Origin of the sequence: Halonotius pteroides, from assembly GCF_003605635.1 — an archaeon.
GTDB lineage: Archaea > Halobacteriota > Halobacteria > Halobacteriales > Haloferacaceae > Halonotius > Halonotius pteroides.
The window spans coordinates 1-54,511 of the sequence record NZ_QMDW01000013.1 but is presented as its reverse complement, the minus strand read 5'-3'; the positions used below and the strand labels follow the sequence as shown (position 1 = coordinate 54,511).

At 61.9% G+C, this 54,511-nt stretch carries 61 protein-coding genes and 2 tRNA genes (1 of these 63 cut by a window edge); 28 read left to right on the top strand and 35 right to left on the bottom strand.

From position 1 onward, the window contains the following. The 15 genes from DP106_RS10115 to DP106_RS10045 all read right to left on the bottom strand — a co-directional run. Positions 1-521, bottom strand: partial view of a dihydrolipoyl dehydrogenase family protein gene (locus DP106_RS10115; protein WP_120085081.1) — the 5' portion only. The gene continues 892 nt to the left of window position 1, outside the view; 521 of the gene's 1,413 nt are visible here — the first part of the coding sequence; the start codon lies at positions 519-521; its stop codon lies off the left edge, out of view. A 507-nt stretch (positions 522-1,028) separates the two neighbouring features. After that, a complete protein-coding gene (gene kdgK1, locus DP106_RS10110; protein WP_120085111.1) occupies positions 1,029-2,009 on the bottom strand; it encodes a bifunctional 2-dehydro-3-deoxygluconokinase/2-dehydro-3-deoxygalactonokinase in 981 nt (326 codons plus the stop codon). A 60-nt stretch (positions 2,010-2,069) separates the two neighbouring features. Then, positions 2,070-4,376, bottom strand: a complete 2,307-nt coding sequence (gene mutL / locus DP106_RS10105; RefSeq protein WP_120085080.1) for a DNA mismatch repair endonuclease MutL — start codon at positions 4,374-4,376, stop codon at positions 2,070-2,072. Next, positions 4,369-4,806, bottom strand: coding sequence for an NUDIX hydrolase (locus DP106_RS10100; protein ID WP_120085079.1), 438 nt, complete (start codon positions 4,804-4,806; stop codon positions 4,369-4,371). The genes mutL and DP106_RS10100 overlap by 8 nt, the downstream gene beginning before the upstream one ends. A 247-nt stretch (positions 4,807-5,053) precedes the next feature. Continuing rightward, positions 5,054-5,326 carry a DUF7123 family protein gene (locus DP106_RS10095; protein ID WP_120085077.1) on the bottom strand — a complete coding sequence of 91 codons (273 nt, stop codon included), beginning with the start codon at positions 5,324-5,326 and terminating at the stop codon, positions 5,054-5,056. Positions 5,327-5,329: 3 nt separating this feature from the next. Next, complete coding sequence (locus DP106_RS10090) at positions 5,330-5,581, bottom strand: hypothetical protein (protein WP_120085076.1); 252 nt, start codon at positions 5,579-5,581, stop codon at positions 5,330-5,332. A 231-nt stretch (positions 5,582-5,812) separates the two neighbouring features. Further along, a complete protein-coding gene (mutS, locus tag DP106_RS10085; protein ID WP_120085075.1) occupies positions 5,813-8,497 on the bottom strand; it encodes a DNA mismatch repair protein MutS in 2,685 nt (894 codons plus the stop codon). Positions 8,498-8,554: 57 nt separating this feature from the next. Beyond that, positions 8,555-9,904, bottom strand: a complete 1,350-nt coding sequence (gene thiD, locus DP106_RS10080) for a bifunctional hydroxymethylpyrimidine kinase/phosphomethylpyrimidine kinase (RefSeq protein WP_120085073.1) — start codon at positions 9,902-9,904, stop codon at positions 8,555-8,557. Positions 9,905-10,018: 114 nt separating this feature from the next. After that, positions 10,019-10,843: an SAMP-activating enzyme E1 gene (gene ubaA / locus DP106_RS10075; protein WP_120085072.1), complete on the bottom strand. Its 825-nt coding sequence runs from the start codon at positions 10,841-10,843 to the stop codon at positions 10,019-10,021. A 61-nt stretch (positions 10,844-10,904) separates the two neighbouring features. After that, the gene (locus DP106_RS10070) at positions 10,905-12,662 is read right to left on the bottom strand and encodes a methyl-accepting chemotaxis protein (protein ID WP_120085071.1); all 1,758 of its coding nucleotides are present in this window, start codon (positions 12,660-12,662) and stop codon (positions 10,905-10,907) included. A 121-nt stretch (positions 12,663-12,783) separates the two neighbouring features. Continuing rightward, positions 12,784-13,374, bottom strand: coding sequence for a 50S ribosomal protein L15e (locus DP106_RS10065; protein WP_120085070.1), 591 nt, complete (start codon positions 13,372-13,374; stop codon positions 12,784-12,786). Positions 13,375-13,560: 186 nt separating this feature from the next. Then, a complete protein-coding gene (locus DP106_RS10060) occupies positions 13,561-14,064 on the bottom strand; it encodes a hypothetical protein (RefSeq protein WP_120085069.1) in 504 nt (167 codons plus the stop codon). Between the two features lie 284 nt (positions 14,065-14,348). After that, positions 14,349-15,518, bottom strand: coding sequence for an asparagine synthase C-terminal domain-containing protein (locus DP106_RS10055; protein ID WP_120085068.1), 1,170 nt, complete (start codon positions 15,516-15,518; stop codon positions 14,349-14,351). Beyond that, positions 15,515-16,201 carry a PHP domain-containing protein gene (locus DP106_RS10050; protein ID WP_120085066.1) on the bottom strand — a complete coding sequence of 229 codons (687 nt, stop codon included), beginning with the start codon at positions 16,199-16,201 and terminating at the stop codon, positions 15,515-15,517. The genes DP106_RS10055 and DP106_RS10050 overlap by 4 nt, the downstream gene beginning before the upstream one ends. A gap of 75 nt (positions 16,202-16,276) precedes the next feature. Beyond that, positions 16,277-16,468: a hypothetical protein gene (locus DP106_RS10045; RefSeq protein WP_133305128.1), complete on the bottom strand. Its 192-nt coding sequence runs from the start codon at positions 16,466-16,468 to the stop codon at positions 16,277-16,279. Positions 16,469-16,597: 129 nt separating this feature from the next. Between DP106_RS10045 and DP106_RS10040 the strand changes: the two genes are divergently transcribed. Continuing rightward, positions 16,598-16,939, top strand: a complete 342-nt coding sequence (locus DP106_RS10040) for a glutaredoxin family protein (protein WP_120085064.1) — start codon at positions 16,598-16,600, stop codon at positions 16,937-16,939. Positions 16,940-17,076: 137 nt separating this feature from the next. Then, entirely contained in the window at positions 17,077-17,640 is a 564-nt protein-coding gene (locus DP106_RS10035; RefSeq protein WP_120085063.1) for a DUF7110 family protein, read from the top strand. 45 nt (positions 17,641-17,685) lie between these two features. Here DP106_RS10035 and DP106_RS10030 read toward each other — a convergent pair whose 3' ends face one another. Next, on the bottom strand, positions 17,686-18,375 hold the full coding sequence (locus DP106_RS10030) for a methyltransferase domain-containing protein (RefSeq protein WP_120085062.1): 690 nt from the start codon (positions 18,373-18,375) through the stop codon (positions 17,686-17,688). 142 nt (positions 18,376-18,517) lie between these two features. Here DP106_RS10030 and ahaH point away from each other — a divergent pair, with 142 nt between their 5' ends. The 8 genes from ahaH (at position 18,518) to DP106_RS09990 (ending at position 26,756) form a co-directional block, all read left to right on the top strand. Then, positions 18,518-18,850: an ATP synthase archaeal subunit H gene (gene ahaH, locus DP106_RS10025; RefSeq protein WP_120085060.1), complete on the top strand. Its 333-nt coding sequence runs from the start codon at positions 18,518-18,520 to the stop codon at positions 18,848-18,850. Next, on the top strand, positions 18,837-21,038 hold the full coding sequence (locus DP106_RS10020) for a V-type ATP synthase subunit I (RefSeq protein WP_120085059.1): 2,202 nt from the start codon (positions 18,837-18,839) through the stop codon (positions 21,036-21,038). The genes ahaH and DP106_RS10020 overlap by 14 nt, the downstream gene beginning before the upstream one ends. Positions 21,039-21,322: 284 nt before the next feature. Beyond that, the gene (locus DP106_RS10015; RefSeq protein WP_120085057.1) at positions 21,323-21,592 is read left to right on the top strand and encodes a F0F1 ATP synthase subunit C; all 270 of its coding nucleotides are present in this window, start codon (positions 21,323-21,325) and stop codon (positions 21,590-21,592) included. Positions 21,593-21,609: 17 nt separating this feature from the next. Continuing rightward, positions 21,610-22,191: a V-type ATP synthase subunit E gene (locus tag DP106_RS10010; RefSeq protein ID WP_120085056.1), complete on the top strand. Its 582-nt coding sequence runs from the start codon at positions 21,610-21,612 to the stop codon at positions 22,189-22,191. Between the two features lie 11 nt (positions 22,192-22,202). Next, complete coding sequence (locus DP106_RS10005; RefSeq protein ID WP_120085054.1) at positions 22,203-23,261, top strand: V-type ATP synthase subunit C; 1,059 nt, start codon at positions 22,203-22,205, stop codon at positions 23,259-23,261. Continuing rightward, the gene (locus DP106_RS10000; protein WP_120085053.1) at positions 23,258-23,584 is read left to right on the top strand and encodes a V-type ATP synthase subunit F; all 327 of its coding nucleotides are present in this window, start codon (positions 23,258-23,260) and stop codon (positions 23,582-23,584) included. The genes DP106_RS10005 and DP106_RS10000 overlap by 4 nt, the downstream gene beginning before the upstream one ends. A gap of 2 nt (positions 23,585-23,586) precedes the next feature. After that, complete coding sequence (locus DP106_RS09995; protein WP_120085051.1) at positions 23,587-25,344, top strand: ATP synthase subunit A; 1,758 nt, start codon at positions 23,587-23,589, stop codon at positions 25,342-25,344. Beyond that, entirely contained in the window at positions 25,344-26,756 is a 1,413-nt protein-coding gene (locus DP106_RS09990) for a V-type ATP synthase subunit B (protein WP_120085050.1), read from the top strand. The genes DP106_RS09995 and DP106_RS09990 overlap by 1 nt, the downstream gene beginning before the upstream one ends. 44 nt (positions 26,757-26,800) lie before the next feature. On the opposite strand, the gene DP106_RS09985 is transcribed toward DP106_RS09990, so the two are convergent. The 6 genes from DP106_RS09985 to DP106_RS09960 form a co-directional block, all read right to left on the bottom strand. Beyond that, positions 26,801-26,980: a hypothetical protein gene (locus DP106_RS09985; protein WP_120085049.1), complete on the bottom strand. Its 180-nt coding sequence runs from the start codon at positions 26,978-26,980 to the stop codon at positions 26,801-26,803. A gap of 53 nt (positions 26,981-27,033) precedes the next feature. After that, positions 27,034-27,465: an Hsp20/alpha crystallin family protein gene (locus DP106_RS09980; RefSeq protein ID WP_120085048.1), complete on the bottom strand. Its 432-nt coding sequence runs from the start codon at positions 27,463-27,465 to the stop codon at positions 27,034-27,036. A gap of 78 nt (positions 27,466-27,543) precedes the next feature. Beyond that, positions 27,544-28,356, bottom strand: a complete 813-nt coding sequence (gene pheA, locus DP106_RS09975) for a prephenate dehydratase (protein ID WP_120085046.1) — start codon at positions 28,354-28,356, stop codon at positions 27,544-27,546. A gap of 45 nt (positions 28,357-28,401) precedes the next feature. Further along, positions 28,402-28,737 (bottom strand): phosphoribosyl-ATP diphosphatase, encoded by a 336-nt coding sequence (gene hisE / locus DP106_RS09970; protein ID WP_120085045.1) that lies wholly within the window; start codon positions 28,735-28,737, stop codon positions 28,402-28,404. Further along, positions 28,734-29,390 (bottom strand): pyridoxal 5'-phosphate synthase glutaminase subunit PdxT, encoded by a 657-nt coding sequence (gene pdxT / locus DP106_RS09965; RefSeq protein WP_276310081.1) that lies wholly within the window; start codon positions 29,388-29,390, stop codon positions 28,734-28,736. The genes hisE and pdxT overlap by 4 nt, the downstream gene beginning before the upstream one ends. Then, the gene (locus DP106_RS09960) at positions 29,390-29,554 is read right to left on the bottom strand and encodes a preprotein translocase subunit Sec61beta (protein WP_120085109.1); all 165 of its coding nucleotides are present in this window, start codon (positions 29,552-29,554) and stop codon (positions 29,390-29,392) included. The genes pdxT and DP106_RS09960 overlap by 1 nt, the downstream gene beginning before the upstream one ends. A 118-nt stretch (positions 29,555-29,672) precedes the next feature. Here DP106_RS09960 and DP106_RS09955 point away from each other — a divergent pair, with 118 nt between their 5' ends. Next, positions 29,673-29,939, top strand: a complete 267-nt coding sequence (locus tag DP106_RS09955) for a thioredoxin family protein (protein ID WP_120085043.1) — start codon at positions 29,673-29,675, stop codon at positions 29,937-29,939. 58 nt (positions 29,940-29,997) lie between these two features. After that, the gene (locus DP106_RS09950) at positions 29,998-30,147 is read left to right on the top strand and encodes a 50S ribosomal protein L40e (RefSeq protein ID WP_120085042.1); all 150 of its coding nucleotides are present in this window, start codon (positions 29,998-30,000) and stop codon (positions 30,145-30,147) included. 143 nt (positions 30,148-30,290) lie between these two features. Here DP106_RS09950 and DP106_RS09945 read toward each other — a convergent pair whose 3' ends face one another. Beyond that, positions 30,291-30,917 carry an MBL fold metallo-hydrolase gene (locus DP106_RS09945; RefSeq protein ID WP_120085041.1) on the bottom strand — a complete coding sequence of 209 codons (627 nt, stop codon included), beginning with the start codon at positions 30,915-30,917 and terminating at the stop codon, positions 30,291-30,293. Between the two features lie 104 nt (positions 30,918-31,021). Here DP106_RS09945 and DP106_RS09940 point away from each other — a divergent pair, with 104 nt between their 5' ends. From DP106_RS09940 to DP106_RS09930, 3 genes are read left to right on the top strand one after another with little or no spacing between them, the layout of a single operon-like run. After that, the gene (locus DP106_RS09940; RefSeq protein ID WP_120085039.1) at positions 31,022-31,207 is read left to right on the top strand and encodes a DUF5786 family protein; all 186 of its coding nucleotides are present in this window, start codon (positions 31,022-31,024) and stop codon (positions 31,205-31,207) included. A gap of 12 nt (positions 31,208-31,219) precedes the next feature. Next, positions 31,220-31,834, top strand: a complete 615-nt coding sequence (locus DP106_RS09935) for an endonuclease dU (protein ID WP_120085037.1) — start codon at positions 31,220-31,222, stop codon at positions 31,832-31,834. A 22-nt stretch (positions 31,835-31,856) separates the two neighbouring features. After that, a complete protein-coding gene (locus DP106_RS09930) occupies positions 31,857-32,465 on the top strand; it encodes a uracil-DNA glycosylase (protein ID WP_120085036.1) in 609 nt (202 codons plus the stop codon). A gap of 185 nt (positions 32,466-32,650) precedes the next feature. Here DP106_RS09930 and DP106_RS09925 read toward each other — a convergent pair whose 3' ends face one another. Further along, positions 32,651-33,376, bottom strand: coding sequence for a DUF6663 family protein (locus tag DP106_RS09925; RefSeq protein WP_120085034.1), 726 nt, complete (start codon positions 33,374-33,376; stop codon positions 32,651-32,653). 108 nt (positions 33,377-33,484) lie between these two features. Here DP106_RS09925 and DP106_RS09920 point away from each other — a divergent pair, with 108 nt between their 5' ends. From DP106_RS09920 to DP106_RS09895, 6 genes are all read left to right on the top strand, one after another. After that, a complete protein-coding gene (locus DP106_RS09920; protein WP_120085032.1) occupies positions 33,485-33,880 on the top strand; it encodes a DUF2237 family protein in 396 nt (131 codons plus the stop codon). A gap of 201 nt (positions 33,881-34,081) precedes the next feature. Continuing rightward, on the top strand, positions 34,082-34,510 hold the full coding sequence (locus DP106_RS09915; RefSeq protein ID WP_120085031.1) for an RDD family protein: 429 nt from the start codon (positions 34,082-34,084) through the stop codon (positions 34,508-34,510). A gap of 340 nt (positions 34,511-34,850) precedes the next feature. Continuing rightward, positions 34,851-35,840, top strand: coding sequence for a PstS family phosphate ABC transporter substrate-binding protein (locus DP106_RS09910; protein ID WP_120085030.1), 990 nt, complete (start codon positions 34,851-34,853; stop codon positions 35,838-35,840). Beyond that, a complete protein-coding gene (pstC, locus tag DP106_RS09905; protein WP_394343456.1) occupies positions 35,834-36,781 on the top strand; it encodes a phosphate ABC transporter permease subunit PstC in 948 nt (315 codons plus the stop codon). The genes DP106_RS09910 and pstC overlap by 7 nt, the downstream gene beginning before the upstream one ends. Next, positions 36,778-37,635, top strand: a complete 858-nt coding sequence (locus tag DP106_RS09900) for a PstA family ABC transporter permease (RefSeq protein ID WP_120085028.1) — start codon at positions 36,778-36,780, stop codon at positions 37,633-37,635. Before pstC ends, DP106_RS09900 begins: the two co-directional genes overlap by 4 nt. Then, complete coding sequence (locus DP106_RS09895; protein ID WP_120085026.1) at positions 37,632-38,492, top strand: phosphate ABC transporter ATP-binding protein; 861 nt, start codon at positions 37,632-37,634, stop codon at positions 38,490-38,492. The genes DP106_RS09900 and DP106_RS09895 overlap by 4 nt, the downstream gene beginning before the upstream one ends. A 337-nt stretch (positions 38,493-38,829) precedes the next feature. Here the strand turns inward: DP106_RS09895 and DP106_RS09890 are convergent, their stop codons facing one another. From DP106_RS09890 to cmk, 3 genes are all read right to left on the bottom strand, one after another. Beyond that, positions 38,830-39,873 carry a CNNM domain-containing protein gene (locus DP106_RS09890; RefSeq protein WP_120085025.1) on the bottom strand — a complete coding sequence of 348 codons (1,044 nt, stop codon included), beginning with the start codon at positions 39,871-39,873 and terminating at the stop codon, positions 38,830-38,832. 173 nt (positions 39,874-40,046) lie between these two features. Then, positions 40,047-42,590, bottom strand: a complete 2,544-nt coding sequence (locus DP106_RS09885) for a DNA topoisomerase I (protein ID WP_120085024.1) — start codon at positions 42,588-42,590, stop codon at positions 40,047-40,049. Positions 42,591-42,782: 192 nt separating this feature from the next. Continuing rightward, positions 42,783-43,406: a (d)CMP kinase gene (cmk, locus tag DP106_RS09880; protein WP_120085023.1), complete on the bottom strand. Its 624-nt coding sequence runs from the start codon at positions 43,404-43,406 to the stop codon at positions 42,783-42,785. Positions 43,407-43,560: 154 nt separating this feature from the next. Here cmk and DP106_RS09875 point away from each other — a divergent pair, with 154 nt between their 5' ends. The 5 genes from DP106_RS09875 (at position 43,561) to DP106_RS15860 (ending at position 45,543) form a co-directional block, all read left to right on the top strand. After that, on the top strand, positions 43,561-44,313 hold the full coding sequence (locus DP106_RS09875; RefSeq protein ID WP_120085108.1) for an NRDE family protein: 753 nt from the start codon (positions 43,561-43,563) through the stop codon (positions 44,311-44,313). Positions 44,314-44,338: 25 nt separating this feature from the next. Continuing rightward, positions 44,339-44,689 carry a helix-turn-helix transcriptional regulator gene (locus DP106_RS09870; protein WP_120085021.1) on the top strand — a complete coding sequence of 117 codons (351 nt, stop codon included), beginning with the start codon at positions 44,339-44,341 and terminating at the stop codon, positions 44,687-44,689. Positions 44,690-44,747: 58 nt separating this feature from the next. Next, a tRNA-Asp gene (locus DP106_RS09865) sits at positions 44,748-44,820 on the top strand. A 187-nt stretch (positions 44,821-45,007) separates the two neighbouring features. Then, complete coding sequence (locus tag DP106_RS09860; RefSeq protein WP_120085020.1) at positions 45,008-45,394, top strand: DUF7718 family protein; 387 nt, start codon at positions 45,008-45,010, stop codon at positions 45,392-45,394. A 5-nt stretch (positions 45,395-45,399) separates the two neighbouring features. After that, a complete protein-coding gene (locus DP106_RS15860; protein WP_165857867.1) occupies positions 45,400-45,543 on the top strand; it encodes a hypothetical protein in 144 nt (47 codons plus the stop codon). Positions 45,544-45,593: 50 nt separating this feature from the next. Here the strand turns inward: DP106_RS15860 and DP106_RS09855 are convergent, their stop codons facing one another. After that, positions 45,594-46,124, bottom strand: coding sequence for an NUDIX hydrolase (locus DP106_RS09855; RefSeq protein ID WP_165857866.1), 531 nt, complete (start codon positions 46,122-46,124; stop codon positions 45,594-45,596). Positions 46,125-46,339: 215 nt separating this feature from the next. Between DP106_RS09855 and DP106_RS09850 the strand changes: the two genes are divergently transcribed. Further along, positions 46,340-47,887 carry a methyl-accepting chemotaxis protein gene (locus DP106_RS09850; protein WP_120085018.1) on the top strand — a complete coding sequence of 516 codons (1,548 nt, stop codon included), beginning with the start codon at positions 46,340-46,342 and terminating at the stop codon, positions 47,885-47,887. A gap of 18 nt (positions 47,888-47,905) precedes the next feature. Here the strand turns inward: DP106_RS09850 and DP106_RS09845 are convergent, their stop codons facing one another. From DP106_RS09845 to DP106_RS09820, 6 genes are all read right to left on the bottom strand, one after another. Beyond that, the gene (locus DP106_RS09845) at positions 47,906-48,169 is read right to left on the bottom strand and encodes a hypothetical protein (protein ID WP_120085017.1); all 264 of its coding nucleotides are present in this window, start codon (positions 48,167-48,169) and stop codon (positions 47,906-47,908) included. Positions 48,170-48,225: 56 nt separating this feature from the next. Next, positions 48,226-48,978, bottom strand: a complete 753-nt coding sequence (locus DP106_RS09840) for a protein-L-isoaspartate O-methyltransferase family protein (protein WP_120085016.1) — start codon at positions 48,976-48,978, stop codon at positions 48,226-48,228. A gap of 40 nt (positions 48,979-49,018) precedes the next feature. Next, positions 49,019-49,642 carry a protein-L-isoaspartate(D-aspartate) O-methyltransferase gene (locus DP106_RS09835; protein ID WP_120085015.1) on the bottom strand — a complete coding sequence of 208 codons (624 nt, stop codon included), beginning with the start codon at positions 49,640-49,642 and terminating at the stop codon, positions 49,019-49,021. A 325-nt stretch (positions 49,643-49,967) separates the two neighbouring features. After that, positions 49,968-50,627 (bottom strand): HVO_0476 family zinc finger protein, encoded by a 660-nt coding sequence (locus DP106_RS09830; protein WP_120085013.1) that lies wholly within the window; start codon positions 50,625-50,627, stop codon positions 49,968-49,970. A gap of 90 nt (positions 50,628-50,717) precedes the next feature. After that, positions 50,718-52,646, bottom strand: coding sequence for an ABC transporter ATP-binding protein (locus tag DP106_RS09825; protein ID WP_120085012.1), 1,929 nt, complete (start codon positions 52,644-52,646; stop codon positions 50,718-50,720). A 61-nt stretch (positions 52,647-52,707) separates the two neighbouring features. Next, positions 52,708-53,187, bottom strand: a complete 480-nt coding sequence (locus DP106_RS09820) for a DUF192 domain-containing protein (protein WP_120085011.1) — start codon at positions 53,185-53,187, stop codon at positions 52,708-52,710. Positions 53,188-53,270: 83 nt separating this feature from the next. On the opposite strand from DP106_RS09820, the gene DP106_RS09815 reads away from it, so the two are divergent. Beyond that, positions 53,271-53,343 (top strand) — tRNA-Val (locus tag DP106_RS09815). A 132-nt stretch (positions 53,344-53,475) separates the two neighbouring features. Here DP106_RS09815 and DP106_RS09810 read toward each other — a convergent pair. Beyond that, positions 53,476-53,898, bottom strand: coding sequence for a universal stress protein (locus DP106_RS09810; protein ID WP_120085010.1), 423 nt, complete (start codon positions 53,896-53,898; stop codon positions 53,476-53,478). Positions 53,899-54,511: the final 613 nt, after the last annotated feature.

The following is a 54,511-nucleotide window of genomic DNA, read 5'->3' as shown; positions in this document are numbered from 1 at the left end:
GAGGCAGGGAGGTCGGTCGCCGAAAGCACGTCCTTGCTGGTCAGTGGCTCGATAGCATCCATCCCGGGCAGGTCGGGGACAAACGGCGAGGAGCCTGTGGCGATGACGACGTAGTCGGGCTCATATCGGTCGCCGTCGATATCGACAACACGATCGTCGACAAATCGGGCGGTGTCGTGAATAAACTCGACGCCCTCGCGGTCAGTCAGCTCGTGGATCCCCTCCCGACGGTGGGCTGCGAAGCGGTCGACGTGGTCGTCCTTTCGGGCGACGGCACGGTCAAGATCGATGGTCTGTGGGTCGCCCGCAAGCCGATCGTCAACCCGTGCCTGAAATCGGTGGGCCGCTGTCGAGAGCACCTCCTTTGAGGGCATACAGCCGTTGCGAATGCAGAGCCCGCCGCCGGGGTCACCATCGTCGACAAGTGTCAGTCGACCAATCTCGCTGCCAACATGATCGGTCAGGGTCTCGGCGGCGGCTGCCCCCGCGCTGCCGTAGGCACCGATAACGAGTACATGCATAACAGGTAATGGGGCTGCGGCTACAAAACCGTATGGCGGCTGGCCACCATGGTATCACAAGCGCGGTGTGGACGGTAGCGGTTCAGTACTACCCAGACACAACGAGAAAGGCGTAGATGTGGGAAGTACGTATCACTTCCCGACCTGTTCCGGGCAGGCGTGTTCGACAGTCGCCGTCGTTGACACGAGGCGACAACTGTGTGTTTTGACCTATGATATAAATAACTAATGATTGAAATATCAATTACGATAATGTAATAGCGGTATTATGCTCAAACCTCATCCAGTGTAGCCGTAATAACAGTAGTATCAACACAGTCAAATTATAGAATCTGAGAACTTGATCCCACTTTTTATTATAATCGTACCCATGGTTTCAGTTACCGTCTGACCGTGTTCCGGGCAGGCGGTGGCCGTCTCCGGGCAGGCGGCACGCAGCTGCCGGGCACGCACCGCAGCTCATTCCGGGCAGGCATGCGGTGCAACAGTGCTAATCGTTTTCTGTGCTTATCGGGAGATACCAGCCGACTCATCAGCGAGCACTGATTCGATCTCCGCGCGCGTCGAGACCAACACATCACCTGTGATCGTCCGCTTGACCGCCGCAGCCGCCGCTGCGTACGCCTGGGCGGTTTCGACATGCTCCGGGGTCAACGCGCCGTCGCCGTTGGTAAGCAGCTCACCGAGGAAGCCGCCGACAAAGGCGTCACCAGTGCCGATGGCATCAACGGTCTCGTCCGAGTAGATCCCTTCTTCGATGATCGCCTCATCAACGAGGGCAAGCGAGCCATCCGCGCCGCGGGTGACGACGACCGCATCAAGCTCGTAGTCGGCAACTAACTCACGAGCGACGGCTTCGGCGTCGCCGTCGTAGCCGAGAATACGGTGGGCGTCTCTGCGCGGCGCAAACAGCAGGTCGACGCGGGACAGCAGGCTGTCGTAGGCGATCGCGGCCGCCTCCTGTGACCAGAGCTTCGAGCGATAGTTGAGATCAAACGAACACAGCGTGTCGGCCTCGGCAGCGATGTCGAGGAGGTCGCGTGTCGTCTCGGCGGTAGCGTCGCTGAGGGCAGGTGTGATCCCGGTGGTGTGGAACACGTCAGCGTCGGCGACGGGCTCGGTATCAAGTTCGTCGGTGTCGACCGTCGTGATCGACGCGTTGGCGCGGTCGTAGACGACGGTCGTCTCTCTGGGATCAGCCCCGTATTCGAGATAGTAAGTGCCGAGCCGGGCGGCGTCGCTGTCGTCCCACGCGACTTCGGGTGTCACATTATGGCCGCGAAGCGCGCGTGTAACCCGCCGCCCGAGCGGGTTCGCCGGGAGCTTCGAGCACCACGCCGCGTCGACGCCGAGACAGCTTGCGGCGGCGGCGACATTGCTTTCGGCACCACCAACCTGTGCGTCCAGCTCACCCTCCGTTTCGAGTCGCGTGCCGCGAGGTGGCGAAAGCCGGAGCATCGTCTCGCCGAACGTCACCAACTCAGCCATGGTATCGACCGCCATGCATACCGCGTGGTTGGGGGGTACGACTCTTAATTCCAGCCGTTGTCACTCCGCCCGCCGACCATGGCCCGGATAGTCGCGCTCGAAGCGATCGGCGATCTCCTCGCGGGAGATCTCGATGAGCACCGGCCGGCCATGCGGGCAGGCATAGGGGTTCTCACAGTCATCGAGCGCCGACAACAGCTCGACAACTGAACCCTCGGTAAGTGCGGTGTTGCCGGTCACGGAAGGATGGCAGGCGAGATCGGCGAGTAAGTCGTCGATTGCAGCCTCAACAGTCGCGTCGCCGTCAGCCGATTCGACGACACCGAGCAACGCATCACGCAGAAACTCGGGTTCCAGCGTTGTCTCGAAGATCGCCGGCACACCGGTAACAGCAACCTCGCGGTCGCTCACGCGGTCGGCGCGGAACCCGATCGCCGAAAGCTGGTCGACGACCGACCCAAAGAGGGCTGCCTCGCGAGCGGTAAGTTCCAACGACACCGGCTCGGCGAGCGTCTGGGTCGCCGGCGACTCGCCGAGAGCGGCCTGCAGGCGTTCGTAGTTGACGCGCTCGTCGGCGGCATGCTGGTCGATCAACACCAGTCCATCGTCGGTCGCCGCCAGCAGATAGGTGTCATACAGCTGGCCGAGCACGCGAAGGGTCGGCAGCGTGTCATACCCCCGCTCGGCGGTTGTCGTCTCGCCGGTGAGCGTTCGCTGAGTCGTTGGCTGCGTTGGCTCGAAGTCCCCCGTGCCAGGCGGTGGGTGGGGGGTGGTCTCGTCAGTGGCGGTGTTATCAGTCTCGCCATGCCCGGTTGGTGTGGATTCAGCTGACGACTTTGCTGGTGTCGTCGCTGCGGGGGTATCTGACGGTTCGGGGGTATCTGCTGTGGAGTCGGCTGCTGTCGACGGCTCACCTGCTGTCGGCTGCTCGTCCGCGGTCGACGAGTCGGCTACTGTCGCCGGATCGGTCGTCTGCTCGACGGATTCGGTCGGTGTCGACTCGGTCGCGATGTCGTCGACAACCCAACTGTCTTCGGCGCTCGGATCGATCGGTTCGGCAGAACCGACGCCGTCGGCGGGCTCTGTAGGCGGCGACTCCGACTCCGATGACTGAGGATCAGCCGTAACATCAACGGCGTCGTTGCCGGTGGAAGATTCATCAAGAGACGCTGTATCACCGCGGTCAGACGAGCTATCGGCGGCGACCTCGCCGACCTCAGCAGCGTCACCGGCTTCGTCACGATCGCCACCGCCGACAGCGGTCGTGTCGGGGGAGTCTGGTTCGATGGTTGCCTCCTCTGGGGCCGATCGCCCACGGGGAGCCGACGAGCGGATCAAGCCATCATCAAGCAGGGCCTCGGTCACAGCCTCGCGGACAGCGGATGCAACGGCATCCTCGTCGTCGAACCGTACCTCTGTTTTGCGCGGGTGGACGTTGACGTCGACCGATCCCGGCGGGACATCGACAAAGAGCACAGCGAAGGGGTAGCGATCAGGAGCTAGCTGGCCGCCGTAGGCGTCGACAACCGCGCCGCGCAGTAGCGAGGCCGTTACGTATCGGTCGTTGACGAACGTCGCCAGATACGACCGCGTGCTTCGGGTCGTCTCGGGATCGCTGACAAGCCCTGAGACCCCCTTGATCGGCCCATCGCCATCTGTCTCGGAGTCGACCTGGATCATCGATTCGGCGACATCGCGTCCGTAGACTGCAAGCACGGCCGAGCGCAGCGAGCCGGTGCCCTCGGTCGCAAACACCTCCCGGCCATCATGTTCGAAGGCGACCGCCACATCCGGGTTTGCGAGGGCGTACTGACTGACGACCGTGTTGACGTGATCAAACTCGGTGCGATCGCGGTTGAGAAACTTCCGGCGGGCAGGCGTGTTGTAAAACAGATCGTCGACTTCGACGGTCGTCCCAACCGGGCAGCCGGCAGGGTCGATCTCGCCGACAGCGCCACCCTCAACGGTGAGTTCGGCTCCCGAGGCGGCGTCGGCCGGCCGCGAGCGAACCGTCAGCCGGGAGACAGCACCGATCGTGGCGAGAGCCTCACCCCGAAAGCCGAGCGTGCCGATACCGGCGTTGAGATCAGCGATATCGCTGATCTTGCTCGTTGCGTGTTCGGCGACCGCCAACGAGAGCTCGGATTCGGGGATACCGTGGCCGTTGTCGCGAACGCGGATGTGTTCGGTGCCGCCACCTTCGATGGCGACCGCGATCCGGCTCGCGCCCGCATCAAGGCTGTTTTCGATGAGTTCCTTGACGACAGAAGCCGGTCGTTCGACAACCTCACCGGCGGCGATTCGCTGAACGGTCTGTTCGTCAAGGTGGCGGATCGCTGTGTCGGCGGGAGCAGCGTCCTCAGTCATCGGTGGCGGCCGTCTGTCCGATCGGCGGCTCTTCGGCAGCCAACAGCCGATCGATCGCCGTCTGGTGGATGCTCACTGTCAACAACGCATCGCGGGCGGTCGACGGCGAGACCCACTCGTAATCACAGTGCTCGTCGCTGAGCTCAACATCGGTTGTTTCGGTCTCACAGTAGTAGACGACGCTGAACCGCCCGCGGCCGGCGTCGTTCCGCCAAGCGGCGGTATGGATCGGCTCACCGACGGTCACCGAGAGGCCGGTCTCCTCGGTTACCTCCCGTTTGAGTCCGACGATCGGGGCCTCAGTCGCCCCCATCCGGCCGCCGGGGAGTTCCCAGGTATCGGCGTCGACCTGCATCACCAGTAGCTCATCGGCAGGCGATCGAACGAGTGCCTTCTGGCTAACTTCGGCGATCAACGGTTGGTCAGTCATCGGTGGGCGGATGTCGGCGGTGATTCACCTCGTCCGGGCGGCAGCCGACCGCCTGGCTGCTGGCGGATCGATGGGAAGCGAACGATTGCATTATTTAGGGTTTGTACGTGAGCGGTATGAATCCATTGTTGCCTCCGTGTCATGTCAGCGCGAAGAATGCGTTCCACGGCGCCGGACAGTGACGCTATCTGTTGCTGTCTGTGTGAGAACAGCACTGAAAGGAGTGGGGTGGATCGACGGCGAGCACTCAGGCAGTTCGCTCGACGCGCCACGTTGTCGCGCCGGTGTACGACCACCGTTCGATCGAGAGGTCGTCGATCGAGTCCTGGAGTTTGACGATCAGGGCACCGATCTCTTTGGCGGAGAGGCCGACTTCCTCGGCGATAAACTTGCTTTTGAAATACATATCGCCGGCGTCGGCACGCTCACGCAGATAGTCGGCAAGCCGTGCCTCCTTCGATTTAGGGCTGTCTACGTCGGTCGATTCCTCGGCCTGAACAGGTTGGGTCGTCGCAGTCATGGATTATGATCTCTTGTACTGGTGGCCAGCAAGCAATGCGAGCAGTTGACAGCCGAGCAGTCCAAGGAAGACTGCCCCAGTGTGCGTGCCGATACCAAGCGAGAGGACTGGCAGGTAGACTGCCGGCAGGACGATCGCCGCCCAGAAGCCAAGCCAGCGGATCGACTGGGTAAGCGACAGGCTATGAGCGGCCTGCGGGGGCGACTCAGCTTCGGCCGGCGACGACCGACCAACGGTCGATGGGGAACCTGTCATTGAGTGCTCACCGTCTATCTGAATTAATAGGGTGTATGCGTATATAATAGCCCGAGTGTTCGAGAGAATTCATCGGCTAAAACGTCGTAAAATGTGCTCAACTGATAGTTTATAACCTCCTCAAATGTCTTTAGACATTTTATAATCATATCTCAGCTATTTACTCGCATACAAGCAAAAATCACCGGTGAATGAACGACCACGCTGTTTAAATACGAGTTTTCCTGCCGGTCAGTGCTGGGGGTCATCAGCGTCAGCGAGGCGGTCTTGCCACTGTTGTACTTTCGCCATTAGCTCGACTGGCGGTGTCTCGTCGATATCGGTCGCCTCCAACTCCGAGAGCACCGATCTGACCGCCGGATCGGATTCCTCACTCATCTCGGTTGTCGCGGGGGTATCTGAGTCCATACCGTTGTCAGCCGCACGAAACTCACCCGCGCTTAGGTCGAACACCGCTTGTGTCGGCTTATTTGAGCCGCTACCCTTCGCTTCGACGGCCTTCTCCGACCGAAGTTTGTCGAGCACGCTGCGCGCGCGATCAACGACAGGGTCAGGCACGCCCGCAAGATCTGCGACATGGATTCCATAGGAGCGATCGGTCGCACCCTCTTCAACCGTCCGGAGGAAGGTAATCTCCTCGTCGCCCTCGCCCTCGTTGGCGACGGCGACGTGGACGTTGCCAACGCGCTCAAGATGGGAAGCCAACGCGGTCAGCTCATGGTAGTGGGTCGCAAACAGACAGTGACAGCCGATCCGGTTGTGAATGTACTCTGTTGCGGCCCACGCGATCGAAATGCCGTCGTAGGTCGCGGTACCACGGCCGACCTCATCGAGGATCACCAGCGATTCGTCGGTCGCCGAATGGAGGATGTTAGAGAGCTCCTGCATCTCGACCATGAACGTTGATCGACCCTGCGCGAGTTCATCGAGGGCACCGACGCGGGTGTAGATCCCATCAACGACGCCGACGGTCGCCGCGTCGGCGGGAACAAAGCTGCCCACCTGTGCGAGTAAGGTAATTAGTGCGGCCTGTCGCATGTAGGTCGATTTCCCGCTCATATTCGGCCCCGTCACGAGCAGGAAGCCACGATCGTTGTCAACTCGAAGATCGTTGGGCACGAACTCGGTGGTCTGTTCGACGACAGGGTGACGGCCCGCCGTGATGTCGAGTGTGCCCGGTTCGGCCAGTGTCGGACGACACCAGCCGTTGGCGGCAGCGTGGGTTGCCAGCGAGCAGTAGACATCAAGTTCGGCGATAGCGCGGCCCACGTCTTGCAGTAACGCTGACTGTGCGGCGACTGTCTCGCGGAGTGCCTCAAACAGTTCGTATTCGAGTTCACCGCGCTGTTCTTCCAGGCGGAGAATCTCGCGTTCTCGCTCGGCCAACTCGTCGGTGACGAACCGTTTGGAGTTCTTCAGTGTCCTGACGTGTGAGAAAGAATCGGGAACGGCGTCGGCTTCCGACTGGCCGACCTGCACGTAGTAGCCGTCGGTTTTGTTCCGGTCGACCGAGACGTGGGTGAGCCCATGTCGTTGTTTGATGCGGTCAGCCAGCCCATCGAGCCACTCCTTGGCGGCCTCGTGTTGGTCGATGAGGTCATCGAGGTCGTCATCGTAGCCGCGTTTGAAGAGCTCGCCCTGTGTCACCGTCTGCGGTGGATCCGCAACGATGGCATCGTCCAGCGTGTCCCGAAGGTCGGCTGCGGCGTCTCGGTCGATGTCGGCGGAAACGCCGGGTAGTGGCGAGTCTGCGAGCTCACTATCCCTGAGCCCACTGGCGATATCGGGCAGTAGTGCCAGCGTGTCACGGATTGACAGCAACTCTGTTGCGCCCGCGCTCCCGCTGGCGACGCGACTGGTAAGTCGTTCAAGATCGCTCGCACCCCCGAGCGTTTCCTGGAGTCGTTGGCGGGAAAGCGCGGCTGAGGCGACAGCAGCGACGCTGTCGAGGCGCCGATCCAGCGTTGTGTGGTCACGGCGCGGCCGGGTTAACCATTCCCGCAGCAGCCGACGCCCCGGACTCGTTTCGGTGTGATCGAGTGTCGCCAACAACGAGCCGTCGCTGTCGCCCTGCATCGTCTCAACGAGTTCAAGATTCCGCTGGGTCGTCGCATCGAGCGTCAGATGATCATCGGCTGTGTAGGGCTGAAGCCGAGTCATCGATTGGCGGACGCCAACACCGGTTTCGGCGACATACGCGAGAGTTGCGCCCGCAGCCCGGCGGGCCAACGCGGAGTCGAGCCCGATGCTGTCGGCGGTTTCGTCGCCGAACTGTTCGGTGACAGCGTGGGTCGCCCGCCCTGGGGCGAAGGCATCGGTGGTGTGTAGCGTCACCTCAGCGTCGCTACGATCGGTGACCGCATCGAGGAACGCGTCGTCAGTGCGAACGGCCGGGCCGGGCAGCAGTTCGACGGGGTCAAACCGATAGCATTCGGCAACCGCGCTGTCGGCATCTGCGACCTCGGTGACGAGGAACTGACCGGTCGTGATGTCAGCGAAGGCCAGCCCGTAGGGGCCACTGTCATCGGCGGTATCATCTCCAGCGGGTGCAACAACTGCCGCGAGATACTGGGCGTCGCTGTCGGCGGTTTCCAGCAGTGTGCCGGGCGTGACGCGGCGGGTGATCTCTCGGTAGAAGTCGCCCGAATCGTCCTCAAACTGATCGGCGACAGCAACGGTATAGCCGCGTTCGACGAGCGCGGTGAGGTACGGCTGGAGCTCCGAGACCGGCACGCCAGCCATCGGGTAGGACTCGCCGCCGGAGGATTTCGTGGATGTTGTCAGCTCTAGTTCGGCAGCCACACACTCAGCATCCTCGTCGAAAAACTCGTAGAAATCGCCGCACTGCATCGCCACCAAGTCGGCATCGCTGTCGGCCTTCAGCGCGTGGAACTGGCCGACGATTCCCTGAGACATACCGGCCGTGGGGCGGACAGTCGCTAAAACGCTACGATGCAGGCGGCGGTGCTGCCGTCACTCCGTGATCAGCGCCTCATGAAGCCCAACCAGCCGCTTACGGAGCGTCGCCGCCGTGGGTGCGACCACGATCACCGCGGGCTGTCGATCCGCACCACCGGCGTCGATGATCGCTGTCGGGGCGGCATCGGCGTCGTCGAGTGCCGTTGCGACGACATCGGTCGCGCTTGCCGCTGAACCACGGACAGCAACCCCATCGAGTGTATCGAGAGCCTGCTCGACAGCGTCGTCGAGGCGACAGGTGGCCGCAAACCGGAGCGTAGGGAACGCCTCGCGGGCGGCCAGGAGTTGGTGGGCGAGGTCGCTGCCGACACCGGATCGAACCCCGGCGTTGTGTCGGATCCCGGTTCGCGTCTGGCTGAGGCGGCCATCAACGCCGACAACCTCGGCGGCTGACTCGGCGTACCGGGTCGCGCCAACAATATTCATGCCGCCGGCGGGAACGAGGGGTTCGACGTTGGTCTCGACCAGTCTGGCGACGATCCGCTCGACGGCGGCGGTTGTCGCCTCGCGGTCGGCGCGTTCGCGCATCTCGACGAGGTGGTGGACCGATCCCGGCCCCTCCCCGACGTCAACCCCGTAGCGAACGGCTCGCTCCATGAACGCAACGCCGCCGGCGACGGCCTCGGTGAGCGTTTCCTCGTGGGCCAAGCGGGCGGCGATGGCACTGGAGAGCGTACAGCCCGAGCCATGCGTTGCATCGGTGTCGACGCGTGGGTGGCTGAACCCTTCAGTGTGGGTCGCATCGGTGACCGACTCGTCGATGACGAGCGTGTCGACAACGCTCTCGCCGTCGATGTGCCCGCCCTTCACGAGCGCGGCGTCGGCCCCTAGCTTGACAATATCGCGGCCCGCGGCCTCGGCGGCGTCGACGCTGTCGACCGTCCGGTCGGTCAGCAGTTCGGCCTCGTCGGCGTTCGGCGTCACAAGCGTCGCATGATCAAACAGCCCCTCGTATGCGGCCTCGGCGTCCTCGCTTAGGAGCCGGTCGCCGGTCGCCGCGACCATGACAGGGTCGACGACGACCGGGCCGTCGAACTCGGCGAGGCAGTCGGTGACGGTCTCGATCACCGCAGTGGTAGCGAGCATGCCGGTTTTGATCGCGCCCACTGCAAAGTCGTCGACGACGGCGTCGTACTGGGCGGCGATGTGGTCAGTCGGCAGGACGTTGATATCCGCGACGCCAGTCGTGTTCTGGGCGGTCGTTGCGGTGATCGCCGAGGTACCGAAGGCATCGTGGGCTTCGATCGTTTTGAGATCCGCCTGGATCCCCGCGCCGCCACCGGAATCGCTGCCGGCGATGGTGAGAGTTACCGGCGGGGAGACAGGTGCGTGTGTGCGCGTCATGAGTTGATTTTGATCCTACAAGCAGTCGGTTGGATGACACCACTCGTCATAGCTACAGATACGTCGGTTTCGGTAAAAAGCCGCGGGACTCGCTGGTCGCTGTCGGCGTCGGTCTCAAGCGTCCGGTTGTGAGGTGTCGATCCCACAGCCGTCGCTGTAATCGACCGCGTCGACCGAGTCGACGGCGTCCGCGCCACAGGCCGGGCAGTTCGGCGACTGCTGGTAGGGGACGCGTTCGGTCGCAAGTTCCATCGCGTCATATGACAGCAGCGTGCCGACCAGCGGGTCGCCGATATCGGCCAGTAGTTTCACGGCTTCGGTCGCCTGCAAACAGCCGATAGTGCCTGGCAGCACACCCAACACACCGGTCGTCGCACAGTCGGGGACGGTTCCGGGATCAGGGGCTTCAGGAAACAGACATCGGTAGCAGGGCCCGTCGGAAACGAGCGTTGTGACCTGGCCCTCAAACTTGTAGACCGCGCCGTTGACCAGCGGAACCCCCGCCAACCGGCAGACGTCGTTGAGCAGGTATCGCGTCGGGAAATTGTCGGAGCCATCGACAACGAGGTCGTAGTCGGCGATCAGTTCGGCGGCGTTGTCGGGGCTGATGCGTTGCTCGTGGGGTTCGACCGTCAGATCGGGGTTGAGATCGGCGACAAACGCCGCCGCGCTGTCGACTTTCGGCCGGCCCACGTCGCTGTCGGCGTGGATCACCTGTCGCTGGAGATTTGACCGCTCAACGACATCGTCGTCGACGACGCCGAGGGTGCCGACGCCGGCGGCCGCGAGATACTGGATGACCGGCGCGCCGAGGCCGCCCGCACCGACGACGAGGACGCTGCTATCTAGCAGTGTTGCCTGCCCCTCAGGGCCGATCTCGTCGGTGATGAGATGCCGCGAGTAGCGGTCAAGTTGGGGTGCATCCAACGAGAGGCTCATAGCTTCAGCTTGGGCGACAGCAAGATAAGACCGCGGATGTCACTGCGTAGGCGACTCCGGCTCAGTTGCTTGCTGGCATGGTGAACGGATCGTCGGTCAACTCGGTGTGTTCGATTACGTCGCTGTCGTCGCTTGTGGCGTCGGTACCGTTAATTCTGCCTGTGTTGTTCATCCCCGTTGTCCCGTTGGTTGCCGCCTCTTCGTCAAGATCGAACTGCGAGAGGAGCGATTCAAGTTCGTCGGCCTCACCGGCCAGTGATTCGACGGTCTCAGAGACCGACGACAACGACACCGTCTGCTGTTCGGCCGCCGACGCCGCGCTGGCGGCATCCTCGGCTGTCTCGTCGCTGATATCAGCAACCTCGTCAACAACAGCAGCGACATCCTCCGCGGAGCTGGCCTGTTGGTCGGTCGCGTTGCTGATCTCGTGGACGCTGTCGCTCAACTCGGTGACAACCTCGGCGATCTCATCAAACCGGCCAAGCGAACGTTCGACGGCGTCGGTGCTCTCGCTGACGCGCTGGCTGGCTGATTCGACCTCGGCGATCGTCTCATCGGATTGGGCCTGAATCTCTTCGAGGCGGTCGGCGATCTCACCGGCGGCGGCTTTGGTCTCCTCGGCGAGACTTTTGACCTCCTCGGCGACGACCGCGAACCCATCGCCGTCCTCGCCGGCGCGAGCGGCTTCGATCGAGGCATTGAGCGCGAGGAGGTTGGTCTGTTCGGCGATATCGGTGATCACCGAAACGATCTCGTCGACCTCATCGATCCGGCTACCGAGCGTCGCAACGCTGTCGGCGGCCTCGGTGATCTCGATTTCGATCTCATCGAGTTCCGCGATCGTGTTGGTAACCTCTTGACGGCCCTCGGTGGCGGTTTCACTCGCGGTTTGGGCCGTTCGGCTGACCTCCTCGGCGGAGGCGGCGATCTCTTCGACGGTCGCCGACAGCGTGTTGACCTCGTCGACAGCGGCTTGCAACTGCTCGCGCTGTGTGTCGGCACCGGCGGCGATCTCGTCGGTTGCGGCGGCGATCTCGTTGCCGGCGCGATCAAGTTCGCTTGTACTCTCGACGACACTGTCGGTCGAGTTAGAAACCTCGGCGGCGAAGGCGGCCGTCTCGCCGAGGGATTCCTGAAGGGTTCGCAGCAGCTCGTTGTATCGCTCGATAACCACGGTGTAGGTGCCGTCCTCGTCGTTGACCACGGCTGGATCGATCGTTGCCGTCAAATCGCCGTCGATCGCGGCGGTTGTCGACTCCTCGAAGGCATCAACAAGTCGTTCGAGCCGGGCCGACCGCGTTTCGACCGCTTCGGTATGGGTTTCGAGATTGTCGGCCATTCGGCGCAGCGACTCACCGAATGGGCCAGGAACCGATTCATCGAGGGCATCATCATCGAACTCCTGATCCGCGAGAGCATCAGCCTGCGCAGAAACCGTTGTGAGATACGACTGGAGCGCGCTGAACGAGCGGGTGAGTTCGCCGACCTCGTCGGGTTGGTCGGTGGCAACAGCCTCAGTTTCGACATGGCCTTGCGAGATCCGCCCGGCGGCGGCTTCGATGTCGGCTAACGGTTCGACGACATCGCGCTGGACAATCAGGATGGTGTTGACGAACGCGAGGGTTGTCGCGGCGAATAATACGGCTTGAGCCCCCCGTAACAGCGTGCCCGAAAACACGAACGGGAGGCTGAACAGACCGATTGCGGCTCCGAACTGTAGTGCCACCGCAGCCACCATCTTTCGACGGACAGAGTCGGTGATCCGGAGCCAATCCATCGTTTTCCAGAGGGCGGCCTCGTAGCTATCAAGCAGTGACATACCTCTAGCTTCAGAAACCTAATACATGAAAAATGTACATGGTTATCAGTATCTGGGAACAACCCAGCCGGAGCGGACGACACTGCCGAAAAGAACGTGCTGTGGGGACAGCCGGTCGCTGTTATTTGCTGCGGTTGCGATCGCTGTTGACGCTTGGGCGCGCGTGCTCAGTGCCCTTTCCGCGGGTCTGCATGCCACGGCCTTTGTCGCCGGCGTTGGTGAGGCCACGGAACGCCCGACCCTTGTGTTGATCCTCGCAGATCCAGCCGAGATCGTCGTCGTTCTCGATGGCCGGGTGGTTCGGGTCGATGAGGATGATCTCGTGCCACTTCTGTGAGCCGTCTTCGCCGACCCAGTAGGAGTTCAACACCCGGAGGTTACGGTATTTCCGGGAGGCTCGCTCCTCGGCGATCCGCTGGATCGATTTCCGGCGGCCGATACGGTTGACGCCCTGCCGTTTGGTACGGCGACCAGCCGTGTGTCGTTGCTTGCGCGCCCCGCCCTTGCGGACGGACACGCGGGCGACAACAACGCCCTGTTTGGCTTTGTATCCCTGTGAGCGAGCCTTATCGAGGCGGGTTGGGCGATCGACGCGTTCGATCGCGCCCTGGTTCCGCCAGTCCTGTTTGCGCTGCCACTGTAGTTCGGCGAGTTTGCCCTCGCTTGGGCTCTCCCATGCTTCGCGGATGTGTGAGTAGACGCTTCGTGCCATAGTTGTCCTCGGGCGCTTGCGATTCAGTCGGTCAAGCCGACCACATTTCGTCCCGGCAAACCGGGTGCCCACTGGTAGCCCGTCACCGCAGTGAGTTGTCTACTCTACCTTCGAAGCCCGTTTAACCGCTTCGGACTCGCTGCACCGAGAGACGAGGTCACACGATCAGGAGTCACTACCGACACGCTACGCTGGACAATCGCTCTCACTGAGAGTCTGTCGCTCCGAGCCCTGAGAAGTCGTGTTCTGCCCACCGGAGTCGAGGTTCACGACGACCGCGCGGCCGCCGTAGCCGTGGGTCTGGTCGTGGCCGCGAACGACGACGCAGGTCACGTCGTCGGGTATTTCGATCGTCTCGCTTCGCTCGAACGGCTGATTGTTCTCGTGAGCATGCAGGGGATCGCGGCGGCCAAGCTGCGTCCCCTCAAGTGTTTCGACCTGCCACCAGTCGGCGTAGCCGTCCTCGCCAGCGTCGTCATGGTGCAGGCCGACAGTGAACGTACTCGCTCCGTTGCTGTCATCGATGCCGATACTCACAACGTTGGCCTCGCGGAGATCCAACTCGCTGGACATATCGTCGCTATCGGCTTCGGCATCTGTGTCGCTGCTGGGCGACTCTCCGACACAGCCAGCCAGTGTCGTCGACAGCGTGAGCCCGCCGGCGACAGTGAGCATGTTGCGTCGATTCATAGCCGGGTTTCAGCCGCGATGATGAAAAAGTCAGGTCTCAGTCAACACAACGAGGTTCAGAGACGACCAGCCGAACAGGTGGGTCGACCAATTGACTAACCGGACTCCTGGCGGACTGAAAGGGCGAGACGCGCTCGGCGAACCCGGCCGATGTACGCACTGCAGGAGCGAGCGGAGCGAGCGACGAAGGGCGCAGCGAGGCCTGGGAGTTGAGCGCGTCGAGGGCTGTCTACACTAATCCATCTCACGCAACGTCGGCCCCACACCCTGCGAGTCAGAATAAGTTACGAATCCGAACACAGTTCCCGAATATACTGCCCAACATGGTCCTCCATCCGTCGCTTGTACCCGTTTTGGCGAGCCAGCCGATCCAGCTCGCGGCTAACGTAGGTGCCGTACTGAACCGCTTTCTTGTCCGCGCCCGCAACTGATTCCGGGAGGCCGACCGCCTCACGAGCAACCCGCCGCAGGGCAACCTTCCGCGCCTCGGGTGTCGCCAGTAACTCGCCGGGGAGCCGCAACGCGGCGTCGACAACGCGATCCTGCAGGAACGGCGTCACCGGCTCGACGCCAGCGGCCGAAAGCCCACACACGTCGCGTTCCAGTTGGCCGGGCAGCGTCTCGACCGCCTCCCGCACCGCGCCGCGAACCGTGTCGCTGTCGACGCGGTGGTCGTCGGCCGGCTCGACGACCTTCGAATAGCCACCGAACAGTTCGTCCGCGCCCTGGCCGAGCGCAAGGCGGTCGTAGCCGTCGGCCGCGGCCCGCTCGGCGACAACGAGCAGCGGCAGCGCGATCGTCACGTCCATCGGATTTGTCCGGCCGGTCGCGGCGGCGACCCGGGGGACAGCGTCGATCAGATCGTCGTGGCTGAGTTCGGTGACGATGAGGTCATCGGCGCGGTCGATCGCGGCGGCAGCCTCACGGGCGGCGGCGATGTCGTGACAGCCCTCGAAGCCGACGACGTACAGCGGCGCGTCCGGGAAGCCGCTGGCGACAAGTGTGGAGTCGACGCCACCAGAAAAGGCGACGGCAACATCGCCTGTGGCCGTAGTCTCGGTGTCGTCAACGCCGAGTGCGCTCGAGAGTGCATCAGTCACGGCCGACATCGCCGCGTCGCTGTCGGCGGCTGGCGGCTCCGGGAGCGTGAGTATTGTCTCGTCGCCGTCGGCGGTGCGGACACCGCCGGGCGGGACGGCAACCGGCTCGTCAAGATTGTCGGGCGAAAACGACCACGCGTCGTCAGCGGTCGGGTTGTCGGCGTCAGCCTCGCTGTAGACCGGCTGGCGACCCAATACGTCGCGAACAAGTCGGTCGTCAAGACGGCCGCCAAAACCACCTATCGCTGCTGAACCGCGACCGTGTACACCGGGCAGCGGATCGCCGGCATTGAGCGTTGTGCGGATGACAGCGGCATCGGCCCCGCGGAGCGGCGGCTGTGGTGGCTGACTCATCGGAAGAACTCACGGATCGCCCGCTGGGCGCGGCGTTTTGCACCGCCGCCGAACTGCCGGAGGCTGACGTGCCACGGCGTTCGGTGGCCGATAACGCTGGTGCGACCTCTACGGATCGCGTCGAGAATCGCGTCGGCGGTCGGCTCGTCGGCGTCGACTTCGGTGACCGCTTGGCCAACCAGCTCGGAGATGTGGGCGTCGCTGCCGGCGGTCATCGGGCGGTCGTGTTCGAGGGCGAACTGTTCGGCTTGGCGGTTCGCCCGACCGGTGAACAGCCGGGAGTTGTAGACCTCGATGGCGTCGGCCGCGGCGAGTTGGTCGTCGGTGATATGTGGCGCGACGCCGTGGCGGGATTTCTGGAACGGATGGGGGACAACGGCGATCCCGCCTTGATCGTGGATGCGGTCGAGCGTCTCATCGTATGAGAGTCCCGGCGAGACGAGTTCGTCGATGCCCAAGGCGAGAATGTGGCCGACCGCGCTGGTAACCTCCATCCCGACGATGCCGACAAGGCCATGATTCGGCGCGCTCACCGCGGCCTCAATGCTGGCGTCGATCTCGTCGTGGTCGGTGATCGCAAGCGCGTCGAGCCCGACAGCCGCGGCCTGTTCGAGCAGTAGATCGACGGGGTCGCGGCCGTCGTGGGAGCGTTCCGAGTGGGCGTGAAGCTCGACGCGAAACACATCGCGTTCTTCGTGGCGACCCTAATAACTCCCCCCGTTTGTGTCGCGGTCGACAGGGGGCTGTCAGCGATCGACTCAGTTGCTCGACCGCATGCTCGGGACAATCAACAGGACAGCGATAACGGTAGCTACAACCACCGCACCGCCGTAGGCAACAGCAAAAGGATTGCCGACTTCGAGCCCGTGTTGGATCTCCGAGATGACAAACGCGGTGCCGGCCAGTGCCAACACAAGCCCCGCGCCGCCCCAGGTGATGGTCGCGTTCATACCCGTGGCTGATTCCATCGGCCTACAAGGAGGTGTCGGATTTCGATGGGTGCCGAGCCCCGCCATCAGGCGAGGTCGGAGCAGAAACCGGACGCAACGCCTATGGCCCCGTCGCTCATATAGAATGGTATGACCTTCCAACCTGACAGCGAGTTGGACGCTGAGGCCGTCGAAGAACGCGTCGATGAGGCGATCGAAAGCAACGAGGTGGTACTGTTTATGAAGGGGAATCAACTGATGCCGCAGTGTGGCTACTCGGCCAACGCCCTTGAGTTGATCAGCGAACACGTCACCGAGTTTGAGACCGTCGACGTGTTGCCCGCGCTTGACGAATACCGCGAGGCACTGTCGACCCACAGCGACTGGGAGACGATCCCCCAGACATTTGTCGACGGCGAGTTCGTCGGCGGCAGCGATATTCTCACCGAGCTTGACGAGCGCGGCGAACTCGAAGCGGCGCTAACGACCTGAGCACAGACGAGATCGCTGGCGATCCCGCCCACAGCCGTCGGTCACGGGCGGACACGAAAGGATAGCCCATATACCAGTGGGGGCCCTACAAACGGTAGGTATCGGCACCCACGTCGACGACACCACCATCCAACATCATGACAGGCCGCGTATTCCGTCTCCACTCGACGCTTGAACTGCCGCTCGAAGACTTAGAGGAGTATCTGGACGATCCAGACCTCCCCGACGAGATCGACGAGGTGACACTCACACGACGCAACAACACACTAATCATCAACGCCGAGGCCAGCGATGAAAGCCTCAGCAAATACACGCCGACAGCTCAACTCAAAGCCAGCGTGACCGAAACCCGGGTCTACGAGGAGGAACCACCGCGGGCCGGCGGGCCGAGTTGGGGCGACGAGGAAGAAGAGGAGATCCCCTCGGAGCTCGTCGAGTTCGCCTGCTTCAAGGGCGACCGCGAAACCGTGCTCCAGAACACCGCCGTCCAGTACGGGATGTTCGAGGTGCTCAAAGAGATCGCCGCGCTTTCCGAGAAAGGGACGCTGACAGCGATCTCCGAACACGACGACAAACTCGAAGCAACACGGATCGTCGAAGGCGAACAACGGCCCGCAACCGTCGAGGTCGTTGAAAACCCACAGAACAGCGCCGGGAAAAACGGTGTCGACTGGCGCGACAACGAGTTTATCGACGAGTAACGCGCGCCGGATGGCTTTCTGAGCGGTTGTCGTGGGGCAAGACGGCTAATCAGCCGCGGAATCGCTTGGCGCGGCGAGATCTGCGGTCGTGTCGACAACACCGTCGACAGCCGCAGCCTCGGGGACGGTCGCAACCGTCGTGATCGCCTTGGGGCTGCCGGAGCTGGCCTGCTGGATGTGGTGCTCAAAGTCGGTGTAGCCGGCGGCATCAAACATCCGGTCGGCCTCGCTTTCGTCGTAAAACAGCATGATCGCATCGGCGAGCTTCTGCATGACAACCGAGTTTGGATAGTCGGGGCCGACGACGAGCACGCGGCCGCCGGGCTTGGTGACCCGCCGGAACTCTTCGAGGGCGTCGACCGGGTTAGGCCAGTACTCGATCGAGCCGGACGACCAAAGATGGTCGAACGTGTCGTCAGCAAACGGAAGCCGTTCGGCGTCGCCGCGGTGGAATCTCACGCGGTCGTGTTTGCCAAACTTGGTGAAGGCTTTCTCCATCTGGTGGATCGACTGGTCGAGACAGTACACGGTGTCGGTGTGTTGGAGCAGCCCTTCGGTCGCAAACCCGGTGCCTGAGCCCACATCGAGAACGCGGTCGTCAGGCTGGATGTCGAGCCACGCGATAGCCTCGTCGCGCATCTCATCGTTCCAGATGAAGGGGTTGATTGTGTCGTAAACCTTCGAGAGATATTTGTAGAACAGGCGCGCTCTGGCCTTGTTCTCAAGGATTCCCATGTCACCCCACTCTATGGGCGGCGTGACAATAACGGTACGGATTTACCGAACCCACACACAGCCGACACAGACCCGTCGACACGCCGAGACGTTCCGCAAACACCTTATACGCAGCTACTGCAATTCTTGATGATTAGTGAGCATGCCGAGACAAGAGGTTCTCAACGAGATCAAGGCGGCCGAGGACGACGCCGAGGAGATCGTTGCCGAGGCGGAAGCCGACGCCGAGGAACGCATCGCCGAGGCCCGATCCGACGCCGACGAGATCCGCACGACGGCCGAGGAGGAGGCTGAACAGGACGCGGCCGACCGACTGGAGGCGGCCCACGAGGAGATCAACGCCCGCCGTGAGGAAATCCTCGAAGAGGGTGAGGCTGCCCGGGAGGAGCTCGTCGAGGAGGCCCAAGACCGGATCGACGAGGCCGTCGAGTTGGCCATCGACCGCTTCGAGGAGGCTGTGAATGCTCAGACCTGAGCGGATGAGCAAGGTCTCGGTGACGGGCTCAAAACGCGTTATCGACGACGTCATCGAGACTGTTCACTCGCTGAACCTGCTAGATCTGTCGGACTACGACGGCTCTTGGGAGGGCTTCGAGGGCGGCCGCTCCCTGGAGAGCGCGGCGGAAACCAACGAGCAACTCGTCACCGTTCGCGCACTCGAAAGCACGCTTGGAATCGAGGACAGCGATGCCGGCCAAACCCGGATCGTCGACCGCGAGGAGCTCACCGCCGAGCTGCCCGCGCTCCGTGAGCGCATCAACGACCTCGACGACCAGCGCAGCGAGCTCGAAACACAGATGCGTGAGATCGACGAAGAGATCGACGCAGTCGAGCCCTTTGCGCAACTCGGGCTCGATCTTGATCTGTTGGGCGGTTACGACTCTCTGGCCGTTCTCGTCGGCCAAGGCGACCGCGATGCCATCGCCGCGGCACTCAACGATGAAGCGGCAATCAATCGCTTCGAGATCTTCTCCGGCGGCGACACACAGGCGATCTTTGCGCAGCCAGCCGACGACCATGAGGCCACGAGCGAACTCATCGCCGACGCGATTGTCGGCGTCGAGTTTACCACGCTGTCGGTGCCTGACGCCGACGACTCACCCGAACAGTACGTCGCCGACCTCGAAGGCCAGCGGGAGACGGTGGCGGCCGAACTCGGCGAGGTTGAAGCCGAGTTGGAGACGGTCAAAGCCGAGTCGGCGGGCTTTCTGCTCGCGGCTGAGGAGTATCTCACCATCGAGGCCCAAAAGAAGGAAGCCCCGCTGTCGTTTGCGACGACGACCAACGCTTTTGTCGCCGAGGGCTGGATTCCGACCGCTCGCTACGACGAGCTTGAAGCCGCCCTTGACAGCGAGGTCGACGGGCCGGTCGATGTCGACGAGATCGAACGCGCACAGTTCAAGTCCAACGGTGAGACCCACGTTGAACAACACGGCGGGGCCGACGCGGCCGAAACAGCCACCGACGGTGGCGAGGTCGTCGCCGACGGGAGCGGAACGGTCACCATGGCTGATGACGGCCCGCCGGTCGTACAGGGCAACACTAGTGCGGCAAAACCATTTCAGGTGTTGATCGACGCGTTCTCACGACCAAAGTACTCGGAGTTTGATCCGACCGTGTTGGTCTTCCTGACGTTCCCCGTCATGTTCGGCTTCATGATCGGCGACGTGGGCTATGGGGTGTTGTACATGCTCATCGGCTACGTTCTCTACACCCGATTCGACGCCTCAGGCCTGCAAAGTATGGGTGGGGTCGCGATGTGGGCCGGCGGATTCACCGCGCTGTTCGGCGTGCTCTACGATGAGGTCTTCGGGCTACACCCCTTTGCCGAGCCGATGCCGGAGTATCTTGGCTTGGGATTCCTGACGCTGCATAAGGGACTAAAGCCCTACTACGCCGAGTGGGCACTCGCGTGGTTCTTCGTGAGTATCCTTGTTGGCGTCGTCCATCTTAACATGGGATATCTGCTCTCGTTCATCGAGGATGTCAACCTCCACGGCCTGAAAGACGCGGTCTTCGAGAGCGGCTCGTGGCTGCTCATGCTCAACGGCGTCTGGGCGTTCGTCCTCAGTGACCTCTTTAGAGCACAGAAGCCGGATTTCCTCTTTACCGTGTTCAATGAGGGCTCCGATGCCGCCGTCGCGTTGGGGTTCAACGGGTTTAGCGAGACGGTCGGGCTCATCGGCGGTGCCGCGTTCCTCGTCGGTGCCGTGTTGTTGGGGCTCGGCGAGCCGATGGAGATCCCAGAGGTTCTTAACCCATTGGTCAACGCACTTTCGTATACGCGGCTGGCGGCGGTGTTGCTCGCCAAGGCCGGTACCGCCTTCGCCGTCAATCTCATCGTCTTCGGTGCCTACTTCAACGGCGGAAACTTCCATTTCATCTTCACCGGGAGCGAGCTCAGCCAGCTCCAAGCGGAGGGTGCTGAGATCATGTTTGCGGGCCTGACGACAGGTGGGACAACCGGACTGATCGTCGGCGCGCTCGTGTTGCTTGTCGGCCACGCGGTCGTCTTGGCACTCGGTGTGACAAGCGCCGGGCTACAGGCCGTCCGCCTAGAGTACGTTGAGTTCTTCGGGAAGTTCTATGAGGGCGGTGGTCGGCAGTACATCCCGTTCGGCTACGACCGAACGCACACCACGACCGACAAAAATAGCTCATAACCGCACGCAGGTTCTCAGTTCGGTGTCGGTTGGGTTTCATTTCGGCGTCGGTGCGTACAAAGGCTCTCTGTAACACCGTCAAGCGCGTGTGCTTCTGCACAACAGTTGTCAGTCGAGCGACCGTATCAGACCACCGCTGCAACGGCACTGGTCGGAAACCTGATAATCGGTGTCATACCGGCTCACTGGTGGGACTATCGGGTTTGGGAAGCTTTATGAACTGTGTGGGAGCAATACCAATTGTTCGGCTATAAGCCAACGTTAGCGGACACGAGACACAATACATGAGCTTGGAACTTGCCACAGAAGCTAGTAGCGTTGTACTACAGAGTGGAGCAGCCGGTGGAGCAGCACTCGGCCCGGCCGCAGCGAGTGCGATCGCTGTCGGCCTCGCCGCCCTTGCCGCCGGCTACTCACAGCGAGGGATCGGTGCAGCCGCCGTTGGCGCGCTGGCCGAAGACGAGAGCCTCTTCGGAAAGGGCCTGATCCTGACGGTGCTTCCTGAAACGCTCATTATCCTTGCACTCATCGTTGTGGTTCTGATCGGTCTGTAAGGATATCCGGGCTAACAATGAGTTTGGAACACGTCGTCGACGACATTAAAGACGAAGCCCGCGCGCGTGCAGAGGAGATACGCGCCGAGGCCGAGGCGGAAGCTGAGACCATCATCGCTGAGGCCGAGGCCGACGCCGAGGCGATCAAAGACGAGCGCGCTGCCGAGGTCGAATCACAGATCGATCAAGAGCGCGAACAGGCGCTGTCGAGTGCGAACCTCGAAGCCAAACAGCAGCGGCTCGAAGCCCGTCGTGACGTGCTTGCCGATGTCCGCGAGGCGGTCGAAGGGGCGCTCGCAGAGCTGTCAGGTGACCGTCGCCAGTCGCTCACCCGGACGCTCATCGAAAACGCCGCGACGGAGTTCGACGACGACGCGACCGTCAGCGTCTACGGCCGGGACGGCGATCAGGAGCTCATCGAGGAGATCCTGACCGACTACGACGGCTTCAGCTTTGCCGGTGACCGCGACTGTCTCGGCGGCGTGATCGTCGAGAGCGACACCGCACGCGTTCGGGTGAACAACACCTTCGACTCGGTTCTCGACACCGTCTGGGATGAGAATCTGAAGGAACTTTCCGACCACCTCTTCGAGCAATGAGCACGCCTGAAATGGACGCATCGGCCGGCTCGCCCGGTAGCTCGAACCCCGAGTACGTCACCGCCCGGGTGCGAGCCCGGCGGGGCGTGCTGTTCGACGATGACGAGTACAGCAAGCTCGTCCGCATGAGCCCCGCAGAGATCGCCCGCTACATGGAGGAATCCGAGTACGAACAGGAGATCAACGCCCTCGGGAGCCGCCACAGCGGCGTTGACCTCATCGAGTACGCGCTGAACCGCAACTTAGCGCGGCATTTCAACGCGTTGTTGGGCTTCGCCGAGGGACAGCTGTACGGCCTCATCGCTCGCTACCTCCGGAAGTTCGATGCCTGGAACATCAAGACGGTGTTCCGCGGCGTCTACACCGACACAGACAGCGAGGCCGTCGAGACTGACCTGATACGGGCCGGCGAGTTCGATGACGCGCTGCTCAATCAACTGCTTGAGGCCAGCACCGTCGAAGATGTCGTAACCGTTCTCGATGGCACGATGTTCGGCGACGGGGTTGAGGCGGCCTTTGAGGACTTTCAGGAGACCGACACGCTGGTGCCGCTGGAAAACGCCGTCGATCGGGCGTTCTACGAACAGCTACTCGGCAACCTCCCTAGTGGAGAAGCCGTCGCCCTCTACCGGGAGTTTCTTCAAGCCGAGATCGATTTCCGAAACGTTCGCAACGCCTTGCGGCTCGCTCGCAGCGGCGCGGACATCGATCCCGGCGCGTACTTCATCGACGGCGGGCGGCTGTTTTCGGCCAGCGAGATGACGACGTTGGTCGGAAACACGGACGAACTCATCACGCGGATCAGAGAAAGCAGATACGGGAAACGGCTCTCAGAGCCGCTCAACGAGTTGGAGACCGCTGACAGTCTCATCGACTTCGAGCGCGCCTTGGAGGCGGTGTTACTACAGTACTCCAGACAGCTCGGCAACGTCCATCCGTTGTCGATCTGCCCGGTCGTAGCCTACATTTTGATGAAGGAGCGGGAAGTAACCAACATCCGTGCCATCGCTCGCGGCCGCGAGGCCGGGCTGAGCGAAACGGCCATCGAACAGGAGTTGGTGATTCTATGAGCCAGGAGATCGCGGTCATCGGCAGCCCGGATTTCACCACCGGCTTCCGGCTGGCCGGCGTGCAGACGTTCGAAAACGTGCCCGACGACGAGAAGGACGACGCGCTTGACGACGCCGTCGAGCGCGTCCTCAACGACGAGACCGTCGGTATCATCGTCATGTACGACGACGATCTCGATTATTTGTCCCGCGGAACGCGGAAGGCAGTCGAAACCAGCGTCGAGCCAACGCTTGTCACCCTTGGTGGCGGCGCGGGCAGCGGCGATCTCCGCGGACAGATCAAACGCGCCATCGGCATCGATCTGATGGAGGAAGACGACTAACTATGAGTCAAGCAACCCAACAGGACGCCGCAACCGGCGTCATCGAAAGCGTCAGTGGGCCGGTTGTCACCGCCCGCGATCTCGACGCCCGGATGAACGACGTCGTCTACGTCGGCGACGAAGGGCTGATGGGCGAGGTTATCGAGATCGAAGGCGACGTGACAACCATCCAGGTGTACGAGGAGACCTCCGGGGTCGGCCCGGGCGAACCCGTCGAAAACACGGGTGAGCCGCTGTCGGTCGACCTCGGCCCTGGCATGCTGGATGCCATCTACGACGGCACCCAGCGCCCACTTGACGTGCTGGAAGACAAGATGAACAGTGCGTTTCTCGACCGCGGGGTCGACGCCCCCGGCATCGACCTCGACAAGGAGTGGGCGTTCCAGCCCGAGGTCGAGGAGGGAGACGACGTATCCGCCGGCGACGTTGTCGGCATCGTCGAGGAGACAGTCACCATCGACCACAAGGTGATGGTGCCGCCTGACTCGGATGGCGGCGAGGTCGTCGCCGTCGAGTCCGGCAACTACACCGTTGAGGAGACGGTCGTCGAACTCGATTCCGGCGAGGAGATCTCGATGCATCAAGAGTGGCCGGTTCGGACACCACGGCCGGCTGTCGAGAAGAAAACACCGACACAGCCGCTCATCTCAGGGCAGCGCGTTCTCGATGGGCTGTTCCCGATCGCGAAAGGCGGGACAGCGGCGATTCCGGGCCCGTTCGGCTCCGGGAAGACGGTGACACAGCACCAACTCGCCAAGTGGGCCGACGCCGACATCGTCGTCTACGTCGGCTGTGGCGAGCGTGGCAACGAGATGACCGAGGTCATTGAGGATTTCCCGGAGCTGGACGATCCCAAAACCGGCAATCCGCTGATGGCCCGCACCTGCCTCATCGCCAACACGTCGAATATGCCCGTCGCAGCCCGTGAGTCCTGCATCTACACGGGGATTACCATCGCGGAGTTCTTCCGCGACATGGGGTACGACGTGGCACTCATGGCCGACTCCACCTCGCGGTGGGCCGAGGCCATGCGGGAGATCTCCTCCCGGCTTGAGGAGATGCCCGGCGAGGAGGGCTACCCGGCGTACCTCTCGGCGCGGCTCAGCCAGTTCTACGAGCGAGCCGGCTTCTTCGAGAACACCAACGGGACGACCGGCTCGGTGTCGGTTATCGGCGCGGTCAGCCCGCCCGGCGGCGATTTCTCCGAACCAGTCACCCAGAACACGCTGCGAATCGTCAAGACGTTTTGGGCCCTCGACGCGGATCTGGCCGAACGCCGGCACTTCCCGTCGATCAACTGGAACGAATCGTACTCGCTGTACCGAGATCAGCTTGACCCGTGGTTCGAAGAGAACGTCACCGAGGACTGGTCGGAGACCCGCCAGTGGGCTATCGACGTCCTCGACGAGGAAAGCGAGCTCCAGGAAATCGTGCAGCTCGTCGGCAAGGACGCCCTGCCGGAGGATCAGCAGCTGACCCTTGAGATCGCCCGCTACCTGCGGGAGGCCTATCTTCAGCAGGATGCGTTCCACCCGACGGATACGTTCTGCCCGCCGGAGAAAACCCACAGCATCCTCACGACAATCAAGACCTACAACGACGAGGCCTTCGAGGCACTCGACGCCGGCGTGCCGGTTGAAGATCTCGTCTCGCTTGACTCTACACCGCGTATCAACCGGATCGGCGTTCAAGATGAGTACGAGGAGTACATCGAGGAGCTGAAAGACGACATCACCGAGGAACTACGGGGGATGTACTAATGAAAGAGTACGAGACAATCAACGAGATCAGCGGCCCGCTCGTTTACGCCGAGGTCGACGAGCCGATCGGCTACGACGAGATCGTCGAGATCGAGACCGAGGACGGACGGACGCTCCGCGGGCAGGTCTTGGAGTCAAACGACGGCCTTGTGGCGATTCAGGTCTTCGAGGGCACCAGCGGGATCGACCGCAACGCCTCTGTGCGCTTCCTCGGCGAGACGCTGAAGATGCCCGTCACCGAGGATCTGCTCGGGCGGATTATGGACGGGACGGGTCAGCCGATCGACGGCGGCCCCGAGATCGTCCCCGAGTCCCGCGAGGATATCATCGGCGCGGCGATCAACCCCTACTCCCGGGAGTACCCCGAGGAGTTCATCCAGACCGGTGTGAGTGCCATCGACGGTATGAACACGCTTGTTCGGGGCCAGAAGCTGCCGATCTTTTCGGCGTCGGGGCTGCCACACAACGATCTGGCACTCCAGATCGCCCGACAGGCCAGCGTACCCGAGGAAGAAGCGGAGGGTGAAGACAGCGAGTTCGCCGTGATCTTCGGTGCGATGGGGATCACTCAGGAGGAGGCCAACGAGTTTATTGACGACTTCGAGCGCACCGGCGCGCTCGAACGCTCGGTAGTCTTTGCGAATCTAGCCGACGACCCCGCCGTCGAGCGGACGGTCACGCCGCGACTCGCCTTGACGACCGCCGAATACCTCGCCTTCGAGAAGGACTACCACGTTCTTGTCATCCTCACGGACATGACGAACTACTGTGAGGCACTGCGGGAGATCGGTGCGGCCCGTGAAGAGGTGCCGGGTCGCCGTGGCTACCCCGGCTACATGTACACCGATCTGGCGACGCTGTATGAGCGCGCCGGGCGGATTCAAGGCCGTGAGGGCTCGGTCACCCAGATCCCGATCCTCACGATGCCCGGCGACGACGACACCCACCCGATCCCGGATCTGACGGGGTATATCACGGAAGGCCAGATCTACGTCGACCGCGACCTCAACAGTCAGGGCGTCCAGCCGCCCGTCAACGTCCTGCCCAGCCTCTCGCGGCTGATGGACGACGGGATCGGCGAGGGTCTGACCCGCGAGGATCACAGCGACGTGGCAAACCAGATGTACGCCGCGTATGCGGAGGGTGAGAACCTGCGCGACCTCGTCAACATTGTCGGCCGCGAAGCGCTCAGCGATCGGGATAACAAGTATCTCGACTTCGCTGACGACTTCGAGACCGACTTCATCGATCAAGGGTTCGACACCAACCGCGGGCTGGAGGACACCCTCAATCTCGGCTGGGAGCTACTCAGCAAGCTACCGAAAGCGGAGCTCAACCGGATCGACGAGGAGTTCATCGAGACCTACTACGTCGACGACGAGGGTGAGGAAGTCGAAGCGACCGCCGACTAAGCTCGCTGTTTTCTCTTTCCTGTCGCTTCGGTTCGCTGTAACTCTCAGGCAGCGTCGCGTGCGTCGAGATAGTTGTTGACGAGCAGCGGCGCGATGACGCCAAGTCCCAACAGACTGGCAAACGGGAGCCAGCCGGGCAACGTGGTTGCGGTGTCGATGCCGACGGCGGCTGTCACGGCGACAGCGATGAAGCCGAAGATAACGATGTTGTCTCTAGAGGGCATGGCTGTCGGTGGCGGCTGTGACAGCAAAATGGTACTGGTGACTCAAATCGGCGTTATTCCACGTCGATCTCGTGGCCGCCGGGCGCGTCGGGATCGAGTTTCGGCAGCGTGACCGTCAGCGCGCCATTAGTGTAGCCCGCGGTTGCAGCCGCGGCGTCGACCGACTCCGGCAACCGTACCCGACGGCTGACCGACTGGTGGCTGCGTTCCTTGCGGTGGTAGTGGGCGTCGTCGTCGACGGTTTCGGTCTCAGCTTCCGCGCTGAGCGTAACAGAGTCCTCGTCGGCGTGGAGATCGATATCCGCCTCGGCGAACCCAGGGAGATCAGCGGTGACGACGATCTCCTCGCCGTGGTCGGCGACATCGACGCTGATCTCCGAGAGGACACTGCCGCCCTCAAAGGTGCGGCTCAGCTCGCCGAACTGGTCGTTCATGCGCTCGATCAGCTCGTCAAGCTCCTCGAAGGGGTTCGGTTTCTCAGGCATACCCGATAGTTACCCCTGAATCGGCTTCAAGCTTTTCGTCGTTTTCACAGCGACAAAAAGCAAATAGCTGCCGGCAGCTCAGTACAGAACGTGTTTCGTATCGTAGGAGCCGAGATTGCGAACCCAGCCGTCGGCGGCCAGTTCCTCGATCTCAGCGAAGGCCTCCTGTACACGGCTCTCGTAGACGCCGGCCTCGATGTCGAAATGGAAGAGATAGTCGCCGAGTCTCGCGCCGCTCGGACGGGATTCCACACGGGAGAGGTTGATATCACGATCAGCAAACGCCTCCAGTAGCTCCAACAGTAGGCCAGGATAGTTAGCGCTGGGGTAGACAATCAACGAGGTTTTTCCGCCGGCGTCGGTTCGCTCCGCGGCGGGCGCAACGACGAAAAACCGCGTGGCGTTGGAGTCCTGATCTTGGATATCCTCGGCGAGAATCTGGAGGTCGGCCCCGTTGGTCGCGTTGTCCGGGTGGCCGATGCCGGCGATAGAGCTATTCTCGCGGGCCGACTGGACGCCGCGGGCGGTGGAGGCAACGGCCTCCTGTGTGGCGTTGGGATAGTGCGCTTCGAGGTAGCTGCGACACTGTGCGAGGGCTTGGGCGTGGCTGGCGATGGTGTCGAAGGAGTCGCCTTGGGCGAGCAGCGCGTGGCGGATCGGGGTGACGATCTCACTGGTGACGCTCACCTCGTAGTCCGCGAGGGCGTCCAGCGTTTCGGTGACGCTGCCCTCGATGCTGTTTTCGATCGGGACGACGCCGCGTTCAAACTCGCCGCCCGCGACGGCTTCGATGATGGCAGTCACCGACTCGCGGAAGGCAACATCGTCGGCAACGGCGCGGGCGGCACGGTGTGAGTAGGTTCCGGTCGGGCCAAGCGTCACTGCGTTCATTGGTTGCTCTTTAGCAAGCAATTTGAAAAACGCGTCGGGAACGGCTCAGAACCGCGATTCGAGTTCGTCACGCAGATCATCGACATCCAACCCCTTCATCGCAAACAACACCAGCAGATGGTAGACGAGATCCGCTGACTCATACTGAAGATCGTCAAGGTCGTCATCTTTCGCCGCGAGTATCACCTCGGTCGCTTCCTCACCGAGTTTTTCGAGTACCTCATTGTCGCCTTTCTCGTGGGTGAACAGCGAGGCCGTATAGGAGTCTTCCGGCAGCTCTGCCTGCCGCTGTTTAATCGTCGCAAACAACGAATCGATGACGGCTTCGGGAGCAGCGGCATCGTCAACCCCGTCGAACCCGGTTGCAGTATCATCGCTCATTGATTGGCCTCCGGGGTCTCGGCTGCGGCCGGGTGACCGTCGAACAGCGCGAGTTCGTGTAAGCGACTGTCCTCGGTCAGTTCGGGATGGAACGAGGTGGCGACAACCGGCCCCTGCCGGACGGCAACCGGGCTGTCTTCCCAGTCGGCAAGTACCGCCACGTCCTCGCCGACCGATTCGACCAGCGGGGCGCGAATGAACACCGCCGGAAACGGCTCATCGAGACCAGCGATATCGAGCGGGGCTTCGAAGCTATCCCTCTGGCGGCCGAATGCGTTGCGGTCGACCGTGATATCTAGCATATCGAGCGACTGGACACGCTCATCTTGTGGATCGCGGGCGGCGACAATCAGCCCGGCACAGGTCGCCAAGATCGGCTTGCCGCTCTCGACGTGAGCGTTGATCTCCTCGTCGATACCCTCGTCAGCAAGCAGCCGTGAGATCGTTGTCGACTCCCCGCCGGGCATGAGCAACACATCGCAGTCGTCGACGAGTCCGGCCTCGCGGATCTTCGTGATCTCGGTGTCGACGCCGCGAGCATCGGCGACACGCCGGATCGCGGCGGCGTGTTCGCTCACGTCGCCCTGAACAGCAATCACGCCAACATGCATACGGATAGCTGGCGCGCTGGGGACAAAAGCTACCGGATCGATCAGGCGACCGTCAGCGTCAGCACCTGCACAAAGACGCCAAAGAGGACGCAGAACGCCATCACAGTTTTCGGATCGATACGGATCGCGTTGCGATCCTCGGAGTCGAAGTACCGCACCAACCCGGCACTGGACATCAGTCCGCCGGAGTTCCCACTGGAAGCCATTGTCGACAGTCGCCACTTTGGCGACCTAAGCGTTTCGGCTTCGACCGCGGTCGTCATCGACCGCCAACAACGGGGAGGAAACGCTTATGACCGCGTCGGCGCAACAGTTTGCCGCACGATGACTGTTCGACTGACAGACTTTTATGCCGACTGGTGTGGCCCGTGTAAGACGCAGGATCCGATCCTCGAAGAGCTGGAGGCCGACTACGAGGACGTGGAGTTCGCCAAGGTCGACGTCGACGAGGAACAGGAGGTCGCCAACGAGTACCAGGTGCGATCGCTACCGACGCTTGTCATCGAAAACGACGACGGGATCGTCGAGCGGTTCGTCGGCGTCACCCAGCGCGGCGATCTTGAGGACGCCCTCAGCGACGCCGGCGTCTAAGGCGGTCGGCGGCACTGTTCTCGGAACTGTTAAACAGTAACCCTGACAAGTATTGGGTATGCCAACCAATGATGTCGCCACCAGCCGGACGCTCAACAAGCAGATCTGCATGCGGTGTAACGCGCGCAACGCGCCGGACGCCGACAGCTGCCGAAAGTGTGGCTACTCGCGGCTTCGCCCGAAAGCCAAAGAGCGACGCGCAGCCTGATTCTGCCGGTTGGGTTTCCAAGGGCCTCTCGGCCGCAAGCGACAGCTGTGTCATCGACACCGCTGTCGGCGGTGTTCAAACAATGACACCGTCGCTGTCGGCGATACCGAGCAACGACCACAAGCGACCTCACCGGATCGAGATTACCCGTCGGGATACTTCGGCTCCCGGCGTTCGGCGCGCTCAAGCGCACGCTCGATGACGGTTCGCACGTCGTCGCCGGCAGGCTCAGCGCGGAAGGGGTCGCCATGGCCGGCGTACATCGCCGACACCGAGTCAGGAAGTCCGTCGAGAATCCGTTCGAGACTTTCGATCAGTCGCTCGCGTGACTGCCCGCGGCGATCAGTGCGGCCGAAGCTGCCGTCGTCGAACGCGCCATCGTTGTAGACGACGACATCGCCGCTGAACAGGGCCCTATCACTTACCAACGACAGGTGGTCGCTCGCATGACCCGGCGTATAAATCGCGTCGAACTCGTCGTCGCCGATAGCGACGCTGTCACCGTCGTCGATGGCGACGGTTCTGCGTGGATGGTCGGCGTAGGCGTAAAGATCAGCATCAAAGCGATCTAAGACGGCGTCGAGTTCGCCGACGTGATCGCCATGCTGGTGGGTGAGTACAACCCGATCGAGGTCAGCAACGTGGTCGGCGATCACGTCGGCAACGCCGGGCATGGTGCCAGCATCGATAAGCGTCGGCGTCTCGCCGTCAACGAGATACGCGTTGCAGGTGAAGACATCCGCACCGTCAGTAACAACAGTCGGCTCCATACCGGCGGGACGTGATCGACCAGCAAAAGTCCCCGGCGTCGGCTGGCTACTGACACTCAGCCTGCACGGGGATTTTTCACTGTTGGAGCCATCTATGTGTATGTATGGGATTCGGAAGCTACGATGAGTCTGAACAGGAGAACCAAGATTTTGATACCGACTTCGAGAACGACGACGGGCTCGACGCCGGCGAGGCCGAACACAAAGGCAGCGTTGATTTCGAGATCGGTGCGTCCAACGACGAACTGCTCGACAGACTCGAATCGATGAAAGACGACCCCGCAGAGTAAGCCGCTGCTGCGATGGCTCCGAAGCCCGGCAGTCGGGCGGTCGGCATCGCCGCCTCCGATGGCCCTGACTACAGCCAGTTATGTGGGGCCGTCGTTCGTGCCGACCGCGTCGTTGAGAAGTGTGCCTTCGCGCGTTGTACGACCGGTGGTAGCGATGCGACCGCCGCGTGTGATGACCTACTCGACCGGCTGGACAGACCGGACGCTCAGTGGGTACTGTTCGCCGGTGTCGCCCCCGCGTGGTTCAACCTCATTTCTCTCGACGATGTGCACGCGGCCGCCGACCGGCCGGTGATCGCGGTCGCATTCGAGGAGAGCAATGGACTGGAGAAACCGCTCCGAGAGCACTTTTCTGGCGAGGCGTTAGATCGACGGCTGGCTACCTACCGGGAGCTCCCGGCCCGTAAACCAGTCACCGTCAACGACACTGAGCTGTGGCTCCGAACGGTCGGCATCGACACGGTCGACGCCACCGACATCCTTCGTGCGTTTACTCCCGACAGCAACGAGCGTCCCGAACCGCTCCGGGTCGCTCAACGGGCTGCCCGCGCAGGACGCCAACAGGCCGAGCGGTTCGGCTGGGAGACCGCCGGCGACGCGGCGACCGACAAACCGACCGACAGTTAAGCCGCCCGCCCCACCGGTTGGTATGGACGGATTCGACGGCCGGTGTGTCACCGACTGCGAACAGTGTCCCGACCTTGTCGCCTCCCGGAGTCGGATTGTCAACGGCGTCGGCCCAGATGATGCCGAGTTGGTGTTTGTTGGCGAGGCCCCCGGCGCGAATGAAGACGAGGCGGGCGAACCCTTCGTCGGCCGATCGGGCTCGGTGCTTGATGACGCGCTTGATAACGCCGGCGTCGATCGATCGGCTGTACGAATCACCAACTGTGTTCGGTGTCGACCCCCAGATAACCGTGATCCGACAACTGACGAGCTTGCCAACTGCCGCGGCTATCTGGAGACCGAGATCGAAACCGTCGATCCGACGCTGGTCGTCACTCTCGGGAAGGTGCCGAGCGAGCACCTGCTGGATCGGTCGGTTGCGATCACAAAGGAGGCGGGCGACGTTGTCGACTGTCGGCTTGGCGATCGCTCACAGCGGGTGTTGCTGTCGATGCATCCGGCGGCGACGCTGTACGACGCCAGTCAGCGAGACGGCTTCGAGGAGACGATCGTGTCGGCGGTTGGGCTTGCTGGACTGGGCGACGGCGGCAACGATGATGGCGACGGCCAGTCGAGACTCGGCGAGTTCTGAGCAGTCCGCTCGCTGGGGTTTTCTGGCTCTGAAACGCGGCGCAGCGGTTACATGGGTAACGATCAGTACATCCGATGGGGCCATCCCATCGGCCGTCGGTTCCCACCCACCGACGGGTCATGTGTTGTGTCCACGCCCCTGGCGGCCGGTGCTACCCCAGTAGGGCCGCCGCTCTCTCATCGCATTCAGATAGCCGGCAACCCGTAGGTATCGCGGACGGTCTGAGCCAACATGCCGTCTTTGCGGAAAACGATATACACCACAACAAACGGCTCGTCGGCGGGGTTGAGAACGAAAACGGCACGCTCGGCCTCGTCGTCGGACGCGTTGTCGACCGCATCGTCATCGGCGGTGGTATCAGCAGCACCCCCATCGTGGGTAGCGTTAACACGCTGTATCAGCGGTTCGATCGGCGTTGCGCCCGTCCGAAACTCCTCAAAGAGGTCTCGTGGCGGGTCTTGTTTGGCAAACACGTAGACGACGCCGTTAGGCTCCTTGCCGGTGCTGTAGGTCACCGCGGAGTTCATCGCCTCGCCGGCGACCTGTGCGTCGTGCCACGTTTCCTGGGCCTTCTCAAAGAGGCCAGTCACGCCATCGGCGTACTGGATCCGGGTGCGGTTCGTGATCGTACAGTCAAGAAAAGCGGCGTCGCTGTCGTCCCAGGCGAGTTCGGCCTCGACGACGTAGCCGGGTTCCAGCGATCTGATCGTGTCGACTGTCTCGGCGTCGATATCGTGTGCGTCGGTCTTCGGGTCATCGACGGCTGGTGGGGTGACGGCGATCGGGCGCAGATCAGCGTCGGGATCCTCGCCGGTTGCCGCAGCGATAGCGTTGGCAAGATCGACCAGCAGGATCGTGCCATCCGGGCGACGGTCGAGAACGCGAAACCGGCCGGTCGTCGTCGGCTCCATACCGCTGCTTATCGAGGGGCGCGAATAAGCCCCGCGGCTTGGGGTTGGGAGTCGACAAAAGGACACGTTGGGCCGAATAGCTATACAGCCGTAGCCGGAAATGCCGGCATGAGCGACACCGAACACAATGTGGTGGGTGGCGAGTTACAGCCCTGTAGTAAGCGTCCTGAAACCGGGTTTTTGCGCGACGGGCACTGCCGACAGCTGCAACGTGATCCCGGCCGCCACGAGATCTGTGCGGTGATGACACAGGAGTTCCTCGAGTACAGCCGCGAACAGGGCAACGATCTCATCACCCCGCGGCCGGAACTCGGCTTTCCCGGGTTACAGTCGGGCGACCGCTGGTGTATCTGTCTCCCCCGGTGGATCGAAGCCCGAGAGGTTGGCCACGCGCCGCCGGTTGTGCTCGAAGCGACAAGCGAGGGCGTCCTCGATGAGCTCTCGGTCGAGGAACTCCGCGAGCACGCCGCCGAACCGCCGGAGGACAGTGCTGATCACAGGTAGTTTCGACGGCTGAAGCGCAGCGCGGCATCGATTTCCGGCGCAGATCGGCAGTGCGGTCTACAACCGATAGCACAGCGGTCATATCACTCCCCTCGTCATGTTCGATTCGACCGGGGCAATCATAGACGGCTGAACCGGTGTTTCTCGTGGTGAAGCCGCCCATCAGAGTTTATAAAAACGGATGGACATGTTCGCAACAGTATGCGGAAGCATCCAAAACCGGATCTCAACACAACCGATGGGGTAACGTTGCGACGGATACTGGCGTTCTTTGTGGATGGCGTGTTGATCGGGGTGCTCGGGGTTCCCTTCATCTTGCTCGGCCCGGTCGCTGGCGACCTCATCACACTGCTCTTTTTGAGTGTCTACGTCCTGGTCGGACTCATCTATGCCCTGCTGCTCGAAGGTCTACTCGGCTACACACCGGGGAAATATCTGTTCGGCTTGGTCGTGGTCAAATCGGACGGGTCGCAATGTACGATCCCGGCATCGATGCTCCGGAATCTGGCGTGGATCATCGACGCACTCCCGACACTGAACCTTGTCGCCATGATCTCGATATATCTGACCGACAAGGATCAGCGGGTCGGCGATCTCGTGGCAGACACCATTGTCGCTAAACAGCGGTGACAGAACCACGGAGTGGCAGCTGCGGTCAACGCCCCCATCTTTTTGATAACGGTGACAGCGATGAGTACGCTATCGGTAAACATGGCGATACTGAGGCCACCGCACCGGCGGCGTTGCCGTCGACACCCCGCTTTCGATTCGTTTGCTGAGTCGGTGAATGCCGAGCATCCCATAGACTACAAATAAAACGGATAGCACCAGTGTGGTCAGCATCAATTCGGAAGCGGTTTGTTTGGATACGATGTTACAGACACCAGCAATTTTTTTTTTGTATGCTGGTGAGCAACGCGTATTTGTCGACTAGTCGAAGGATATACGTCTTGAAAATATAGCTGCAATGATGACACAGCAGTACTCACGACGATCTGTGCTGAGTGCGGCGACCGTCGGCACCACCATTTCGGCAGCCGGTTGTCTCGGCGGTGGCGGCGGTGGCGGCCAAACAGTGCGGATCTCTGGCGGCGTCGGCCCGTTACCGATGGTACAGGTGTGGGCCGATATCTACGCTGAACAGAGCGATCTTAGCTTCGATATTTCGGGTGGTGGCACCGGCGTCGGGGTGTCAGATCTGTTCAACGAGCAGGTCGACGTGGCCATGATGGGGCGTGAGCCGTTTCAGGAGGAACTCGAACGTGGATTGGTCGCGGTGCCGATGTTGATCGATACCGTTGTCGGCACCGTCAATCAGAACAATCCAGTAATCGATCAGATTCAATCACAGGGGGTAACGAGAGCCGAGTTAGAAGCAATATTTACTAAAGAGATCACCAACTGGGGAGAACTGTTTCCGGATGCCGGTGTCGACGCCGAGATCGTCGTCTACGGCCGATCGGACGCCTCTGCGGCGTACAAAAAGTGGGGTGAGTTCCTCGGCGGCGAAGGCAACGCCTACACACAGGATGATCTTGAAGGGCTTTCCGACGGCAATTTCAACGGTGATCAGCCCGTCGCCCAGTCGCTTGGTGACAGTGAAAACGCCATCGGCATGAATAATATCAATTACGTTTACAATCTCGACAGCGGCGAACTCGACGGTGAGATCCGGCCGATCCCCCTCGATCAAAACGGCGATGGACTCTCCGAGTCGGAGTCGTTCTATCAAACCCGTGGTGAACTGCTTGCGGCCGTTGAGCGCGGCGACTACCCAGCACCGCCAGCCCGTGAGATGTGGCTCGCCGCAAACGGTGCCTTCGACGCCGCTGTCGCACCGTTTATCGAGTGGGTGCTCACTGACGGTCAGCAGTACGTCTCCGAAAACGGATACGTTCCCCTGACAGAAGACCGTCTTGAGGACGGACGAACGACACTTGAGAATAATACCGAATCGTGACCACTGACACCGACAGTCTTCAAAACCGGGCTCAGTCGAGTCGTCTCGGCCGACGGCTGCTCGCTGAACGTTACAGCAGCTACTGGCTCACCGGGGCGGGATATCTGGCGATCGCGCTGTTTGCGGGGATCACACTGCTGTTGTTTTACCGGTCGCTGCCGATTCTCTCGGAGTATCCGCTGAGCTCGATGTTAACCTCCGCAAACTGGGATCCTGCGGCGAACAACTTCGGCTTTCTACCAGCGATCGTCGGCACCATCTACGTCACCGCACTTTCGATGCTAATGGGGGTGCCGATTGCCCTCGGTGCAGCGATCTATATCGCCGAGTACGCTGAAGGCCGAACAAAAACGCTTGTCGCCGCGCTGATCGACGTGCTGGCGGCGATCCCGAGTGTGATCTTCGGGCTGGTCGCGCTGATCGTCGTTGTGCCGGTTATCGGTCGCTACGTGGCTCCGGTGTTCAGCGAGAACACTGTCGGCGTCGGCATCTTTACTGTCAGCCTCGTGATCGCGATCGTTGTCACCCCCTTCATGACCTCACTGTCGGTCGAATCACTCGAATCGCTCCCCGACGAGCTGCGGGAAACGTCGCTCGGCGTCGGCGCAACCAAGTTCGAGACCATCCGATCGGTGTTGCTTCGGGCAGCCGGACCGGGTATCTTTTCGGCGATTTTGCTTGGGTTTGGCCGCGTGTTCGGCGCGACAATCGTGCCTGCGTTGCTAATCGGCGGCCAGACACAGATCCCAAACTCAATCTTCTCGACGGGCCAGACCTTGCCGACGCTGATCGTCAACGACTTCGGCGAGTTGATGTCGCTGCCGCTCACGCAATCGGCGTTGATCTTCGTCGGGCTGATGCTCGTCATCGTTGTCTGGCTGTTTAATTTCGGGGCGATGCTCGTCCAGCAGCGACTCAAACGGCGGTGGCAGTACCAATGAACCGCTATATGACACAGCGGCTGTTCGGCATCGCAGTGCGGGCGGCCGCCTTGCTTGTCGTTGGTGTGTTGCTGTTGGTTATTGGGGTCACTGTTGCCAGAGGAGGCGGCGTGTTACTCGCTGATCCATCGATTGTATTCACACCACCTGGCTCGCGATACATGCTCGAAGGAACGGGCGGCTTTCTGCATGCGGTGCTTGGTAGCCTCTTTATCGTCGGCCCGGCAACGGTCGTCTCGATGGTGGCTGCGGTGTCAACAGCGGTCTACCTCCAGAGCGACTACTCCAGCAGACGGTTTTCCGACGGTGTAAACATGTTTCTGAACGTGCTGTGGGGAACCCCGCCAATCGTCTACGGCGTCTTTGTGCTGACAATCATCATCGCCACGGGGGCCCAGACGAGTCTATTTTTCGGTATCATTGCCATCGCTATCTTCCAGTATCCGATTATGACGCGCTACACCGATGAGGCACTGCGCGCAGCCCCGGAAACGGTTCGAGAATCGACCTACGGGCTTGGCGCGACCCGGTTTGAGAGCATGCGAATGACCGTTCGGGCGGCTGCACCGGGCGTGATCGCCGGCCTAGTAATGGGGTTTGCTCGCGGTATCGGCGATGCGGCGACCGTGTTGTTTACCACCGGTCGAAGCACTCGAATGCCCGGAGGGCTGTTCGAGGCGGCGACGACGCTGCCAGTGCTCATCTTCGATCAGGCGATGTCGTTTAACGCCGAGGTTCGTTCCCACGCATACGCGGCGGCGTTCGTGTTGACCAGTGTCGTACTCGGCTTGATACTCCTCTCGAAGCTGTTAGCCGGCCGCTATGCGCGATATACACCCGGAGGAAACAGATGACAGATACCCCACTCACGACAGACCAGCTTTCAGTAACGTACACCGGCGACCGCGAGATCGAGGCCGTCAAAGGCGTCTCTATCGGCTTCCCAGCGAACACGCTCACAACGATCATCGGGCCGTCCGGCTGTGGGAAATCAACGCTACTGAAATCACTCAACCGGCTCCACGAGATTCAGGAAAACGTCACAATCGATGGCGATGTGTTGCTCTCAGGAGACTCAGTGTACAACACTGACGTGCCAGCCCCGGAGATACGCAAACGGATCGGCTACGTCCCCCAAACGCCGACCGCGCTGCCCGTGTCAATCTACGAAAACGTCGCCTACGGGCTTCGCATCCACGGTGACTACGAGTCGAAGGCCGATCTCGACGAAAAGGTCGAAACCTATCTCCGAAAGGTCAACCTCTGGGATGAAGTCGCCGACCGGCTTGACGCGCCGGGCGCGGAGCTATCGACCGGACAGATCCAGCGACTCTGTGTCGCCCGATCACTGGCCGTTGAGCCGGACGTGTTGCTCTGCGACGAGGTAACCTCCGCGCTCGATCCGGTGTCGGCCGAAAGCGTCGAAAAAACGCTCAAAAGACTAAAATCCGAATATACGATCATTCTTGTCACTCACAGTATGGCCCAAGCCCGCCGGCTTGCCGACGAGGTTGTGTTCCTCTATCTCGGAGAAGTTATCGAGAGCAACGATGTTCGGTCGTTCTTCGAAGATCCACAACAGGAGCGGACAAAAGCGTTCATTGGTGGCCCAACACCGGTCAACCGGGAAGATAACGCTACTGGGCCAACGACTACACCACCGACCTCTGCTGGGGGCGAAGGGCCAGCCGCTGGCGACGACAAGCAGTAAAACTATACTACTGTCTGCACTGTCTACCTCAGACATCGGTGTCCAGTGATATGCTGTAATCTGTGCTGTGAATCGTATCGTCGTCTATGGCTTAGTCTAAACCCGATGGGTATGTAGGGTGTCGAATGTGACCGCTTGACTAGATAGTACCTGCAGGAGAGATTAATAATTCCGCTATCAACGTTGAGGTTGAGCTGAACCCCTCAATCAACGAGTGACCGACACGCGCCTTCCACCTTGCACGCAAGTCGGTGACAATATCGCTGGTCTGGTGGTTGTTTCGGTCGGTTAGTCAAGACCAAATCCGAATGCGCGACCACATGGTGGCGAAGTTGCCTCAGTCAAGCGGATCCTCGATATCGCCGATGATCGTCTCCAGTAGATCGGTGACAGTCACCAGACCGACCACGTCGCCGTCCTCGATAACGAGCGCGAGTTCTTGGCGTTCCGTCTGGAACTGGTCGATCGCATCGCTCACGTCGGTATCAGGCGAGAGTGTCATCGGCGGGGCGGCCAGCGCCGACAGCGTCGTCTCGCCGCTGGACAGTTGCTCACGCTTGTTGAACAGCGTCGGGCTGTAGAGAACACCCTCGAACGCTGTCAGATCATCACCGACCAGCGGATACCGCGTGTGGGGCTTCGCCTCAAGCGTCTCGAAGTTCGCGTCGATCCCGTTCTCGGTGGACAGTGCCACGATCTCCTCGGGCGGAATCATGACCTCTCGCACCGACTGCTCGCCGATAGTCAGTGCGTTCATGATCTCCTCCCGCCGGTCGGCAGGCAGTTCGCCCTCTTCGAGCACCGATCCCAGCCGATTGCGGAGGTCCGCACGGGTTTCGATGACCTCCTTTTCCGTCTCCGTCCACGCCTGGGTCATCTCGATGCCGAACAGCCCGAGTGTGGCCTTGGCAACCGAGTCGCCGACCCAGATAGCTGGAGCCAGTATCTTCGCAAACCAGTACAGTAGTCGTGCGCCGTACCGCGCGACCTGTTTGGAGCGTTCGACACCGAGATACGTCGGTGTCTGTTCGCCGTGTGTGAGATGCACCAGATTGATGATGAGAAAGCCGAGCAGTGAGCCGGCACCGACAGACGCGAGCGTGGTGTTTTCGAACAGCGGCTCGATCAGGGCTGCCAGCCCGGGTTCGGCGATAATCCCGAGGGCGATACTCGTCGCGGAGATCCACACCTGACACGTCGTCAGGTAAAACTCCAGATCGTTGGTCATCTCCCAAGCGAGTTCAAGTCCGGGCGTGTCGAACTCGGATTCGGGGTACTGCCTGAGCCGGGTCAGGGCGAATTCGATGGCGACGAAGTAGGCGTTCACGCCGATAAGAACGATCCCACCAAGAATTCGGAGGGCGATCTCAAGCGGATCCATCGGTCGGCCATCCCGGAGGTAGCCTCAAAAAAGTGTTCACAGCAGCACAGAGACACCCCCGGGAGTAACTCTCGTGATAGCTACCCGATAGTTGGGATGCCGTGAGAATCGAAGGCTGCGAGTTCGAATGTGTTAGACTATACAGAACGCAATGGCTGTCTCGGAGGGGCCATTCAGTCGGCGTCAGCCTGCCAATCGCGAACGGTGTCGACGCCAACGCCGTCGACTTCTTCGGCCAGTTTGTCGGGGTTTGCATTTTTCAGACCCGCAACGTCCTCGATGCCGGCGATCTGGAGCTTCTCGGCGGTCTTCTCGCCGATGCCGTCGATGGCTTCCAACGCCGAGCCGTTCTGGCGGGCCTGATACTCCCGATAGTTGCAGATCGGGCAGCCAAGCTCCCAGGACTCTCTGTCCTCGTCCTCGTAGGTAACAAGCAGTTCCGGCAGCCCGTGTTCCTCGCAGTGATCGTCGGTGATCTCGATGTCGCCGCGGCGCGGCAGCGGCAGCGAGTACTCGCAGTCAGGATACCGCGTACAGCCGACGAGCCGCGAGCCGTTGCGGAGCTGTTTGATCGCCAACTCGCCGCCGTGCTCTTTTCCACACTCGGGGCAGTTGCCGATCACGCGATCCGCCTCGGCGTCGGCGGCGTCGGCCTGACACTGCGGACAGCCGTGGACGAACGTCTTCCGGCCGGCCAGCAGTTTGACTTCTCTGAGCTCGTGTTCCTCGCAGATCTCATCGAGCAGGAGGGGTTTGCCGGTCGACGGTAGCGGGAGAGTGTACTCACAGTCGGGATACCCGTTGCAGCCGATGAAGTACGACCCCTGCCGGCTGGTGCGGATGAGCAGGTCGTCGCCGCACTCCGGACAGGGGCCGAGCGTTTTGTCGGCCTTGAGCGACTGCTGGATCTGGTCGCCGATCGCCTCCCGGGAGTCGGTGAGGTCGTCGAAAACGTCTTCGAGGAGTCGGCGGGATTCAGCGGTCACCTCGTCGTACGCCTTTTCGCCCGCTGCGATCGCCTCCATGTCGGCTTCGAGTTGGGCGGTCATCTCCTCGGAGACGACCTGATCGGCGAACTCCTCGGCGGCCTCAACGACCGCCTTCGCCAGCATCGTTGGTCGCGGCGGGTCGTTTTCGAGGTAACCGCGGTCGTAGAGTTTCTCAATTGTATGGTGTCTGGTACTTTTCGTGCCGATCCCTAGCCCCTCCATGGTTTCGATCAGCCGCGACTGGCCGTAGCGGCGCGGCGGCTGGGTCTGTTTGGCCTCGATTTGGGTATCGGTGATCGCCAACTCGTCGCCAGTAGTTACGTCGGGGACGTGGGTTTCCGACTGGCTAAAGTAGGGGTAGACAGCGTGGTAGCCGGCCTCGACAAGACGTTTGCCGTTGGCCTTCAGTGTGAGATCCTCGGTCGGGGGCTCACCGTCGACGACCTCGCGGTCGGCGATTTCGGCGACGACCTTCAGGTGTTCCCACGTCGCGTCGTCGGCAACGGTGGCAAAGAAGCGGCGGACGACGAGTTCGTAGATCTCCCACTCGTCGTCGGAGAGCTCGCTGCGACTGGGGAGTTCGCCGGTCGGATGGATCGGCGGGTGGTCGGTCGTCTCCTCGTCGCCCTCGGTTGGTTCGATCTCGTCGGCCGCCAGCAGGCCCTCGGCGTCGTCGCCAAAGGTGCTGTCGCCGGTGAACGCTTCCAGCAGTTCGCGCGGATCGAGATCCTCCGGGTAGACCGTGTTGTCGGTGCGGGGGTAGGTCAGGTAGCCGGCGGTGTACAGCTCCTCGGCGACGCTCATCGCCTGCTGGGCGGAGTAGTTCAGCGAGCCGGCCGCGCGGATGAACTGCGTGGTGTTGAACGGCGCGGGCGGGCTGTCGGTGCGAGTGCGTCGGTTGACCGAGTCGACGGCAGCGGTCTCGGACTCGGTGAGGGCGTCGTAGACTGCATCGGCGCGGTCGCCGTCCCAGAGCCGTTCGGCCTCGTTGCCGTCCTCGTCCCGATAGAAATACTGGCTCTCGAAGCCGCCGGCTTCGTCGGTTTCGAGGTCAGCAAAGAGTTCCCAGTAGTCCTCGGGGTCGAAGGCCTCGATCTCGCGTTCGCGGTCAACGATCAGCTTGAGCGTCGGGCCCTGAACGCGGCCGACAGAGATGAAATCATCGCCGAGTTGGCGCGCCGAAAGCGAGAGGAATCGGGTGAGGGCAGCCCCCCACAGGAGATCGATCACCTGTCGGGCCTCGCCGGCAGCGGCGAGCTCGAAGTCGAGTTCGTCGGGGTTGTCGAAGGCCTCAGTCACCTCGCGGTCGGTGATCGAGGAGAAGCGCACGCGGTCGATCTGCACGTCCTCGTTGACCTCCCGCACCAGTTCGTAGGCTTCCTTGCCGATCAGCTCACCCTCGCGGTCGTAGTCAGTGGCAATGGTGACGTGGGAGGCCCGGCGGGCGAGTTGGCGGAGCGCGCGGACGATCCCCTCCTGAGTCGGCTGTTTGTCGATGGGGGCGTCGATCAACTCGACGGGTTCGACATCGCGCCAGTCGTTGTACTCCGGCGGGAAGTCAACACCGACGACGTGTCCCGAGAGGCCGATACAACGGTTGCCGCCCCAGTTGTAGACGGTGGTGCCGGCGACACGCTCGGTGTCGGCGGTACCGTCGCTGAGGATCTCAGCGATCCGCCGGGCGGCGTTATCCTTCTCGGTGATAATCACTGCAGGGCCGCGACTCATTGGATCGGCGTAGGCCGCTGGCTCGCCTAAAGCTTTCGCGCGACGCTAAACAGGGGAGATCCGCTTGCGTCGACGGCTGTTATCGTTCGATTAGACCGTTCGGTGCCGCACTGACAGAGACACCACCACAGTTTCAGCTGCAAATGCTGTCCGCCGCAACGGAACTCAGCGTGTTAAGCGAGCCGCACCTGCTCAAAACTCGACGGGCGGTGTCTCGTAGGCCCCCTCGTCGGCTTCGGCGTCGTACTGCTCAATCGCGGTTTTGACAAGCTGGAAGACGCCTGCTTTGCCCCAGCGGGCGGTGTTAATGTTGAGGTCGTAGAACTCGCGATCCTCAACATCGATGTCGTAATATTTCTGATAGCGGCCAGCCTCGCTGACCTCCCGGACACGCATCTCAGCCTCGGTTTCCTCACGGCCGTCGACGCGATCAACCCGTACCTCATCCGGTGCGTCGAGCCAGATCCGAAGATCCGCGTTTTCGCCGGCCAACCAGCCAGCGAGACGGGATTCAAGGATAAAGGGCTTTCCGGAGGAACCCCATTTTTCGGCGATTGATTGGAGTCGTTCGTCGAGTGCGCGGTCGATATCAGCCGAGCTGTCGGCAATCGCGGTCTGTTGGTGGAGACTAAGTTCGCCGTCCTCGGCGAGCTCCCGGAAGATGTCGCCACCCGACACGTAGGGGCAGTCCATCGCCTCCGAGAGGCGTTCACAGAGTGTCGTCGCCCCACAGCCCGGCGGGCCGGAGACGGTGATGAGGAGATTGCTGTCGATCTCTGGCGTCGATGGCTTGCTGGCGTGACCCTGCGTACTCATATACTACCACTGTTTCACATGAACGTACCTTATGGTATCGATCTTAGCCCCGATCGGTGGGTATAGGTGCGGTGTCGAATGGACGAACCAGGTGCTCGAATCGCGGTAGCGAGACAGGGCGAGATTCTTGTTGGTGACGCTGCTACAAGCGATCGTGTGTACACTCGTTTTTGCGTGGCAGGCCGTTGCCGACGCGCCGGTCGTCGTTGCCGCCAACCGTGATGAGGCCACCGACCGTCCCAGCGAGCCGCCGGGGCTGTATCAAACCGATCCGCAGGTGATTGCCCCGCGGGACGCCCGCGCCGGCGGGACATGGATCGGCTACAACGAAGCCGGTCTGTTTGTCGGAATCACCAACCGCTGGGTCGACCGCGCGGGTGAGCGCTCGCGGGGCCAACTCGTCGCTGACTGCCTCGGTGCTGCGTCAGCGGATGCCGCTATCGACGCCGTCGACCAGGCGGTCGCGGTCGACAGCTACGCCGGCTTCAATCTCGTTGTCGCCGACGCCGACCGAGCCGTGCTGCTTGAGTGGGATGGTGAACTCGGCGTCACCGAGTTCAACCCCGGGGTTCACGTCGTCGTCAACGTCGGCGCGGATGGGGCGTCGTTTGAGCCGCCGGAACGGCCGGAGTTGGGTCGTCAGCAGGCCGCCAACGCGACCGCGGTGCGGTCAGCTCTCAGCGTCGACGAGGCGGCTCCACCGACAGCCGCGGTGTGGCGCGAACAGGCCGCCGCCGTGCTCGGTGATCACGAGTACGGCGTCTGTGTCCACGGCGATGGGTTCGGCACGCGGTCGGCATCGCTGGTCGAACTCGGCGGTGAGACCACCACAGGCGTCGGTAGCTACTGGTTTGCGGATGGGCCGCCGTGTCGGACAGGCTTCGAGCGCGTCGAAAGCAGCCTTTAAACGAGTTGCGGCCCGAATGAATCCAATGAGTGTGTCCGAAGCCGAGGTCGACCTCTCCGCCGACGAGCAGCGCGGACTCGAACTCATCAAGGAAACCGGTGGGATTCATCAAAGCGATTTCTGGAAGGAACTCGACATCTCCTCGCGGAAGGGGAGCCGGATCGCCGAAAAGCTGGTTGAGGCTGAGTTGATCAACCGCGAGCAGACCGTTTACAACGGGCACAACACCTACTATCTTGAGCCGACGGCGAAGGATCTGGAGTTCCGGCTGCTGATGGCCGGCGATCTGCTCTCGCCGTTTATCGGCGAAGAGGAGGTTAACCCACAGAGTGACTCCTTCTCGCAGTGGCTGATGAATCTAGCCTACGAGGAGTAGTTGACTGCCGGAAAAGAGAAGCCTTATTTACCTTACCGCGATACGATAGAATGCGTTCGCCCGGATGGTGTAGTGGCCCATCATACGACCCTGTCACGGTCGTGACGCGGGTTCAAATCCCGCTCCGGGCGTTCTTCTGACGAACAATACTCCCGAGCACTGCGTAGCGTGTGCGAGGGTTCCCTCGTGAGTCGGAAACGTTCGACGGCGGATTTGAACCAACGAGCGAACACAGTGAGCGAGTGAGGTTCAAATCCCGCTCCGGGCCTCCACGTCCAGATTTTTATCCGATGCCGCGGAGAGACAGCACCGAGCGCGGTGGGCGAAAAGAAACCGCGGGACTACGACAGGGAGTTCACAGAGCGAGTAGGTCGTCGATCCCGCCGCCGGCTCGGTCTCGACATCGAGCGCGGTGTCGTCACACGGTTCGTCGTCCAATTGGAGTATGGGCGCAACATCGTCGAAGATGAGTGGGAGGAAGTAGTCCGGTACGATCACGACAGCGAAGGTAGCAACGAAGCTGCCCACGACGTAACCAAGGACGGGCTTCACATCGATATCTACCGGGACGGTGCAAAGATCGAGAGTCACGAACTGACACCGCCGCTCCCGTCGAACGTCGCCCTCAATCGCGCCGAAGAACACTTGAGAGAGAACCTCAAAGGCTATATACGGAGATTCGAAGAATGGCACCAGATAGAGTAGAGCCGATGACCGACGAGGAAATCGAGGAACTGCGAGACGGACTAGCGGAGCAACAGGACGAAATCCGCGACTACCTCGAAAGCCGCGGTGTCGATGTGAGCCCGTGGGAGGACTCGGCGACGGAAGCGCGGGCCGACGGCGGCGAATAATTAGTCTCTCGTCGAGAATTCAAAGACGGCGTCCGGACTGAGTCGATCGATCAAATATACCCTTCCTCACGCGCCGCTAACAACGCTGTCAACGTCCAGCCCGTCGTCGGCGACGTTTTCGCCGACTCGATAGCCTCCTCCACACTCATGAATCGCCACTCGATGTACTCGCCCTCATCGGGATCAGCGTCGCCAGCCTCCAGCCCGGTGGCGACGACCAGCCCACGCTGGAACCGCATCGTCGCACTCGGGTAGTACGTCGACAGCAACGTACACTCCTCGGCCGACAACCCGGTTTCCTCCTTGAGTTCGCGTTCGGCGGCCTCGACATAGGATTCGCCGGATTCGACGTAGCCGCCGGGACACTCCACGAACGACTCCGCTAACTTCGGGCGGTACTGTTCGACCATCGCCACGCGGTCGTCGTCGGTAACGGCGACGATCCCAAGGCCATCGTTCGGTTTGTCGACCCAGTAGTAGTCGGCCTCCCGGCCCGAGGGTTCAACCACGCGATCGTAGCCGGCGGTGAACCAGCCACAGTCGTATTCGGTTTCCGAGGCGAGTCGCTGCCAATCGGTCATAGCTGGACGGTAGGCCGCGGTTCGGGTAGCCGTTCTGTTTTGCTCACAACGGGCACCTCCTGGCTGAAATCCAGTTTTTGATATCGCACTATTTTGCAGTTTTACCCCGATTCGTTTTAGCGAGAGTAATTGTGCCAGACGTTCGTTTCTTGAATATGGATCAATATTCATGAATAAAAACTTACGTGTGTCGGCACAATGAAGCATGATAACGAATGTCAGTAGACAACGAGCAGGCCGACAACGAGACCGAGACAGCGGTTGAAGACGGGATGATCGCCAACGCCCAAGGTGCGGTTGGGGTCGTGCATGCGACCTCCGAGGCGGTCGACGACCGACTCGAAGCGATCCAGTCGACGGCGACGCGGCAGGTCGATGAGATGGAAAGCGTCGCCAGCGAGGTGTCGGATCTGAGCGCGACCATCGAGGAGGTTTCCTCGTCGGCCGAGGAGGTCAGCCAGACGACCGACCGAGCGGCGACGGCGACGACCGCCGGACGGGAGGCCGCTGCCGAGGCGACCGACGCGATGGAAACCGCCTCAACAGCCACCGAACAGGTGCAGTCGCAGGTCGAAACCTTAGAGCGCAAGGTCAGCCAGATCAACGAGGTCGTCGACGTGATCGATCAGATCGCCGAGCGCACGAATCTGCTGGCGCTCAACGCCTCGATCGAGGCCGCCCGGGCCGGCGAGGAGGGCGACGGCTTTGCGGTCGTCGCCGAGGAGGTCAAAAGCCTCGCCGAGGAATCCCAGACTCGAACCGAGGAGATCGAAAGCGCGGTCACCGAGATCCAAGACGTGACCGCCGAGGTGACCGACGCGCTTGATGAGGCGGTCGACGCCGTCGAAACCGGAGCCGACGAGGTCGAAACCGCCGACGACGAACTCGATGTCGTCACCGAGGAGATCCAGTCGGCGGCCGCCGGCATCGACGAGGTCTCAACCGCCGTCCAGCAGGGCGCGGAGGCTGCCACCCGCGTCGCCTCGGTTACCGAGGACACCGCCGACGCCGCCCGCGGGATCGAGGACTCCGTCGGCGAGATCCACGATGAGCGTGCCGATACGACCGACCTGCTCGCCGAGATCGACGATGTGCTCTCGGCGGCCCGCGAGCGTAGAGAGGCGCGGCTCCGCGCGGCCGAAACCGTCCCCACGGGACTGGATGAGTTCGATCGCAACGGCGGGCTGCCGGCGGGATCGCGGTCGGTGATCACCGCCGACACGAGCGAGGGCGGTGTCAGCGAGCAGGCTGTCGACAAGGCGGTGGCGACCTGTTGTGCCGCCGCCATCGACGCCGGCTGGGCGGTCTCGCTGTCGCCGACAGCAACGATGGATCGCCGGACGCTGGCGAGCGCGCTGTCGGCTACCGCCGACGTAACGCTGACGGACACGTTGGCAGGTGATCGACTGTTCGTGCTTGATCTCTTCGGCTCCTGGGAGGCCGACGAGAACGTGATCGACGTGACGACCCGCGGACTCGATGAAGCCAACGCCCGCGTCGATACCAAGCGCGACCGCCCGCTGTTTGTCATCGGCAACATCGCCGGCGAGTTGGATCTCATGGGCGAGCAAGCGGTGAGAGAGAACACCTACGAAAACGACGGCGATGTGCTGAGCGACGACGATCTCGTCGTCAACGTCGTCGAGACGGCGACTGTTCCCGACCAACTGGCATCCTTCTACGTCGGGGCGGCCGACCGGCACTGTCAACTGGGCAACGGCCAGCCTCGGCGCAACGGCGGCCAGCCAACCGGATCGTTGTAGCCGTGGGGCGCGGCGGTTTCAGCCGTCAAGACGGGTGAGCACAACGTAGCCACCGACGGCGAGAACGACAACCAGCAGCGTCCCAAGGACGAAGAGTCCGGCAACAACGGGGAATACCAACGACAGCGCGACGAGGAAGGTCAACGCAAACAGCCCGAGAAGGATGACAACGATCGCCTTTGAGGGATCTTGGGCGGTGGCGACGACGATCCGCTCTTTGAGCGTCAGGGCTGCGAAGGTGTCCTCGTCGGGGTCGTCCGCGGAAGGCTCTGATCGGGCCACAGAGGGTGTTGAGCCGCAATGGCCCTGAGTGTATCGCTTGAGAGTGCCGGACGCAGCTACCGCGAGTCACGCCGGTTGTCCCAGTTGAGCCACTCGTACTCCCAGCCTGTTTTGGCGAAGTAGCCCTGGGAGTCGAACTCGGCGTCCTCCCGGCGCGTCCGGTTGCGCTCGTGGCCGCTAGGTTGTTCGCCGTCAACCAACATCGGCCGGAAGCCAACAGAACCGAACTCACCAACCGATTCAAGGCCGCCATCGCCGGCGGGCTCAACAGCAACGAGCGTCTGATCGGTCGTCCCGCGTGGAAAAACGATCCGGCCCCCCTCGGCGAGTTGCTCGCGGATCGCCCGCGGCACGTCGTGTACCGCACTCTCGATCAAGACACGATCGAAGGGCGCGTATTCGGGGTAGCCGCGAGCCCCATCGCGGCAGTCAACCAACACGGCGTCGTAACCCGCCGTCCCGAGGTTATCGCGAGCGATGTGGACGAGTTGGCGGTCGATATCGATGGCGTGAACATGGCGGCCGCCGGCGATCTCGGCCAACAGCGCCGTCGTGTAGCCGACGCCTGCACCGACAACGAGGGTGTCGTCGCCGTCGTCGGCCGCAAGCGCGGCGATCATGCGGGCGACCGTCCGGAGACCAAGCACGCGGGAGCCGGCGACCTCGTCGCTGCCGGGTTCGTAAGCGTCGTCGACAAACTCGTGGCGCGGGACGGTTCCGAGAGCGTCCAGCACCGCGGCTCCGAGCGGTCGCTCAAGGGCGCGTTCCAACCCATCGACCATATCGGCCCGGAGCGTTTCGTGATCCATTGTCGAAACTGGGGGATGGAACGGTTTAATCCCACCGCGGTCAGCGCATCTGGACGAACCGAACCGGCGCGATCGTTTCGGTATCGTAGCTTCCGTCAGCCCCCGGAACGATCCGTTTGAGCTCCTGTTGGCCCGAACCGAATGGCCCGACGACGACGCCATCGGTCGTGGTCTGCTCGATCACCGCCGACGGCGGCTCAGCGGCCGCACAGGTGAGATAGCTGGCGTCGAACGGAGCTTCTTCGGGCCACCCCTCTCGGCCGTCACCGATCCGGACAGCCACATCGTAGCTGAGGTCGGCGAGTCGCTGGTGGGCCGCCTCGCCGAGGTCGGGGTCGTACTCGACGCTGAAGACGCTGCCACCGCCGACGATCTCGCCGGTGACCGCGGCGTGGTAGCCACAGCCGGTTCCGATTTCGAGAACGCGATCCCCGGGGTCGACATCGAGTAGGTCGACCATGTGGCCGACCATATGCGGCGCGCTGATCGTCTGCTCGTTGCCGATCGGCAGCGGGCGATCCTGGTAGGCCTGCTCTTGATGCTCGTCGTCGACGAACTTGTGGCGCGGCACCGCGCGCATCGCCTCGGCGGTACTCGATTTCGTGATGATGTCGTTGGCGACGAGGCTGTCGACCAGCCGGTCGCGGGCTGTCGCCATGTTCATGTCGAGTGTTGGCGCACAGCACATGTAGCCGTTACGCCCGGTTACGTTGTGATCCCAACCAATCGGTGCCCTGGTGGAATGAAAGGGCGAGGGCGTTCCGCGAACCCCGAGAACGCAAGCACTGCAGGAGCGAACGAAGTGAGCGACGAAGCGCGCAGCGAGCGAGCGGTCGACCGCAGGGAGACCGCGACCCGCTCGAACGGCGACCGAAGGGAGCCGTGAGAGCCGCGGGAGCGGAACGACCGAGGGCTTTCTGGGCGACAGTGGTCACAGTACGATTTTCAGTAGAAACAGTGGGTCAGCAACGCGATTTTGAAACGTTATCTTACCACGCCGACCACGCGGTCGTCTGTTCGTCGACGCCGTAGACGCGCTTGCAGTCCTTGGCGTACACCATATCGCCGTCCTCGTCGAACTGATCGAACCGATAGCCCTCGGCATCGTCTCGAACCAACAGCCCGGTGATCGTGAACTCGTCGTCGCCAAAGGATTCGGTCGCGCCGACAGATAGCTCGTAGTCGCCGGGGACGTTGATCGTGAGGCTCCGGCTGTCGTCGCGGGAGTCGTCGTTGGGGTGGAGCGTCACGTTGACGCTGACGTTGTCGATCGCCCGTGTCCAGATCGCTTCGAGGTCGTCTGCGACCGCACTTTCCGGGCGGGCGTCGCCGTCTTGCTGTTCGAGGCTGGTCACCCGGGCCTGAAAGATCGCCTCAGGGGTGTCGACAACGAACTCATCGCCAACCGCAACTGTCTCCTCGGGGTCGACATCGATGTGTGTGCTGATCGATTCGCCGCCCTGAGAGACGATCACGCGTTTCTCGACGGCTGCTGTCGACTCGATCGTCTCCTTGTGGACGTGCTCGCAGTCGTTACAACGAACGGTCGCGGTGCCGCCGGGCTTCAGTACCTCATGGACGGTGTCGTCGTGGGGCGAACAGGCCGGACAGGAGAGGGCCAGGGTATCGCCAGCGTCGGGATCACTCATTGGTGGTTGTTCCGTGGCTGAGCGTAAAAGCCGTGTGACACGTGGCGATGCCGCGAAAGCGGCGCGACTGGGGGAAAACGCCGGTGTCGATCAGTCGTCTTCGGCCGTCTCGGTGCGGGCCTGCCGTTGGGTGGCACGATCGATGAACGCCTGTGGTAGCGAGTCGATCTCGCCGGCCTGCACCCCCCAAAGGTGAGCGTACAGCCCGTCAGCGCGAAGCAGCTCCTCATGGCTGCCGTGTTCGACGATACGGCCATCCTCAAGCACAACGATCCGGTCGGCATCCTTGATCGTTGAGAGCCGGTGGGCGATAGCGAACGTCGTCCGGTCGGTCGTCAGATCGTCAAGGCTGCGCTGGATCAACATCTCGGTCTCGGTGTCGACATCGGAGGTCGCCTCATCGAGTACGAGGAGCGCCGGATCCTCAAGGATCGCCCGAGCGATAGCGATCCGCTGACGTTGGCCGCCGGAGAGTTTCACGCCGCGTTCGCCGACCATCGTCTCGTAGCCGTCCGGGAGATTTTGGATGAAGTCGTGGGCTTCGGCGGCCTCGGCGGCCGCGCGTATATCGGCGTCGCTGGCGTCGAAACTGCCGTAGGCGATGTTGTCGCGGACGGTGCCGTAGAACAGGTAGGATTCCTGGCCGACGTAGCCGATGGCTTGTCGGAGGGAGGTGCGGCTCACTGATTGGATATCTTGACCGTCGATCCGGATCGCCCCCCCATCAGGATCGTAGAGCCGCAAGAGGAGTTTGAGGACGGTCGATTTCCCGGCACCGGTCGGCCCGACGAGGGCGAGGGTGTCACCGCCGTCGACGCTAAAGCTGATGTCGTCGAGTACCGGCTCATCGTCGTAGCTGAAGCGCACATCGTCGTATGCGACCTGCCCGTCGTCGACAACAAGGTCGTCGCTGCCGGTATCGTCTTCGAGCGCGTCGGTTTCATCCATCAGCCCGAAGATCCGCTCTGCGGAGGCTTCGGCCCGCTGGTACATGTTGATGATCTGTCCAAACTGGGCCATCGGCCAGACGAGTTGTTGGGTGAAGAGAATGAAGACGACGAACTCGCCGGTCGAGAGCGCCCCGGTGAACGGGCCCGGCCCCGACCCCGAAAACACCCACAGCCCGCCGACGAGGAAGGTGAGGATGAATCCTGCCCCCGAAATGAGTTGCAGGCCGGGGAAGAAGCGAATGCGGATCGTGATCGCCCCCCAGTTGGTCTCGTAGTAGTCCCGTGAGACATCGTCAACGCGGCCGGATTCGAACGCCTCGGTGTTGGAGGATTTAATGACCTGGATGCCGCCGAGGTTGTTTTCCAGTCGGGAGTTCACGTCGCCGACGCTGGAGCGGACGGCGGCGTATTTCGGTTGGATTGTCTTGACGAAAATGTAGGTGAAGATGGCGATCAGCGGGACAGGCGAGAGCGCGACGACCGCGAGTTGGGGGTTGAGATAGACGAGATACGCCGCGATAGCGACGACCATGACCGCCAGTCGGAAGGCGGAGTTGAGGCCGTCGTTGAGGAACCGCTCCAGCTGGTTTACGTCGTTTGAGAGAATCGACATCAGCTCACCGGTCTGTTTGTCGGCAAAAAAGCCCATATCGAGCTGCTGCATCGTATCGTAGGTGTCGGTGCGAACATCGTGTTGGATGTCTTGAGCGAAGGCGTTGAAGCCGTAGTTGCGGAGCCAGTGAAACGCCGCACCGGTGATGAAGGCGGCGGCGATAAGGCCGACAACGAGGGCAAACTGGTCGATCGGTGTGCTTGGCAGCCACGCCTGTGGGACTAACGGGAGCTCGAAGGGTTCGACACGTTGAAACAGGCTGTCGATGGCGACGCCGAGCAGGATCACCGGCAACAGATCCAACAGTCGGGCAGCAAGGCTGGCGAGAATCCCCAGCGTGACAGACAGCCAGTAGGGTCGACCGTACTCGCCGACCAGCCGCGCCATCGGGTTGTCGACCCGTTCGCGTTGTGCCTCAAAGGGATCGTCATCGCTCGCGGGCTCGATGCTACTCATTACAGTTTGTAGGGGAGCGGTCGGCAAGAGGGTTGGCTTCGATGGGGTGATCCTCGGGCGATTATCGATACACGGCGGGGATCTTGACCCGATCGCCGACCGTAATATCGTTTGCGGTTGTGTAGTTGTGTGGGAGTTCAAGCACGTACCGGCCGGTTCCGTGGAACGGCTGGTCGGCGTCAACCTCGGCGTGGTGGATCGTTGTGACCGCCCCGTTGTTGTCGATAAAGACGATGTCGATAGGAAAGGCCATCCCCCGCATCACATAGCCGTGTCGCCCCTCGCTGTTGTGAACAAACAGCATCCCCTCGTTGGGGCCGAGCGCATCGGTGGTGCTCAGGCCGGTAACGCGTTTGTCGAGGGTATCGGCGATCCGGACATCGACGGTGGCCCGTTCGGTGCCAGTGACGGCGTCGACAACGGTGATCGTTGTCCGCTCGTAGTCGCCGGTGAAAGCACCGGTTGTGATGGCGACGATGCCGCTGGCAAGCAGTATGGCGACAGCGACGCCGACGAGGAACCACGCGGGCGGCCGCGGCATAAAGGAAGTTGGGCTGACGGCTGCATAGTGCTTCCGCCGCGGAAGGAAACCGTTATTGACGGCCGGGTGGTTCCATCGATTGCGGGCTCGTGGTCTAGTGGTTATGACGCGGCCTTTACAAGGCTGAGATCGGTGGTTCAACTCCGCCCGAGCCCATTCTTGCTCTGAACGGTTCTGAAACGCCCCGTGTAACACGAACGCACCGTCGGGCAGTGATCAACGATGACAGCGATCGGAGGATCGGACAGCCGGGGTGGAACCGTTCCCCCGGGGTGGGAGTCCGGCTCGTTACTTGACGACGGTAACGGGGACAGGAGCCCGCCGGACGACCTTTTCGGCCACACTACCGAGCAAAACTCGCGCTGTGCCGTCACGCCCGTGGCTGCCGATGTAGACCGCATCGGCGTCCGCTGCCTGATCTGTGATGACCGTCTCAGGATCCCCCGTCTCGGCGACCGTCTCGATAGGCCCATCGTGGCCGGCGTCGACGGCGACCTCTCGGGCGTCCGCTACAAGCTCCTCGGCCTGTTCCTCGGCGGCATCGATGGCGTCGCTGGTTGGCTGAACGACAGCGCCGCGTCCGGCGTGTGCGCTGAGACCGTACGCATGGACAAGCGTGAGCTTGGCTTCGGGGTACTCCTCAACGGCGTAGGTGAGTGCTTGCTGTGACTGTTCGGAACTGTCGACTGGAACGACGATCTGCTTGCTCATGACTCCGGTTGACAGTGAATCACACGCTGTCGTAAAATTACGGGGGCGTTGCTACATAGCGATAACGCTGTACTCGTGTCGCTGTCGACACACCGCCCACGCGGATAGAAAGCTCGGAGGCGAACGCCTTCCACAGCAAGGAGAGCCACCGCGCGCTGGCCGGGGCGGAACACAAAGCTGAGCGGTGACAGACTGCTTCAATATGCGTATGAGTGATAGGGTTAGCGCCAAACCCTCGATATAACCGCTGAAACCGTTAAATGCAGACAACTGCATACCCCTCGGTGGTGTATACAGTCGACTGAATTCGGAGCACCGTCCCCGGTGACAGCAGGTGCACACAACTGTAGTGGCCGGTTTCTCAGAAGTGGAGGAATAGCAGCAGACGCGCCTTTTAGGCCCTCTAAATCCGTTTTTGGCCGTATCCATAATGAATAATCATGTAAACGGTAGATAGATATAAATACTGAATGCCAGAGGATGTGGGTGATGTACTCGACGAAAAGCACCGATGTGGACGAGACCGACGAAGCGAGCCACGGAGACGGTGATACAGCATCAGTCGATCACATTGAGAAGTTCACTGTCTCCGATAGTGGAGGCTAAATCGGTA

Excerpts from the sequence above, each read along its gene's own strand:
- DP106_RS10100 (WP_120085079.1), bottom strand. The coding sequence starts at position 4,806 with ATGACTGACCAACCGTTGATCGCCGAAGTTAGCCAGAAGGCACTCGTT.
- DP106_RS09870 (WP_120085021.1), top strand. The coding sequence starts at position 44,339 with ATGAGTGTGTCCGAAGCCGAGGTCGACCTCTCCGCCGACGAGCAGCGC.
- cmk (WP_120085023.1), bottom strand. The coding sequence starts at position 43,406 with ATGAGTACGCAGGGTCACGCCAGCAAGCCATCGACGCCAGAGATCGAC.
- DP106_RS09990 (WP_120085050.1), top strand. The coding sequence starts at position 25,344 with ATGAAAGAGTACGAGACAATCAACGAGATCAGCGGCCCGCTCGTTTAC.
- DP106_RS09890 (WP_120085025.1), bottom strand. The coding sequence starts at position 39,873 with ATGGATCCGCTTGAGATCGCCCTCCGAATTCTTGGTGGGATCGTTCTT.
- DP106_RS10090 (WP_120085076.1), bottom strand. The coding sequence starts at position 5,581 with ATGACAGGTTCCCCATCGACCGTTGGTCGGTCGTCGCCGGCCGAAGCT.
- DP106_RS10060 (WP_120085069.1), bottom strand. The coding sequence starts at position 14,064 with ATGAATCGACGCAACATGCTCACTGTCGCCGGCGGGCTCACGCTGTCG.
- DP106_RS10095 (WP_120085077.1), bottom strand. The coding sequence starts at position 5,326 with ATGACTGCGACGACCCAACCTGTTCAGGCCGAGGAATCGACCGACGTA.
- DP106_RS10000 (WP_120085053.1), top strand. The coding sequence starts at position 23,258 with ATGAGCCAGGAGATCGCGGTCATCGGCAGCCCGGATTTCACCACCGGC.
- DP106_RS09850 (WP_120085018.1), top strand. The coding sequence starts at position 46,340 with ATGTCAGTAGACAACGAGCAGGCCGACAACGAGACCGAGACAGCGGTT.
- ubaA (WP_120085072.1), bottom strand. The coding sequence starts at position 10,843 with ATGAGCCTCTCGTTGGATGCACCCCAACTTGACCGCTACTCGCGGCAT.
- DP106_RS10035 (WP_120085063.1), top strand. The coding sequence starts at position 17,077 with ATGACAGGCCGCGTATTCCGTCTCCACTCGACGCTTGAACTGCCGCTC.
- DP106_RS10040 (WP_120085064.1), top strand. The coding sequence starts at position 16,598 with ATGACCTTCCAACCTGACAGCGAGTTGGACGCTGAGGCCGTCGAAGAA.
- mutS (WP_120085075.1), bottom strand. The coding sequence starts at position 8,497 with ATGTCTCAGGGAATCGTCGGCCAGTTCCACGCGCTGAAGGCCGACAGC.
- DP106_RS09895 (WP_120085026.1), top strand. The coding sequence starts at position 37,632 with ATGACAGATACCCCACTCACGACAGACCAGCTTTCAGTAACGTACACC.
- DP106_RS09825 (WP_120085012.1), bottom strand. The coding sequence starts at position 52,646 with ATGAGTAGCATCGAGCCCGCGAGCGATGACGATCCCTTTGAGGCACAA.
- DP106_RS10030 (WP_120085062.1), bottom strand. The coding sequence starts at position 18,375 with ATGGGAATCCTTGAGAACAAGGCCAGAGCGCGCCTGTTCTACAAATAT.
- DP106_RS09935 (WP_120085037.1), top strand. The coding sequence starts at position 31,220 with ATGGCTCCGAAGCCCGGCAGTCGGGCGGTCGGCATCGCCGCCTCCGAT.
- DP106_RS09835 (WP_120085015.1), bottom strand. The coding sequence starts at position 49,642 with ATGAACATGGCGACAGCCCGCGACCGGCTGGTCGACAGCCTCGTCGCC.
- DP106_RS09885 (WP_120085024.1), bottom strand. The coding sequence starts at position 42,590 with ATGAGTCGCGGCCCTGCAGTGATTATCACCGAGAAGGATAACGCCGCC.
- DP106_RS09855 (WP_165857866.1), bottom strand. The coding sequence starts at position 46,124 with ATGACCGATTGGCAGCGACTCGCCTCGGAAACCGAATACGACTGTGGC.
- DP106_RS10045 (WP_133305128.1), bottom strand. The coding sequence starts at position 16,468 with ATGAACGCGACCATCACCTGGGGCGGCGCGGGGCTTGTGTTGGCACTG.
- DP106_RS10010 (WP_120085056.1), top strand. The coding sequence starts at position 21,610 with ATGAGTTTGGAACACGTCGTCGACGACATTAAAGACGAAGCCCGCGCG.
- thiD (WP_120085073.1), bottom strand. The coding sequence starts at position 9,904 with ATGACGCGCACACACGCACCTGTCTCCCCGCCGGTAACTCTCACCATC.
- DP106_RS09915 (WP_120085031.1), top strand. The coding sequence starts at position 34,082 with ATGCGGAAGCATCCAAAACCGGATCTCAACACAACCGATGGGGTAACG.
- DP106_RS09810 (WP_120085010.1), bottom strand. The coding sequence starts at position 53,898 with ATGAGCAAGCAGATCGTCGTTCCAGTCGACAGTTCCGAACAGTCACAG.
- DP106_RS09960 (WP_120085109.1), bottom strand. The coding sequence starts at position 29,554 with ATGGCTTCCAGTGGGAACTCCGGCGGACTGATGTCCAGTGCCGGGTTG.
- DP106_RS10065 (WP_120085070.1), bottom strand. The coding sequence starts at position 13,374 with ATGGCACGAAGCGTCTACTCACACATCCGCGAAGCATGGGAGAGCCCA.
- kdgK1 (WP_120085111.1), bottom strand. The coding sequence starts at position 2,009 with ATGGCTGAGTTGGTGACGTTCGGCGAGACGATGCTCCGGCTTTCGCCA.
- DP106_RS09995 (WP_120085051.1), top strand. The coding sequence starts at position 23,587 with ATGAGTCAAGCAACCCAACAGGACGCCGCAACCGGCGTCATCGAAAGC.
- DP106_RS09930 (WP_120085036.1), top strand. The coding sequence starts at position 31,857 with ATGGACGGATTCGACGGCCGGTGTGTCACCGACTGCGAACAGTGTCCC.
- DP106_RS10005 (WP_120085054.1), top strand. The coding sequence starts at position 22,203 with ATGGACGCATCGGCCGGCTCGCCCGGTAGCTCGAACCCCGAGTACGTC.
- hisE (WP_120085045.1), bottom strand. The coding sequence starts at position 28,737 with ATGAGCGATGATACTGCAACCGGGTTCGACGGGGTTGACGATGCCGCT.
- DP106_RS10020 (WP_120085059.1), top strand. The coding sequence starts at position 18,837 with ATGCTCAGACCTGAGCGGATGAGCAAGGTCTCGGTGACGGGCTCAAAA.
- mutL (WP_120085080.1), bottom strand. The coding sequence starts at position 4,376 with ATGACTGAGGACGCTGCTCCCGCCGACACAGCGATCCGCCACCTTGAC.
- DP106_RS15860 (WP_165857867.1), top strand. The coding sequence starts at position 45,400 with ATGACCGACGAGGAAATCGAGGAACTGCGAGACGGACTAGCGGAGCAA.
- ahaH (WP_120085060.1), top strand. The coding sequence starts at position 18,518 with ATGCCGAGACAAGAGGTTCTCAACGAGATCAAGGCGGCCGAGGACGAC.
- DP106_RS09940 (WP_120085039.1), top strand. The coding sequence starts at position 31,022 with ATGGGATTCGGAAGCTACGATGAGTCTGAACAGGAGAACCAAGATTTT.
- DP106_RS09920 (WP_120085032.1), top strand. The coding sequence starts at position 33,485 with ATGAGCGACACCGAACACAATGTGGTGGGTGGCGAGTTACAGCCCTGT.
- DP106_RS09980 (WP_120085048.1), bottom strand. The coding sequence starts at position 27,465 with ATGCCTGAGAAACCGAACCCCTTCGAGGAGCTTGACGAGCTGATCGAG.
- DP106_RS09985 (WP_120085049.1), bottom strand. The coding sequence starts at position 26,980 with ATGCCCTCTAGAGACAACATCGTTATCTTCGGCTTCATCGCTGTCGCC.
- DP106_RS09945 (WP_120085041.1), bottom strand. The coding sequence starts at position 30,917 with ATGGAGCCGACTGTTGTTACTGACGGTGCGGATGTCTTCACCTGCAAC.
- DP106_RS10070 (WP_120085071.1), bottom strand. The coding sequence starts at position 12,662 with ATGTCACTGCTTGATAGCTACGAGGCCGCCCTCTGGAAAACGATGGAT.
- DP106_RS09820 (WP_120085011.1), bottom strand. The coding sequence starts at position 53,187 with ATGCCGCGGCCGCCCGCGTGGTTCCTCGTCGGCGTCGCTGTCGCCATA.
- DP106_RS09840 (WP_120085016.1), bottom strand. The coding sequence starts at position 48,978 with ATGGATCACGAAACGCTCCGGGCCGATATGGTCGATGGGTTGGAACGC.
- DP106_RS09950 (WP_120085042.1), top strand. The coding sequence starts at position 29,998 with ATGCCAACCAATGATGTCGCCACCAGCCGGACGCTCAACAAGCAGATC.
- DP106_RS10015 (WP_120085057.1), top strand. The coding sequence starts at position 21,323 with ATGAGCTTGGAACTTGCCACAGAAGCTAGTAGCGTTGTACTACAGAGT.
- DP106_RS09910 (WP_120085030.1), top strand. The coding sequence starts at position 34,851 with ATGACACAGCAGTACTCACGACGATCTGTGCTGAGTGCGGCGACCGTC.
- DP106_RS09830 (WP_120085013.1), bottom strand. The coding sequence starts at position 50,627 with ATGAGTGATCCCGACGCTGGCGATACCCTGGCCCTCTCCTGTCCGGCC.
- DP106_RS10055 (WP_120085068.1), bottom strand. The coding sequence starts at position 15,518 with ATGAGTCAGCCACCACAGCCGCCGCTCCGCGGGGCCGATGCCGCTGTC.
- DP106_RS09955 (WP_120085043.1), top strand. The coding sequence starts at position 29,673 with ATGACTGTTCGACTGACAGACTTTTATGCCGACTGGTGTGGCCCGTGT.
- pheA (WP_120085046.1), bottom strand. The coding sequence starts at position 28,356 with ATGAACGCAGTGACGCTTGGCCCGACCGGAACCTACTCACACCGTGCC.
- DP106_RS09900 (WP_120085028.1), top strand. The coding sequence starts at position 36,778 with ATGAACCGCTATATGACACAGCGGCTGTTCGGCATCGCAGTGCGGGCG.
- DP106_RS09925 (WP_120085034.1), bottom strand. The coding sequence starts at position 33,376 with ATGGAGCCGACGACGACCGGCCGGTTTCGCGTTCTCGACCGTCGCCCG.